The sequence below is a fragment of the Blautia sp. NSJ-175 genome (genome assembly GCF_022867815.1).
GTDB classification, from domain to species: Bacteria; Bacillota; Clostridia; order Lachnospirales; family Lachnospiraceae; genus Blautia; species Blautia celeris.
Window position 1 is genome coordinate 115343 of the sequence record NZ_JALIFQ010000011.1, and the last position, 57671, is coordinate 173013.

Sequence of the window (57671 nt, forward strand, 5' to 3'; positions counted from 1 at the left end):
GCAGGCCGGTAATGGTGTCACTGTCAATGTCATTGAAGCAATAGGCAGAAATTTGAAAGCAGTAGATGAAGAGATCCAAAGCGGCTCACCTGTTCCAGAAGCGAAGGGTGGGTGAAGCAGATCGACCTAAAAGACCAGTATTTTGGTACAGAGATTGAGATGACAGGTATCAGCCGCTATGATGCGGCTGTTGCGATTGGAAGAATGTTCGGAACAGAGCCATATCATATCCGTTCTTACGATTCCTGGTGTGTAAAAGATTCAGATGGAAAAACGTGGAAATTTTCAAGGGACAGCAGTATCGACTGTGAAAGGCTGGCAAATGGTACTGTAATAGATGCCGATGGAGATTATTCGACAGAAATGGTATCCCCGAAATTGGAATATTCGGAAATGGGGAAACTCCAGGAAGTGGTGCGGTGTGTCAAAAACGCAGGTGCTTTTGTCAATTCATCCTGTGGCATGCATGTCCATGTGGACGCATCCAATCATACACCAAGGAGTCTGAAAAATGCACTGACGATCATGTACTGCAAAGAGGATATTCTGTTCAAAGCCTTAAATGTACAGACGAGAAGGGAAGATGAGTATTGTCAGAAAGTCCGTCCTATGGTAGTGGAGAAGATCCGCCGGATGCCAAACAGCACCATCACGATGGAAAAATTCAAAAGGGCATGGTATGAGGGAAATGACGGAAGCTCCGAGCATTACAACTGGACAAGGTATTATGCCTTAAACCTACATGCTGTTTTTTCCAAGGGAACACTGGAATGGCGTTGTTTTGAAAGCACCCTCCATGCAGGAAAAGTCCGGTCAAACATTACGCTGGCACTTGCCATATCCGCACAGGCGGTCAACCAGTCCTGTACCCATGCCAAAAAGACGGAGATCGGGGATAACCCGGCATTTACATTCCGTACCTTTTTGCTCCGTCTCGGACTAATCGGGGACGAATACAAAAATGTGCGGAAGCATCTGCTTGCTAACCTCGACGGCGATAAAGCATGGCGGTATGACAAAAGCACATATGCCTGTCTGCAGAAGCCAGGACGGACAGAGGACGCAAGATAACAGAATAATGAGAACAGACAGGCCGGGTGGGAACATCCGGCTGTTCTTATGAGAAATGAAGAAAAATAAGAAAGAGGTAGAAAACATGAAGAGCAAATATCGATTCAGGCGGATCCTTTCAGGGGTGATGGCGGCAGTCACCATCTTATCCACGGTCATTTCACCGTTGACCGTTTATGCTTCGGAAGAGCCGAAAACGGCAGAACCGCCAGCTTATGAATCCGTAAAGGATCTGCTGGATGAAGAGGAAGTGGTAAAAGCCAACGATCTGGAGCTGGAAGTCGGACAGGAGTTTGATGTTTCCAGTGACCGCACGAATCTGGAAATTAAGGACGAAAGCAAAGTCAAAGTGATATTCCAGAAAGCAGAGAATGACGCCGGGGAGAACTTCAGCACCAGCCATGCAGACACTTACCATGCCGTTTATTATGTGGAGCCAGTCAACCAGAACCACCCGGTTTATCAGATTGGGAGAAATCTGATCGTAAAAGAGCCTGTGACAGCAGCTCAGAGTGAACCGCAGACAGAACAGGCAGTTACCGAAGAGGATACAGGTTCTGATGATGAGGAAGCTGCCTCGCAGGAAGAAACTGAGACAGTGCCTGTAGAGACAGAAATTGTTGAGCCGGAGACAGCTGAATCTGAAACAGAGGAAGCGGAGACAGAAGAACCGGAAGAAACAGAATCCGAATTTCAGGATGGACTTTCTGAATCCGAGTTTGATGCCGCATTAGAGGAATCCGAAACGGAAAATACAACCGATGCAGAATCCGGGCTGACACTCAGCGATGTTCTGGAGCAGGCAGGGGAACAGGATATTGACCTGATAGCAATGGAAGATGGGGAAACCGTTTCATTCACCGCAGTCAATACCAGTACAAGAGCAACCCAGGACGTGAATGTGACAAGAGGGACTGCATACTATTATGCAGACTACGGTTTGGGCTCCTATGTAACCTATAAATATACCGTTAAATTTGGAAATGTGTCTGCAACTGCCTACTGTGTGCAGCCATCCAAAGCGGGACCTGGGGATGGTGTTTACAAGATCACCAAACTGGGTGACAGCAAAGCACTGGCAAAAGTGTGCTACTACGGTACCAAAGCATCCGGTGAAAATGGATTTTTTTCTGAGAAACATCCTGATTTTTCAGCCGGAAAACAGTTTATCATTGTCCATCTGGCAGCATCCTATGCAAATAACAGCGGTGACGCTTTTTCTGGTACGAATGCAACCGGACAGGCTCTGGCAATGGAACTCTACAATTACTGCATGAGCCAGCCGGAGATCCCGGAAGTGGACATGAGTTTCTCCAATGCAGATGTTACCGCATATATCAGTGGCAACAGCCAGAGAACAGAAGAGATCACCTTCAAGGCATCCGAACTGCAGACCATCACCATGAAACTGCCGTCCGGTGTCAGACTGCATAATGTGACAACCGGAAAGACCAGCAGTGTAGGTGCATCCGTGGAAATCTGCGGCGGTACCAAATTTTATTTATCCGCACCGCTGACACAGGCTGTGGATGTCAAAGGGGAATGGTCTTCCACCATGAAAGGAAGCATCATCAAAGACTACTCCGCTTATAAGATCACCACCGGAAGCGAGACACAGGACCTTGCCCTGGTATTTGGCGAGGGCGTGACCGATGAGAAATATGTGGATTTTAAAGTTTCATGGGTAAAACAGGCAACTCTAGAAATCGTAAAAAAGGACCGCAAGAGCAACAAAGCCATCGCAGGTGCAGTCTATGGCGTTTACAGTGACAAGGACGGAAAGAACCTGATCACGAAGATGCCGGCCACAGATGACAACGGAGCTTCCAGCGTTACGATCACAAAAACACAGGATACCGTATACCTGAAAGAGATCTCCGTACCAAACGGATACCTGCTGGACACTAAGGCTTACGATGTGAACCTGGTCATCGGCGGCACTGTAAAACAGACCGTTACTGATGCTGAACAGATGGCAAGCCTGACTGTTTATAAATTAGGGGAAGTTCTGACTGGGGCAAAGGTAACTGATGATGGTGTTTCCTTTGTTTATACCGAGCAGAAACAGAAAGGTGCGGTTTATAACGTTTATGCCGCGTCGGACATTGTATCCGCAGACGGAACAGTAGTCTACAAAAAAGGCGCATTAGTCAAAGCCGGACTTACCACCGGAGATGACGGAAGTGCCACACTGGATAATCTATATCTGGGGAAATATGTAGTAAAAGAAATGCAGGCACCACAAAATCTGGTATGCACAGGCGAAAGCCAGGAGATCACCCTTTCCTATGCTGGAAGCAACGTAGAAAAGGTCATGGGAAGCGTGACATTCAAAAATGACCGCCAGAAAGCAAGCGTAAGTGTATACAAGCAGGATAAGGAAACCAGGAAATACCTTCCGGGCGGCACTTATGGTCTGTATGCCGGAAATGACATCAAAGCAGCGGACGGAACCATTGTGGTCAAGAAAGATACTCTCATTGAGAAAGCAGTGACCGGAATAGACGGAAAAGCCGTATATCAGGCAGACCTGCCGATAGCCAACAGCTACTACATGAAAGAGCTGGGTGCACCAGCTGGATATGTGAGAAACGGCGAGGATGTGTACTCCTTTACCTTCCAGTACACAACAGACAAAGAGGCAACGGTTTCTTTCAACCATACGTTCCAGAATGAGCGGATCAATGCGAAGATCAAACTGGTAAAAGAGGATTCCGAAACCGGAAAGACCGCACAGGGAGATGCAACCCTTGAGGGTGCTGTTTACGGATTGTATGCCCGTGAAGATATCGTACATCCAGATGGACAGACAGGTGTTCTTTACCCGGCAGGAACACAGATTGCAACCCTGACTACGGATACAGAGGGAAATGCAGAAGTCGCAGACCTCTATCTCGGAAAGTATTACGTTAAAGAACTGACTCCGCCTGTCGGATATCTGGCAGACCCGGGAGAACATGATCTGGAGTGTAATGACGAGGGAGATCTGGTTCAGACGGTAGAACGTACCGTAACTTCTCTGGAAGATGTGATCAAACAGCCGTTTCAGGTCATCAAAGCCGCCAACAACGGAAAGACCGATGCCGATCTGTTAAAAGGTGTGGGATTCAGTGCATATCTGGAGAGCAGCCTGAAGAAAAATAAGGACGGTTCCTATGATTTTACATCCGCTACTCCGGTCGTGCTGACTGCAGACGGACAGACAGAAATGTTCACGGATGAGCGTGGATATGCATGCTCCATTCCGCTTGCATACGGGACTTACATTGTAAGAGAAACCACCACACCGCACAACTTCAAACCAGTTGATGATTTCAAAGTTGTGATTTCAGAGAACAATCCAGAGAAACCGCAGGTATGGCGTGTGCTTCTGGACGAAGAGTTTGAAGCAAAATTAAAAATCGTCAAAAAAGATGACGAGACAAAGAAATCTGTTCTGGTTCCGAATACTGAATTTAAAGTATACGATCTGGATAACAAGAAATATGTAGAACAAGTGACTACTTATCCATCCACTACGGTACATAAATCCTATTTTACGGATGAAAACGGATACCTGATCCTGCCACAGAATCTGGCTTGTGGAAATTACCGCATCGAAGAAGTGACTGCACCAGATGGATATACCCACAGCACCAATACCGTGGAAATCAAGGTAGACAGTGATACCGCATACCAGGAAGATCCGGTCAGCGGTGACCTAATCATCGAGGTGGATTTTGAGAACCACCCAGCTAAGGGCAGACTGACCATCCGCAAAGAAGGCGAAGTAGTCAAAGGTTTTGATAAAGACTTTACTTATGAGGAAGCCAGCCTTGCAGGAGCCGTGTTTGAAGTTTACGCCTCCGAGGATATCTATACCGCAGACCATCAGACAGATGAGAACGGCAACCGTTATCTGGAATATGCCAAGGACACACTGGTGGCAACGGTAACGACCGATGAAACCGGAAGTGCCGTAATCGAGAATCTTCCGCTCGGAAAATACCGTGTAGAAGAGAAAAAAGCACCGGAAGGATACACCTGGAATGCCAAAGGAGAAAAGGTAACCTTTACCTATGCCGGACAGGATACCCCGGTTGTAGACGAAGAAGTGACATTTACCAATGAACGCCAGAAGGTAAGCATCACCGTGGAAAAACAGGATGCAGAAACCGGAAGCGTGGTAGCTGGAGCCGTCTTTGGTCTTTATAATAAGAATGAGATCAAATCCGGTGACAATGTAATCGTGAAAGCGGACACCTTATTACAGGAGATTACAAGCGATGAAAAGGGACAGGCACACTTCACCCTGGACCTGCCGCTTGGAACTTATTATGTAAAAGAAATTTCTGCACCGGACGGTTTTGTATCCTCTGATGAGGTACTGGAATTTGATGCCACCTATCAGGGACAAGACATCCAGACCATTAAACTGAAATCGATTAAGAAGAACCAGCCGACGACCATCGAGGTGACAAAATCCGATCTGACAACAGGCGTGGAGTTGAACGGAGCATCCCTTTCTGTTCTGGATGAGGATGGAAACGTGATCGACAGCTGGACTTCCGTAAAGGATGAGCCTCATGTGATCAAATATCTGACTGTTGGAAAAACCTATATCCTCCGTGAATCCCTTGCACCGCTTGGTTATTTAAAGACTACGGATGTGAAATTCACCATCGAGGATACCGCAGAAATACAGAAAGTGGAAATGCAGGACCATGTACCGAAAGCACTGCTGATCGTAAACAAGAAGGGCGAATTTCTCGATAAGATCACCCTGCTGGATAACGTCAAAGGTGTTGTGGAACATTTCTTTGAGTACATTACAGGAAGCCTGACAGACGTTACCTTCGAAATCCGTGCTGCCGAAGATATCAAAGCAGCTGATGGCGTAAGCCCGGACTATTATTCCAAGGACGAACTGGTAGCAACTGTAACTACCGATGCAAACGGTGTTGCAGAAGTATCTGACCTTCCGGTTGGAAAATATTATGTCAAAGAGGTAGGCACAGCATATGGTTATATCCTGGATGAAGAACCACGATATGTAGATCTTTCCTACCGCGATCAGGATACCCCGGTTGTCGTATACGATGAGGACTGGCAGAACAACCGCCAGAAGGTGAAAGTGAACGTCCTGAAGAAAGAAAAGGATACCGACCGTGTATTAAAAGGCGGCATCTTTGGATTGTACACTAGGAACGACATCCTGTCCGCATCTGGAAAGGTGCTGATGGAAGCAGATACCCTGATCGAGTTAAAAACAACAGATGTAGATGGAAAGATTTCCTTTATTGCAGACCTGCCGATTGACGGAACCTATTATGTGAAGGAGCTGTATGCACCGGATGGATTTGTTACCACCGGAGAAGAACAGGAATTTGTTTTTGAGTACCAGGGAGACAAAGAAGCAGAAGTGTCCTATGAGTTCGTATTTGAAGATGAGCCGACAACCGTGGAACTTTCCAAAACCGATCTGACCACAGGCGAGGAACTGCCGGGAGCCAGATTACAGCTGACGGATGAAAACGGGGCTGTTGTTGAGGAATGGACATCCACCAAGGAGCCGCACATCATCAAAGAATTGGTTGTAGGAAAATCGTACACCCTGACAGAAACCAAGCCGGCCGATGGATATGCCACTGCGGAAAGCATCACATTCACCGTGGAGAATACTGTAGAGATCCAGAAACAGGTAATGGAAGATGATGTGACCAAAGTGGAGATCAGCAAAACGGATATTACCGGAGATAATGAGATCGAAGGAGCCAAACTGACCATCACAGATGAAAATGGCAATATCGTAGAAACCTGGACTTCCGGTAAAGAGCCGCATTATATCGAAAAACTTCCAATCGGTAAATACACCCTGAAAGAAGAGCAGGCTCCAAACGGTTATGTCGTTTCGGAAGAGATCACCTTCGAGGTGGCAGACACCGCAGAGATCCAGAAGGTAGCCATGAAAGATGATACCGCAAAGGGACGTCTGATCATTGAGAAAACGGACAAGGATACCGGAGCTGCACTGAAAGGTGCGGAATTTGAATTGAGGGATGCCGATGGCAAAGTGGTAGAAACCCTGACCACTGATGAAAACGGTCATGCAACCAGCGGACTGCTTGCAATCGGAACTTATAAGGATGGCAAATTTGATAAGGTAGCCATTTATTATCTGGTTGAGACCAAAGCACCGGAAGGATATCAGATGGATGAGACCAAGCATGAAGTGACATTTACTTATGTAGATGACAAAACCCCAGTGATTGAAGTCATCCAGAAAGTGACGAACGAGAAGCTGCCGGAGGACACCCCGTCTGTAAGTAACCCGAAAACAGGCGATGACACCAACCTCTGGTTTCCGGCCCTGTGCCTAATCCTTTCCACAGGCGGTCTGATCGGCATGGGTGTGGCATCCAGAAGAAAGAAGAAAAAAGGGGGCAGATAGGCTGAAACAATTATATTTTGCGTATGGAAGCAACATGGATCTGGACCAGATGGCATATCGGTGTCCACAGGCGGAGATGGTAGAAACCGTCCGCCTGGAGGGGTATCGGCTGACCTTTGCAGCCGCAGGAAGCGGTCTTGCCACCATCTTCCCGGAAGAGGGAAGCCATGTGGACGGCGTCCTCTGGTCACTGACCGGGGACTGCGAAAAGAGCCTAGATCTTTATGAAGGCTATCCTGATTTTTACGACAAACAGGAAATCACCGTCAAGAATAAAGGCGGAAGAGAGATCAAAGCCATTGTCTATATCATGACAAAAGATTACATGCAGAACTTTAATCCGCCCGGACGGTCGTACCTGACCGGAATCTTAAAGGGCTGCAGACAGAACCAGATTCCGACAGAGCCGATCCTGAAAGCAGCCAGAAAACCGCCTGTGCCGGGACAGACGCAGAAAAGCCAGCCAAAGAAGCAGAGGAAAGCCGGACAGGAACGATGAAAATCGCGAAAAAACTTTTTCAAACGGTATGCCTTGCAGCACTTTTCTTAAGTGCCGGGTTCCTGCTTTACCATATGGTATATCTCCCAATGGAGAACAAAAAGCTGGTGGCAGAGCTGAAAGGGAATTTCCCGGAGCCGGAAGCTCCGGGAGCCTCAGGATCTGAAAAGAAAGACCAACCAGCTGGGAGAAAATGCCCGGTGGCTGCGGTAGACCTTGTTTCTCTCCAGGAACAATACCCGGATGTGCAGGGATGGCTGACCATACCGGATACCGGGATTGATTACCCGGTGCTTCAGTCCGAACAGGAGAATGGGGAGTTTTACCTGAAACGGAATTACAAAAAGGAATATGACATCAACGGAAGCCTGTTTTTACAGGCAGACTGTAAAGTGTCCGAAAGCAGGAATCTCATCATTTACGGTCACAACATGAACAGCGGGGCGATGTTCGGAAACCTGGACTTATATGCAGGGGAAGATTATTATAACGCCCATCGTTTTGCTTATCTTCAGACAGAGGACGGCATTCAGGAGTATAAGATTGTCACGGTACTGAAAGCAGACCGGAATCTGTTCCCATTCCAGCAGAAACTTCCAGATGTGGTGGCCGTGCAAGAGTACCTAAAAGTAGCCAAGCGGAGGGAAGTGTTCGAAACCGGAGATGATTACCTGAAGTGTATATACGATAAGGTTTTGACGCTCGTCACGTGTTCATATGAATGGAGCGGTGCCAGGAATATCGTCCTGGCGGTGCCGGTTTCCGGGGCAGTGTGGAGTCAGAAGTGTTCGTAAGTACCCGAAAAGTGCAGAAAATGAGACAAATAATGACCGCATGGACAGGGATGTGTTCAAAACAGGGGAGTATATAAAGGGTGTATGCCAGGTATATTCAGATGGAAAATGTGTTCAAAAGTGGAAACTTTGGTAAATACTCTACGGAATATCAGCGAATGCTCTAACAAAAAGTGTCTGAAAGCCCCCAAAAAGTGTAGAAAATGAGACAAATGATGACCGCACAGACTGGGAAGTGTTCAAAACAGGGGGATTATGTAAGGGTGTGTGTTGGTAGTATTCAGGTGGAAAAAAGTGTCTGAACGTACTAGAAAAGTGCAGAATGTGAGACAGCTCATAATCCAGATCCGGCAGGAAGTGTTCCAAAAAGGAGTGCTTTCTGCTGGATCTATTTAGTTTATAACGAGCAGCGAGTTTTGACTCGTTGGAAAGGATGGTAATAATTATGAAACGATTTTATACAGCAGAATCCGTAACGGAAGGACATCCGGATAAGCTCTGCGACTTAATTGCAGACAGTATTCTGGATGCGTGTCTGAAAGAGGACGAAAATTCCAAGGTGGCCTGCGAAGTGCTGGCTACTAAAGGGAACATCATTGTGGCAGGAGAGATCACCAGCCGATATGAGCCACAGGTGTTTGAAATCGTCAGAAAGGTGTTGGAGAGTGCAGGCTATGAAGCAGATGGAATCCATATGGATGCCCTCATCCACAAACAGAGTCCGGATATCGCCGGGGCAGTGGAACGTTCCAGAGAACGCAGGACAGGAACTGTTTCTGTTCAGAGCGGACTTGCCAATGGAGCCGGGGATCAGGGAATCATGGTGGGATACGCCTGCGATGATACGCCGCAGCTTATGCCGATGCCAGTGGTTCTGGCGAACCGCATTGTAAGAGAACTGTCTGCAAGCCGTAGAAGCGGATATATCATGGGAATCCTGCCGGACGGAAAAGCACAGGTGACCGTGGAATACGAAGATGACAGACCTGTCCGTCTGGATACGGTCGTTGTGTCCTGTCAGCATGAAAAGGAAAAATCCCTTCGGAAGCTGGAGCATGAGATCCGGGAGAAAGTGCTGCGCCCGGCACTCCGCATGCTGCCGCCGGATGAGGATACCAAGATCCTGATTAATCCATCGGGCAGATTTGTGTGCGGAGGTCTGGATGCAGACACCGGACTGACCGGAAGGAAGCTGATGGTGGATACCTACGGTGGTCTGGTACCGCATGGCGGCGGTGCATTTTCCGGGAAGGACTGTTCCAAAGTTGACCGATCCGGGGCGTATATGGCTCGTTACATCGCCAAAAACATGGTGGCTGCCGGACTTGCCAGCCGATGTCAGGTGTCCCTTGCCTATGCCATCGGGGTTGCCCAGCCAGTCATGGTGCAGGTGGATACCTTTGGAACCGGAAAGATTTGTGCGGATGACTGCCTCGCCGCTGCGATTCCTCTGGTGTTTGGGCTTACCCCAAGCCAGATTAGTGACACCCTGCACCTGAAGCGGCCGATCTACCGACAGAGTGCCGTGTTCGGGCATTTTGGAAGAAAGGAATTCCCGTGGGAGAAAACGGATAAGGCAGAGCAGCTCCGGGATACCGTGATGTAATGCCGTGGATTCCGGAAGAAGAGATCAAACGGGCAAGGGAAATCACCGCCATTGAGTACCTGAAGAAATACCAGCCGAACCGCCTGAAAAAATCTTCAGCCAGAAATGAATGGGAGCTGACAGACCACGATAGCTTTAAAATCAACGAGCTCACCAGCCAGTGGCACTGGAAATCCAGAGATATCGGGGGAACCAGTGCCTTAAATTTCCTGATCCATGTAGATGGGTGTTCCTTTCTGGAGGCAGTGCAAATGCTGAAAGATGAGTATCCCACCTACATCCCTCCGCCTGTGGAGACAAAGCCCAAAAAGCTGTTTGTCCTGCCGCCAGTCAGCCCGGACTGCCGCAGGGTGTTCCGATATCTGAAAGAGCGCGGAATCAGTGGAGAGGTCTTACAGCAGTGTGTTCATCTGGGAATCCTCTATGAGAGCCTGCCCTATCACAATGCTGTGTTCGTAGGCCGGGACGAAAATCAGGTGGCAAGATATGCTTTCCTGCGTGGGATTTACGATGCCAGCGGAAAGGCTTTTAAGATGGAACAGGCTGGAAGCGAAAAGGCATACGCTTTTTGTGTTCCGGCACAAACAGGATGCAGACGGGTTGCCGTTTATGAAGCCTGTGTGGATGTGCTGGCGCACATGACACTGGAACAGGGAAGCCGGGATAAGTACCGTCTGGAGCTTGGCGGGATCAGTGCACCAAAAGAAGGGCAGAGCCAGCGGAGTATGAAAAAGCCGCAGGCACTGGAACATTTTCTGTCCCAGCACCCGGAGATTACCGAGATTGAAGTATGTACCGACAATGACTTTGCCGGACGGTGGGCGTGTGAACATATCCGAAAAGCCTACGAGGGAAACTATCGGATCATCGAGAACCTGCCGGAGATCGAAGGGGCAGACTGGGCAGATATGGCAAAGATGGCTGCCCGAACACCGGAGAAACGGCAGAGAAAGGAAGTGAGGTGATGCCTATCAAAGAAAAAATAGAAGTGGAAATGCTGTCCCCTCTGATGGCAGAGTTTATCCCGGACTATTCAGATATTGTGGATCTGGATGATGCGGAACCATTGGAAGGACCTGACCTGGTGCAGTATCAGCCATCTATAGCAGAAAAGGTTGACGAGATCAACCGGCTCGGTATGCCTGACAACCAGCCATGCAACCTGATTGATTATTTTGACCGAAATAAGGACATTAAGGAAAAAGTGGAACGCATTACAATGGCGGTAAAAGAACAGGATGGTGTTTTATATGGCTGTGCAAACTTGACACTCCGGGAGAATCTGACACCAGAGGAATACCGTGTGGTGGGGCAGTATCTGAGAGGCCAGTACAGCGATGGCTGGGGAGAAAGTCTGGAACAACGGGAGATCAAGGTAGACGGCGGTGAATTATACTTACATTTCTATGTCGGTGCCGGCTCGGATTTCCAGATACAGGTGAAAGCACCAGAAAACGAGATGCAGGAACAGCAGCCGAAACCAAATCCGTCCCGTCCGAAGCTGAAGCTCTTAGGGCATGACGGAAATATTTTCTCAATCCTTGGGGATGCCTCAAGATTGCTCAGATGTGCCGGGATGTCCGAACAGGCCAACGAGATGGCAGACCGTGTCCACAAGAGTGGCAATTATTATGAAGCACTGGGAATCATCAGCGAATATGTGGAAACCGAACTGTCGGATCACCGTGAACAGCGCAGAACAACGAGAAAAGAAGTACCAAAAAAAGAGGATACCTGCCGATGAGCAGTTCCATAGATAGAAGCACTTCCAGAGAAATCTGGGAAATAAGCAAGAGGAAGGATGATGCCTATGGGAAATACCCTGAAACTGGAAGATCTTTTAAAACCGGACTGTCTGCCGGATGAGTCTGCCGGAGGGGAGAACTGGCGTATCTTGCATGGGGATACCTTAAAGCTGGTAAAAGGATTCCAGCCGGGGATTTTTGATGCAGTCGTGACCGATCCGCCCTATGCGTCCGGGGGAACCAAGCAGAATGAACGCAACCGCACCACCAACCAGAAGTATAGCAGCATGAAAGCAGAGAATGCCCTTCCGGACTTTGATGGGGATAACAAGGATCAGCGTTCCTGGACCCACTGGATGGCAGAATGGCTGTACGATGTGAGGAAAGCCTGCAAGAGAGGGGCTCCGATCTGCCTTTTTATTGACTGGAGACAGTACCCGTCTATCACCGATGCCCTTCAGTGGGCAGGCTGGATCTGGAGAGGAACTGCAGTCTGGGACAAAGGAAATTCCCGTCCGCAAAAAGGCAGGTTTCGCCAGCAGGCAGAATACATCGTGTGGGGAAGCAACGGTCCGATGCCAATCAACCGCCCGGTGTCCTGTCTTCCGGGTGTGTTCCGTTATGGGAATCCCCAGAACCGCATCCATGTGACAGAAAAGCCGCTCCAGCTGATGAAGGATGTCATCCAGATCTGCGAGCCGGGCGGCCTGATCTTAGACCCGTTTGCCGGAGCTGGCACGACCATCCTTGCGGCGACAGAGTCGGGCTATCAGGCAGTCGGCATCGAAGTGACGGATGCATATTATAAGCTGGGAAGCGACCGTGTCCGTATCGCACTGGAAGCCGGGGCAGAAGCAGAGAATAAAGAACCACAGTAACCGGATGTCTGCCAGACATCTGAAAAAAGGAAGAAAAGAATCCAGATGTCCACAAGACATCCACAGAGCCGGAATGCTTTGTGGGTGTTTCTTTTTGGAAAAACGCCGGGCAGAGGAAACTTGTCTGGTCAGGAAAGGAGATGGTCGTATTGGAACAGGCACTTGCTTATGTCTGCTGCTCTGCAGAAGAGGGAAAGACCAAAGTACAGCGGTACTGCCGGAAGATCTACGAACTGGGATATGTGCCGATCTGTCCGCAGTACAGCTTTTCCCCATTCCTTGATGATGGGGATGCGGAGGATATGCAGGCTATGCGGAGAATGTCCCATCAGATCTTAAGACGGTGCAGGATGGTGGTCGTCTGCGGAAAAGAGACCACCGGGACGATGAACACGGAGATCAGCATGGCTGACAGACTCCATATCATCTGTACCACGCTGGATGGGTTAAGCAAAATCAAAGAAAACGAATAATTCCGAAAAACGATAGGTTCAGAGGGGACGAAGCAAAATGCGACTGGTTTTGCAAGCATAGCGTTTGGATATCCAAACGCACTTTGGGGAGAACCCCAATCCCCCATATCGAGCCGTAAACAGACGAAAGGAGAACGAAGAAATGTTAGGATTTATACTTGGCACAATGACCGGAGGGGCAATGGGCGTGTTTGCAATGTGTTTACTGATCTCAGGAAAACGGGAGGATGAGGCACTGGAGCGGTGCCGGATGAAACCAAAGGAGATCATTGACCACGGCGTGTGCATCTGTTTTGTAAACAGTCAGGGACAGGAACTGTTCCGGCTTTCAGACGGGGAGAGCCTTGTGCAGAATGCCCCAAATGGAGAGCGGAACGTATCCACCTGCCATTATCTGGATGCAGAATCTGCCATGATCGATGGGAAGAAATGGAACCTTCTGGAATTTGCGAAAGAGATGGAGAAAAGAGGAATCATGCTTGCCCCGATGGAACTGTGCCGGGTACCGAAAAGGGGGTGAGGCCTATATGAAGAAAAAGATTATTGCTGCAGCCGTAGCCATTGGCGTGCTGACAGGATTCCTGATCTGGAAAAACCGTGAAATGTAAGGAAACGATCAATAACCCGTTGGAAAGCAGGTGAAGAGATGAGAAAAAGAAACCATGTGATACCAGTCCGCCTCAATACAAAGGAGCTGCGTTTTCTGGAAGAGCAGGTAGAAAAAAGCGGCCTGTCCCGTGAGGAATACATCCGTTCCATTGTCATGGGCGGCGAAGTCCGGGCAAGACCCTGTGAACATCATACCGAACTTTTAAGGAAAGTATCCGGTCTGTGCAACAATGCCAATCAGCTTGCCCATGTAGCCAATGGATGTGGGATGGCAGGGGAAGAGAATATTCGGGAAATGCTCCGCATGACGAAAGAGACATGGAGGCTGGTCAAAGAGGAATGGTAGCCGATGGCATACACCAGTATCATCCCGGTCAGCCGTCTGGACAATTCCATTACTTACATTCGAAACAAGGATAAGACCACAAAGAAAGGACAAAGTGCCGGCTCTCTGGAAGAAGCTATTCAATATGCAATGAACCGGGACAAGACGGAGCGTTCCATTTTTGAGAATGCCATTGGCTGTGTCTGTGAGACTGCTTATCAAGATATGGTAGATACAAAGAAACGATACAACAAGATGGACGGGGTGCAGGGCTTCCATCTGGTGCAGAGCTTTGCCAAAGGGGAAGTCACCCCGGAACTTGCCCACCAGATTGGCATGGAGCTGGCAGAAAGACTCCTTCAGGGAAAATATGAAGCTGTCATCACCACTCATTTGAACACGGAGCATTACCACAACCATATCGTGTTTAATTCCGTGAGCATGAAAGATGGGAAAAAGTACCATAGTAACAGCAGGAGCTACTACGAGGATGTGCGGAAAACTTCGGATGCCTTATGCCTGAAATACGGCTTATCAGTTATCGAACCGAAAAATGGCAAAGGGAAATCTTATGCCCAGTGGATGGCAGAACAGGACGGAAAGCCAACCTGGAGAACCTCGATCCGTCTGGATATCCGTGATGCGGTGGCAGAAAGCTTCACATGGAAACAATTTCTGGACCAGATGAAGCAGAGAGGATATCAGTGGAAGCTGAATCGGAAGTACATCGCATTGAAAGCACCGGGGATGGAACGGTATATCCGTCTGCGGAGCCTTGGGAAGAATTACTCAGAAGAGAGCATCCGGCAGTGGATCTTACAGCCCAAGAGCAGGACAACTGCTGGAAAAGAAGGAGCTTCCCAGCCCCCGAAAAAGAAGTTAAAAGGGATACAGGCCCTGTACTATTCCTATTTGTATCAGATGGGTGTTCTAAAGCAGAAGCCGAAAAGAATCTCCCCAGTGCTCCGGGCAGATATCCGAAAACTGGATGCCAGGATCGAGCAGATGGAATTTCTTCAGAAGTATCAGATTACCACCCGTGAAGAACTGATGGCATACCGAACCCCGTTGGAAGAACAGGTGCAGGCACTCACAAAAGAACGGAAGCGGCTCTACCGGAGCGAACCGGACAGTGTTAGGATCGGTCAGATCACCGAAAAACTGAGGCCGCTTCGGAAGGATATCCGTCTTTGCATCCGGATCGAACAGCAGTCTAAAGAGATGGAAGAAAAGATGCGTCTGGCAGAGCAGATCCAGAGACAGGCAGAACAGACGGAGAAAAACAGACAACCGAGAACAGAAAGCAGGTGAACAGTATGAATTATGGAGGCGATGCGGCGGATCAGATCGTCCGGTATTCCTTGGACGGCGTGGACCACGGGCTCAGACTTTCGGGTACGCTGGCAAAGCATCTGGCGGTATTTGTTGCCGCCGTATTAAAAGACCAGAAGAAAACGAGGGGCAGAACCCGGATGGTGCGGATGTTAAAGGAGAACAAGCCATTGAAGTTCTTTACTGTGCCGTCTGACCGCTTGCGTGAATTCTGCAGTGAGGGCAGGAAGCGAGGGTTGCTCTATGTGATTATCCGTGATAAAAAGAACCCGGAGATGAGCGAGGTCATGGTCTTTGCGGATGACGCAGCCAAGGTCAACCGGGTTATGGATAAGATGAATCTTGATTTTGTAAGAAGTGAAGTCGGGGAAGCTGTCCATGAGGTAACCGCTGGAATGGAAGCACCGGAAACCGAAACAGTACAGAAAATCGTACAGATGCCAGAGGGCGAGGTGCAGTTTGAGATCAGCGATCTGGACGAAGCATTCCAGGTCGGTGACATGGATTTTTCTCAAGGAGAGAAGAATCAGAATCATCCTGAAAAGGAGTCTTCCGAACCGGAAAATTTTATCCCGGTGCAGGAAGAGGGGGAAGAGAATCTGTCCGGCTTTTCCTTGCACAGCAGAAATATTTCTACCGGGCAGGAAAACGGGACTGATGGAGCAAAGCCAAGGGAACAGGAGCGTCCCAGTGTCCGCCGGGAGCTGGAGAACATCAAACGGGAGAAAGCAGAGGAATCCCAGAAGCGGAGCCGGGAAAAGAACCGTGGACCAAAGAAAACGCAGAAGAAAGCGAGAAATAAACGAAAGGTGAAAGCGAGGTAGAAGATGGACCTGACAAAATTTTTAGGGCAGGACACGCAGGAACCGTCCGCCCAGCGGCTATCGAAAGAGGAATATGCCGCACAGAAAAAGCAGGAGAGGGAAGAAATCTGGGGCATGATCGATGGAAAGGCACAGGAGATCTTCCAGAATGGGGACTCCTTAAAAGGATTCCTTGATTTTATGGGACAGTGTAAGCCACAGAGGACAGACAACCTGTTCCTGCTCTATGCACAGAACCCGGAGATCCGGCAGATTAAGACCTTTGAAAAATGGAAAGAAGAAGGCAAAGTAGTCAAGACCGGAAGCAAGGGATACAACTTCATTGTCGGACAGGAATACGAAAAGGATGGTGTCATCCAGCAGGGATACTCCATCCAGAAAGCCTATGACATCAGCCAGATTCGCACCAAACAGCCGGAAGAGGCGGAGCCAAAACCGATGGACCAGTTGATGGAAGCACTGCTGACCGACAGCGAGGTACGGATTCAGATCGCAGACAACCTGCCGGATAAGGTACAGGCACAGTATATCCCGAATCAGCGGACGATCTATGTCCGAAACGGCATGAGTGAAAATACAACATTCCATTCCATCAGCCGGGAACTGGCGTATGCATCTCTTGACCATCACGATGGAAGCTACAGCCGGGCAGGGGTAGCGGCACAGGCTTATTGTGCGGCGTATGTGACAGCACAGAAATATGGCGTGGATGTCTCCGGCTTTTCCTTTGACAAGGTATGCGAGATGCAGGCATTCGGACAGAAAGATCCGAAAGAACTCCGCTCCTTTATTCAGAATGTAAAGAGCGCAGCCTATTCCATCGGCAAGCAGGTAGACCGCAACCTCGGCAAAAGTGAGCAGGAATTTATGCCCGATGAATTTGCCGTCCCAGAGGAGAAATCAGAGAAACCAGCCAAGAACAAAAAGTCCCCGGAACGCTGATAAAAGGGGTTTTTCCGGCTCTTTTGCAGTAGCTTTCCGGGAGGAAGTGTGGTATGTTGTGGTTGAGAAAAAAGAGGAAAAAAGGAGGCTCGCCTATGACAAGAATGCGATATGTAAAGATGGACCGGATCATGAACCATATGCTGATCCATGCCCTCCGGGAAGTGTTCCGGCAGGAAAAAGAACAGGGGCTTCCGGTGGATACCACACGGGATCTGGTTCTGAAGCTGGCAGAGCAGGAAGAAGGAAAGCTCTACCTGACAGAAGCTGAACACACCAAATCTGTAGAAGCTTTAAACAAGCTCCGGGACACATACCTGAAAAACGGACGCTATTCCGATGGGATCGACAGTGTCCTGTTAAAGATCATGAAATCCAGATACCGCCGCCCATACCGTGGACGGGGAAGATAAAGAAAGGATGTGGTACGAATATACAGAAATATGACACAAGAAAGAATAGAAGCCATGAGGAGAAGATATCCGCCGGGAACAGAGGTCACGCTTAACAGCATGGAGGGGGAGAGTCACATGCCACCCGGCTTAAAAGGTAAGGTGGATATGGTAGACGATGCAGGGCAGATCCACGTAAACTGGGAGAATGGAAGCAGCCTTGCCCTCGTTCCTGGAGTGGACAGCTTCCACATCACGGATCTGCCGAGAGCAGAGAGGCCAAAACAGCAGCCATCCCGGTAACAAACAGCCGGAAGTCAGACTGGGTGATCTGGCTTGCCGGACTGCCTGTCATCTGGTGGGCAGCGATCCTGATTGCGGATGCTATTCAGCCGGGCAGGAATCTTTTTGAGCTGATGGAGGTTCTAACGGAAAAACTGAACCACCCCTTCCAGCTTCATTATACGGAATATACCATCAAGTCGGTGCTGGTCTGCACGTTACTTTACGCAGCCGGGATCGGCATTTTTTATTCCAGCCAGAAGAACTACCGCAGAGGGGAAGAACATGGTTCCGCCAGATGGGGTGATGCCCGGCAGATCTGTAAGAAATACAGCCAGAAGCCGTACTCCCAGAACATCCTGCTGACGCAGAACTTCCGCATCAGCCTGGACACCCACGAGCACCGCAGATGTCTCAACATCCTCGTGGTGGGAGGCTCCGGTGCAGGAAAATCCAGAGGCTTTGCCCTGCCGAACATCATGCAGTGCTGCTGCTCGATGGTCATTACAGACCCCAAAGCCGAGCTGCTCCGAAAGACAGGCGGTCTGCTGGAAAAGAAAGGATATGAGGTGCGTGTCTTTGACCTCATCAATCCCGACACATCTTTTTGCTACAATCCATTCGAGTACGTCCACGATGACAAAGACGTACTCCGTCTCATTTCCAATCTGATACAAAACACCACACCCAAAGGTTCCCAGTCCTCCGATCCGTTCTGGGAGAAGAGCGAGACAGCACTGCTTCAGGCACTGATGCTGTATCTGCTCCATGAAGCTCCGCCGGAAGAACAGAACTTCGCCATGATCATGGAGATGTTAGGCTCGGCACAGGTAAAAGAAGAGGATGAGGACTACGAGTCCCCTCTGGACATTTTGTTTGACCGTCTGGAGATGCGGGACCCGGACAGCATTGCCGTCAAGCAGTACCACATTTACAAGCAGGCGGCAGGAAAGACCGCCAAGTCCATCCTGATCAGTGTTGGTGTCCGTCTGGCAGCCTTCAACCTGCCGCAGATCGCCAAGCTGACCAATACCGATGAACTGGATCTTTCCAGCATGGGCGAAAGAAAAGTTGCCCTTTTCTGCTGTATTCCGGATGCGGACACCTCTTTGAATTATCTGGTAGGTATGATCTACAGCCAGCTTTTCCAGACTCTTTATTATATGGCAGACCGTGTGCATGGCGGTGCCCTCCCGGTTCCGGTCAACTGCATCATGGATGAGTTTCCAAACGTATCCCTGCCAAATGAGTTTGAGAAGATCCTGGCAACCTGCCGTTCCCGTTCCATTTACTGCAGCATCATCATCCAGAACATGAGCCAGCTAAAGGCTCTGTTCAAGGACTCCTGGGAAAGTCTGGTGGGCAACTGCGATGAGTTTTTGTACCTGGGCGGCAATGAAAAAGAGACACACAAATATGTATCAGAATTACTGGGGAAAGAAACCATAGACACCAACACCTACGGGCAGACCAAAGGAAAATCCGGCAGCTACTCCACCAACTTCCAGCAGAGCGGAAGGGAGCTGTTACAGCCGGATGAAGTCCGTATGCTGGATAACCAGAATGCACTTCTGTTTATCCGCGGGGAACGGCCCATACTGGATGCCAAGTATGACCTGATGAAGCATCCCAACATCCGGTATACCGAAGACGGCGGTGCCGGCCCGTTCAACTATGCGAAAGCACCGCTGGCACATGACGATTTTACCTTTGACGAAACAAGATATAACGACTACGAACTGCTTCTGGATGAGGACATCATCGGGGAGCTTTTTTGATTGGAGGAATGCCGATGAATTTACTGAAAAATAAGAAACACACAGAAACCAGGAAAGAGACCGCACCGCTGAAGATGAAGAGAGGGCAGAAGAAACTGTTTGCTCTGTATGCAGTCATGGTACTGTCGATCTGCATTGGGGCGACCTGCGTTTATGCCGCAGGCGATCCGCTGACCGTAGTCAATAACCTGTCCACGTTTATCTTTTCCCTAATCCGTGCCATTGGCCTGATCCTGCTGGGATTTGGTATCGTGCAGGTCGGCCTGTCCTTAAAGAGCCACGATCCGAGCCAGAGGGCAAACGGATTTCTGACACTGGCAGGCGGTATCATCATTACTTTTGCAAAAGAGATCCTGGACCTGATCATGGGATAGGAGAAGAGACCAGAAGGGGAGCCATGCGAAATGCCGGCTCCCTGTTCACTTTTGCAGGATGGGAGGTGAAACTGTTTGAGTAATAACTGGATCGTACAGAATCTAAATTCTGCCTTGCAGACCTGGAGCGATAAGCTGGCTGAGATCTGGACACTGCTGACGCAAAGCCCGGAGAATTTCAAGGGCGGGGCGATCTGGAGCGTGATGACGAACATCAATGGTGGACTGAAAGCCATCGGGTACGGCCTGCTGGTTCTGTTCTTTGCGGCGGGGCTTGTGAAAACCTGTGGGAGCTTCACGGATATGAAAAAGCCGGAACATGTAGTGAAAGCCTTTATCCGTTTTGCACTGGCACAGGGAGCCGTCATGTCCGGCATGGAGCTTCTGACGGCAATTTTTTCCATTGTGCAGGGAATCGTGGCAAATATTATGTCCCATTCCGGGATGGCAGGTGGAACGGTGACGGAACTGCCCTCAGAGATTGTGGACAAGATCGAAGCAGTCGGGATGCTGGAATCCATCCCTTTGTGGATCGTAACCCTGTTAGGCAGCTTGTTAATTACCGTGCTTTCCTTTGTGATGATCCTGACTGTATATGGAAGAATGTTCAAGCTGTATATGTACACAGCCATCGCACCGATCCCGCTGGCAACCTTTGCCGGGGAACCAACCCAGTCTGTAGGGAAGAACTTTATCCGTTCCTACGCCGGGGTATGTCTGGAAGGTGCCATCATCGCACTGGCCTGCATCATCTTTTCGGTGTTTGCGGCGAGTCCGCCGGCCGTCGGGGATACCAGTCTGTCTGCTGTGACGATTGTCTGGAACTACATCGGGGAGCTGGTCTTTAACTTACTGGTACTGGTCGGGGCAGTGAAGGCATCTGACCGGATCGTAAAAGAAATCATGGGATTATAGGAGGCAGAAAGGAATGGAAGAACCAAAGAAATTAATTTATGACAGTGGAGAGCAACCAGAGGAAGTATTCTTACGGGTCAGCGGCTACTTGGACAGAGACCGCCTGTATGTCGGGATTTACCAGACAGAGTATGGCTACCCGGAACTTTTTTCCGACCTTACGGTGAACCTGCACCATGCTCCGCTGAACGGTGTGAACGAAGCCTATATCGACCACAATTTCAGCAAAGAGCATCTGCGTTTTATTCGGAAATACAAGCTGGGCAGGGTACTTCCGGAGACCGCAGTTTCCGGTTACTGCACCTTTCAGAAGGTCGCCTTTGACCTGAAGAAACTGGCAGAATATGATCCGCAGGGAACCAGAGAATTTATGGAAAGCCACGGCATCCAGATTTCGGATGCACCAAAGCAGAAACCAAAGAACAAATCACAGAGAGAAAGGTAGAAAACAACATGGAAGTGAAAATGAATAAAGAAATCCGAGACTATCAGGAGTCAATGTTCTGGGGCTTAAGTTTCCGGCAGTGCTTATTTTCGGTACTGGCGATCCTGGCAGCCCTTGGGATCTATTTCCTCACCCGGAAATATGCCGGGGAACAGGTAACCGGATGGCTGTGTGTGCTTGGGGCGGCTCCCTTTGCAGCCTGCGGTTTTTTCCGTTACCACGGCATGACGGCAGAACAGTTCGCATGGACAGTCATCAAATCCGAACTGCTGTACCCGAAACGGCTGGTATTCAAATCGGAGAACCTGTACTTTTCCTGCATGGAAGAGAGCCTGCGGCTGGGTGAAAAAATGATGGGAAACGGAGCGGAGCTTCTGGAGAAGAAGCGGACGAAACAGAAGAAACCAAAGAAGCCAAGAGGAAGGGGTGATGCCTTTGATTAAAACCCTGAGTCAGACACTGAAACAGGACAAAGAAAAATTTAAAGTACCGAGGTCTGTCCAGCAGGCAATCCCCATCCGCAAGATCTGGCCGGATGGGATTTTTCAGGTAGAGAGTAAATTTTCCCGGACATTCCGGTTTACGGATATCAATTATTCCATTGCCAGTAAAGCGGACAAGATAGAAATGTTCCTGGATTATTCCGAACTTTTAAATGCACTGGATTCCGGCTGTACTGCGAAGATTACCCTGAACAACCGTAAGATCAACAAAGAAGAGTTTGAACAGTCCCTGCTGATCCCAATGAAAGGGGACGGGCTCGATGAATACCGGAAGGAGTACAACGACATGCTCTTGTCCAAGATCTCCGGTACTAACAACAGCATCTACCAGGAACGCTACCTGACCGTCAGTGTCCACAAAAAGAACATCGATGAAGCCAGGACCTATTTCGCCCGTGTGGGAACGGATATCATCACCCATCTGGCCAAGCTGTCCTCCATCGGGGAAGAGCTGGATGCAGAGCAGAGGCTCCAGATCTTCCGGGACTTTTTCAAGGCAGATGTTCTGCAGAGTTTTCCATTTGACATGAAAGCCTTTGCGAAAAAAGGGCACAGCTTCAAAGACTGGATCTGCCCGGACACGATGGAATTCCACAACGATCATTTTAAACTGGGTGAGCAGTACGGAAGAGTCCTTTTCATGGAAGATTACGCCAGCTATGTGAAAGATGAGATGATCTCCGAACTGTGCAGCCTTGGCAGGAACCTGATGCTGTCCATTGACATCATCCCGGTGCCGACAGATGAAGCGGTGCGTGAGATCCAGAATCGACTGCTGGGTGTGGAGACAAACGTGACGAACTGGCAGAGACGCCAGAATGCAAATAATAACTTTTCTGCCGTAGTTCCCTATGACATGGAGCTGCAGAGAAAAGAGACCAAGGAGATGCTGGACGATCTGACCACCAGGGATCAGAGAATGATGTTCGGTATCCTGACAATGGTACATATGGCAGACAGCAAGAAACAGCTGGATTCCGATACGGAAACCCTGTATTCCATTGCAAGAAAACATCTCTGCCAGATGGCAACCCTGAAATGGCAACAAGTCGATGGGCTGAACACCGTCCTGCCGTATGGCCTGCGGAAGATCGATGCGGTGCGTACCCTTACCACAGAGTCCACCGCTGTATTGATTCCATTTCATACGCAGGAGATCATGCAGCCGGGCGGCATCTACTATGGGCAGAATGCAGTCAGCAAAAATATGCTGGTGGCAGACCGCCGGAAGCTGTTAAATGGAAATTCGTTCCGATTGGGAGTCAGCGGTTCCGGAAAGAGCTTCTCGGCAAAAGAAGAGATCGTAGACCTTGCCCTTTCCACGGAAGATGACATCCTCATCCTCGATCCGGAGTCGGAGTTTGCTTCTCTAGTGGAAGCCTTAAACGGAGAGGTCATCCGGATCTCGGCAACCTCGGATACCCATCTGAATGCACTGGATATGGATTCTGCCTATGGCAATGACCGAAATCCTCTGATTGAGAAGTCAGAATTTATCCTTTCCCTGTTTGAGCAGCTCGTAGGAGCCGGAAACCTTTCGGCAAAGGAGAAATCCATCCTTGACCGCTGTACCGCAGATGTGTACCGGGATTATATGAGGGGCGGTTACAAAGGGCAGGTGCCGACCTTAAAGGACCTGTACCGACAACTCATGCTCCAGCCGGAGGAAGAAGCCAGAGGGCTGGCTCTGTCTTCGGAACTGTTTATCAATGGCAGTCTGAACACCTTTGCCCAGGAAACCAATGTCAACACGAAGAGCCGTATCATCGACTATGACATCCGGGAGCTGGGCGAACAGCTGATGCCCCTTGGCATGCTGGTCACACTGGATTCGATTTTTAACCGTGTGATCCAGAACTGGAAGAAGGGAAAAACGACATGGATCTTTGCGGATGAGTTTTATCTGCTGTTCCGCTATGAATACAGTGCGGACTTTTTCTACCGCCTGTACAAGCGTATCCGTAAGTATTCCGGATTTGTAACCGGACTTACCCAGAACGTTGAGGAACTTCTGAAATCCGATACCGCCCGCCTGATGCTGGCGAACAGTGAGTTCCTGATCCTTTTGAATCAGGCTACCACCGACCGGGATGAGCTGGCGGCACTTCTGAATATTTCAGACAACCAGTTATCCTACATCACCAATGTGGGTGCCGGCCATGGTCTGATCCGCTGTTCCGGAAATCTGGTGCCGTTTGAAAATTCGTTTCCAAGAAATACAAAACTGTATCGCCTGATGACGACCAAGCCGGGCGAAGCGTAAGAGCGGGACAAGCCGGGACTGGAGGTGTGAGATGAAGGATATCAAAACCAAAGAAGTTACAACAAAACCAAAGACCAAAAATCCTGCCTCCAGAATCCCGAAGGAGCTGATGCGGACGGCCATACTGGAGAGCAAGGAAAAGTCCCAGACCATCGCAAATGCCAGGGATAATGACATGGAGGAACAGTCCCCATCCGAGTATGCCAGTGGAAAAGTCGCATCCGCAGAGGAATGGGCTGCCAGAAAGTTTGGCAGAACTGTAACCAGCGCCGGAAAGACAGCAGCACAGACTTCCTACGAGAAGATCAAACTGAGAGTTACTGGTAAAAAAGAAGCGCAGAAAGAAGCCGCCAGAGGAACCGGGGACACACAGGCTCCCGATCCGGTCAGTCGGGAAGCACCGAAGCAAAAAAACCGGGAACAGGAGGCATCCCGTGTGAAGGTCAAGGAACGGGAAAACCAGGAAGTCCAGATTCAGAAAGCCAAGCGGCAAAAGGCGATTTCAGATGCCGTCAAAACGAAAGAACAGAAGATCCGGGCAGCTAGGGAGACACCAAGAATCCAGAATGGACAGGAAATGTCGGAAGGTGGATCGCTTTCCATCAAAAGACAAAACCAGAAAAGCAAGGCCGGAGATACCGCAAGGCAGAATGCCATCCGCCAGAAACAGCCGGAAACCATCCGGATCAAGGAAAAGCCACGGAAACAGTTGGAGCCGAAGACCATACAGCGGCGTACTATTAAGACCGCCCCTCCATCTGTGAAGATCAGCATCCAGCCAGAGCAGAAGCTCCGGGTGGCCAGTTCCAACGCCTTGACAGCCCGGATGCAGAAGCAGATGGAACGAAGGGCAGCGAAGCAGGCGGCGAAGAAAGCCGCCTTGCAGACTTCCGATGGAGTCCGCCGGATACAGAAAACGGCAAGGGCAGGGGAGAATACCTTCAAGGCAGCCAAGGCCGCCGTGGAAGCGGCAGCGAAAACCGTACAGTCCATGATAGCTGCACTGGGAGCCGCCGGAGCGGTCATGGTTCTGCTTCTGGTTATCATAGTCGGAATTATTGGCGGTGCCGCATTTTCGGGAAGCTCAGAGAGCAGCGAAGCACTCAGCCAGGAAGTCCTTTCCTACACATCAACCATCCAGAAATACGCCAATCAGTATGGAATCCCCGAATACGTCTCGGTGATACAGGCGATCATGATGCAGGAATCCGGCGGCCGGGGAACCGATCCCATGCAGAGCAGTGAGTGCCCATACAACACCCGGTACTCCAACAGCCCCAATGCCATCCAGGATGTAGACTACTCCATACAGGTGGGAATTCAATATTATGCGGACTGCCTAAGAGAAGCCGGATGCACCAGCCCACAGGATATGGACAAGCTGAAGCTGTCCCTGCAAGGGTATAACTACGGCAACGGATACATAACGTGGGCAATACGAAAATATGGGGGCTACAGTGCAGAAAACGCTTTGCAGTTTTCTAATGAACAGGCGGCTTCACATGGCTGGAGTGCCTATGGGGATCCAGAATATGTCCCTCACGTCCTGCGGTATTATTCCAGCGGCGGATTGTTTGCCGGCCTGTTTGGAGGCAACGGCCAGATTGTATCCGTGGCACTTACCCAGCTTGGAAATGAAGGTGGCCAGAAGTTCTGGTCGTGGTATGGATTTGACAGCCATGTAGCATGGTGTGCCTGCTTTGCCAGCTGGTGTGGAGATCAGGCAGGATTAATCGAAAACGGTAAGATGCCGAAGTTCTCTCTGTGTGATGACGGAATCGCATGGTTTCAGAGCAAGAGAAAATGGAAGAGCCGAGGATACTCGCCAGCGCCCGGAACCCTGATCTTTTTTGACTGGAATGGGGACGGAACCTCAGACCATGTGGGAATCGTGGAGAAAACTGAGGGAAGTACCGTATATACGGTAGAGGGAAACTCCAGCGATGCCGTGAACCAGAGAAGTTATGATATCAATAACGGAACAATCATGGGATATGGCATACTTTGAAAATTAATATGTTGACTCTTAGAGAGTAGTCAATAGTTTAGATTACCTTGACTAAAAAACAAATATAAAGTATTATGTGATTAGCTTTAACTAACTAGAAAAGGAGGGCGCACAATGACAAACCAATATATGACGAAGCTGTATCACGATCTGCTCTCCAACTCTCCGCAGACAGTGACAATAGATATTCCGGCTGATATGGGAACAGGTCAGATTTCGCAAGTTGTTACAAAGCAAGGAGCTGTTGTATCAGACTGGAAAATGAACTATTTTTCAGATATGAATGTGCAGGGTGTAAGCTGCGAAGATTATATTCAACTTTTATTCTGCTTCAATGATGGCGTATCGTGGAATATTGCAGATGCACGTCAAAGTGTCAGCATCCAGAAAGGCGAATCCTGCATTTATCGGGGACATGGTAAAATGGAATATTTGTGTTATTCTGGGAAGAAAGATTTCCTTTTTAAGAATATAAAAATTCCCATGCCATATTTTCACAAAATTTTGAATGACTACTTTGAAGATAGTGAAATAAACGCTTATGAAAAGAAATTACTGACAGGGATTTCAAAAGTGAGCGTTACCCCGTATATGGAGCACATTTTTGCGGAGGTAAAAGATTTTACGCAATACCGAGGTGGTTTAGGGTATTTATTCTTGGAAAGTAAAGTTTTTGAATTGCTGTCTGTATATTTAAGTGAAGTATTGGAACTCAGTATTCTTTCATCGAACCATATTAGCATTTCCAAAAGTGACAGGGATTCGATTACCGAAGCAAAAAGGATTATTGACAGTCAGCTTGCTTTTGCACCAAGCTGCGAGGAATTGGCGCGGCAGGTCAATATCAGCACTTCAAAATTGACGAAGGGCTTTTCCTCCCTGTTCGGAACATCGGTTCATGCGTATGTCATCGACCAGCGGTTAGAAAAGGCGGCAAGCCTGCTGTTAGAAAGTAATTTGAATGTCAGCCAGGTGGCTATACTGGTGGGATATTCAAAAGCGAGCAATTTCGCAGCGGCGTTCAAAAGGAAATACGGAGTGAATCCGAAAAACTATAAAGCAGAAGCTAAGATTGGATAAATGCAAAAATACTGATTTTGGGTAGAATAAAATTGGTTTTGGGTTGGAATCGTGGGCGCAAATTGCTATTATATGTGGTGTGGTTAGAAGAAGCTAACTGCACCACATTTTCATTTTCTCAGAGATAAGGAGGATACTGGTATGAGTTCCCAGAAAAAAAGTTCCCGGCTTGAGGGAAAAGATTTAATTACTATCGGCATCTACACCGTCATCTATGTTGTGATTGTTATGCTGGTGGCGATGCTTGGCTTTATCCCCATTTTTATTCCGCTGATGGCGGTGCTGTGCCCTTTGATTGGCGGCATCCCCTATATGCTGTATGTTACAAAGGCTAAAAAATTCGGGATGACTGCAATCATGGGTTTTCTGATTGGCCTAATCATGGTGTTCTTCGGCAACGGCTATCTTACTATGGTAACTGGTCTCGTTGGCGGCCTGTTGGCCGACGTGATCCTGAAAAAGGCGGACTACAAAAGTGCAAAGAGTACAGTTCTTTCCTGCGGCGTGTTCAGCATCTGGGTGTTTGGCAACTTTGCTCCCATTTTCCTGAACCGTGAAAGCTATATGGTAATGTTGACTGAAGGATACGGCGCTGAATATGCAGCTACCCTTAATACATATATGCCTATGTGGATTGCGCCTATTCTGCTGGTTGCCTGCTTTGTGTTTGGCCTTGTCGGAGGTGTGATTGGGAAAGCTATTTGCAAAAAGCACTTCCAGCGTGCCGGTATTGCATAATGGCGCGGGAAATTCTGCTCAGCAAAAAAACAGAACAAGGGTTACGGCTCGATCCGCGTACAAAACTGTTGCTCATCTTCATCATAAGCATTTTTGTCATGGGTGGAACAGGCGGAGAAGCTATGGGGCTGATCCGCCTTGTTCTTTGTACAGTTCCGGCTATATTGCTGCTTACCTCGAAACAATGTGCAAAAGCTGTGGGCTATATTGCTGTGTTTTCTGCTTTTTATGCTGTTCAAATTTATGTTTTGCCGCACCTTACGGGAATATTGAATTTCCTCGTTCTGTTTACAACAGGATTCTTCTGCCGAATCCTTCCCAGTGTTGCGATTGCTGCCTATGCGGTGAAAACAACAACGGTCAGTGAATTGATTTCCGGCATGGAAAGAATCCATATGCCTAAAGAAGTGACGATCCCCTTAACGGTCATGTTCCGCTTCTTTCCAACTGTCTTTCAGGAGTCAGAAGCAATCAGTGACGCTATGAAAATGCGTGGGATTAAACTTGGAGGGAAAAAATCTTCAAAAATATTGGAGTATAAGCTGATTCCGATGATTACCTGCTCCGTGAAAATCGGTGAGGAACTTTCCGCTGCGGCAATTACCCGTGGCCTCGGTGCTCCTGTCAAACGCACAAACATTTGCCAGCTTAAATTCAATTTTGCCGATGTGGTGCTGATCTTGTTTTGTTGCTTTGTAGTGTTTTGGGCGATTGCTTCCCCGATAATTTCCGCAGGAGGGATTTTGCCATGATAGATTTTCAAAATGTTTCTTTTTCTTATGGTGAAGAATCCAGCGGCGGAGGGATTAGAAATGTCAATCTCACCATAAACACAGGGGAATTTGTTTTACTCACGGGAGAATCCGGCTGTGGGAAAACAACGATTACCCGTTTGGTAAACGGGCTGGTGCCTCATTATTACGAGGGCAATTTAGAGGGTGATGTCCTTCTGGACGGAAAAAGCGTATCAGATACGCCGCTTTATGACTTGGCTGCTATGGTGGGATCTGTATTCCAGAATCCCAAAAGTCAGTTTTTCAACGTGGATACGGATAGTGAATTAGCCTTTGCATGTGAAAATTTAGGCTATCCTCAGGAGGATATCCTGAAAAGGATTGACCGGACAGTTTCCGATTATCATATTGAAGATTTGATGGGGCGAAGCGTGTTTGCTCTGTCCGGGGGCGAAAAGCAAAAAATAGCCTGTGCTTCATCAAGTGTATTGCTGCCGGGAATTATGGTCCTGGACGAACCATCTTCTAATTTGGATATGGCTGCTATTGATGACCTGCGGCAGGTCCTGAGCCTCTGGAAAAAGCAGGGCAAAACAATTCTGATCGCAGAACACCGCCTTTACTACCTTCACGATCTTGCAGATCGTGTGCTGTATGTAAAAGATGGGGAGATTGAACGGGAATACACGCCTGCTGAATTTGACAGCTTATCGGATGGCACTCGAAAAGAAATGGGGCTGCGGCCGTTTTCTCTCTCGAAGTTGAAGCCTGCGAATCAGTATCAGGCGCATACAGCTAAACAGATGGAATTTCAAAATTTCTGCTTTGCGTATAAAAAGCGGGAACCGGAAAGCCTCCATATTCCGAGTGCAGAACTGCCGGTTGGAGAAACGATTGCCATTATCGGTCTGAATGGCGCTGGAAAATCTACTCTGGCCCGCTGTATTTGCGGACTGGAAAAGAAGTGTGGCCTTTTGCAGGTTGACGGGAAAACCCTTGATTGGAAAGCCCGGCTCAAACATTGCTACATGGTAATGCAGGATACCAGCCATCAGCTATTTACCGAAAGCGTGACGGATGAAGTGCTTCTGAGCATTGACAACGAGGATGAAACTGTTGTGGATAAAATCCTTAAACAGTTTGATCTGCTGGAATATAAAGACAGGCACCCGCTTTCTCTTTCCGGCGGGCAAAAACAGCGGGTAGCGATCGCGTCTGCCATTGTGAGTGACCGGGAGATCATTGTGTTTGACGAACCAACCAGCGGGCTTGATCTCAAACATATGCGGGAAGTTGCGCGGAGTTTGAAGTCACTCGCGGATCAGGGCAAAACGCTTCTTGTTATTACGCATGATCCGGAGTTGGTGATGGCGGGATGTTCGTATGTAGTCCATATGGAAAAAGGGCAAATAAAAGAAAGCTATCCATTGGACGAATCCGGCAGTAAAAAGGTTTTGGATTTTTTCCGAATCCGCCAGTGAATTTTAGAAATTATGAATGTCAGGGCCGCCTTGACTGGACAGAAAGATAATGATAAGAGGCCGCTTTACTTTGGCGGCCTCTTGTTTTTGAAGCACAGACAGTACGGCTCAATATAAGGAGGGCTTATGTTCAAAAAAATCTTTGAGTACGCAGGGCCATATAAGAAAAATATGTATGTGGCCACGGTTGTCGTACTGGTCAGCGTTCTTATGGGCGTCCTGCCTTTTGTGCTGGCCTATCAGGTCATTTCGCCATTGGTTATGGGCGATTCTGTTGAAACAGAATTTGTTTTATTGCGTGTTATAGGGGTTTTGATCTGTCTTGTTTTGCAGGCGTTTTTTTATGGATGGGGATTATCAATTTCTCATAAAGCAGCATATAACACATTGTTCCGGCTGCGGGTATCTCTGCAAAAGAAGTTTGAGAAACTTCCCCTTGGCATTGTGGAGGAAAAAGGGACAGGGACAATCAAAAAGCTGTTTGTCGATGATGTGGACAGCTTGGAATTGCTCCTTGCTCATTCAGTCCCGGAGGGTATCGCAAATTTACTGATCCCGCTGGTGATTTATGTTGCTATGTTTTGTGCGGACTGGAAACTGGCTCTTATGTCTTTGGCCTCTATCCCGATCAGCCTGCTCTCCATGGTCATTATGTACTCTGTTGGAATGAAGCGCATGGGTCCCTACTATCAGTCTGCACAGAAAATGAACAACACGATCATTGAGTACATCAATGGTATGGAGGTTGTCAAGGTTTTCAACCGGGAGAGTGAATCTTACGAGAACTTCCGCAAGGATGTAACGGACTATCGGGATTATACCTTGGCATGGTATAAGGCCGCCTGGCCCTGGATGGCGATATACGGAAGTCTACTGCCCTGCACTGTTATTCTGACTTTGCCTCTTGGGGCATGGTTTGTTCTCTGTGGCATAAGCACTTTACCTGATTTGATTTTAGTCCTCTGCCTTTCCCTCAGCATTGGGATTCCTCTCCTGAAAGCACTGGGCTTTATGGAGACGATTCCGAATCTGAATTATAAGATCACGGCACTTGAACAGATGTTAAATACGGCACCGCTGCAAGCTGCTGAGGATGATTTCCACGGACAGGATTTTAACATTTCTTACGATCATGTTTCCTTTGCGTATCAGACGACACAGCCTGGCCCAGATGGGAAACCGATAATAGCGGAAAACGAAGTCCTCCACGATATTACCTTTGTGGCACAAGCAGGACAAAAAACTGCCCTGGTTGGTGAATCCGGTTCTGGCAAGAGCACCCTTGCAAAACTGTTGATCCACTACTATGACCCGCAGAAAGGGAGCATTTCCATTGGCGGGCAGAAACTTTGTGATATGAGCCTGGAGGCATTGAACAGCCGCATTTCCTATGTGGCTCAGGATCAGTACCTGTTTAACACCTCCCTGCTGGAAAATATCCGTCTTGGACGTTTGGATGCTACCGATGAGGAAGTAATGCAGGCGGCGAAGAAAGCCCAGTGTATGGAGTTTCTGGAAAAGCTGCCGCAAGGTATTCACTCCATGGCGGGCGATGCGGGGAAAATGCTTTCCGGGGGGCAGCGCCAGCGAATTTCCCTGGCGCGGGCAATATTGAAGGATGCCCCGATTGTAGTGCTTGACGAGGCCACGGCCTATGCTGATCCAGAAAATGAGGAAAAAATGGAGGCTGCTATTGCGGAGCTGGTGGAGGGAAAAACCTTGGTAGTTATCGCTCACAAACTTCCCGCTATAATGAACGCAGATCAAATATGCGTTATGGATCACGGAAAGATGGTGGCAACCGGAAAACATCAGGAGCTGATTCAAGCTTGCCCAGAATACCAAAAGTTGTGGAAAGCGGCTCAGGACAGCGCCGAGTGGAAAGTATCTACTGCAAAGGAGGGAAGATAAATGTTTGCATTGATTTCAAGAATCCTGAACCTCTCCGGGAGGTATAAAAGCCGTATTCAGGCTGCATTTCTATGTGCATTTGTCGAGTCCATTCTCTCCAAAATGCCGATCTTCATGGCGTTTATTGTCTTGGCCGGGTTTGCTGATAATACGCTGACTGGAAAGACCTGTCTGTTTGTCGGACTTGGATTATTAGCTGTTGTAGTGGTTCAGACAGTGGTTCACTATTTGAGCGACCGTCTGCAAAGTGCCGCTGGATTTATGATCTTTGCTGATAAACGGATGGAGTTGGGAAATCATTTAAGAAAAATGCCGATGGGTTACTTTACATCGGGGAATATTGGCAAAATCAGCTCTGTTCTCAGTACGGATATGGTATTCATTGAGGAAGTTTCTATGAGTACCATTGGCAACATGATGAGCTATATGCTGTCTACTTTTGTTTTATCTGTTTTTATGTTCGTACTGGATTGGAGACTTGGGCTGATTGCGGTAATCATTACCTTGCTGGCATCACTGGTTGCAAAATATATGAATAAGGTTTCCTTCAAGGAGGCTGTCGGGCGTCAAAACCAAAGCGAGAATTTGACGGATGCGGTCTTGTCTTTTGCTGAAGGAATTGGGGTTATCAAAAGTTACAATCTGCTCGGAGAAAAATCTGACGAATTAACGGAAAACTTCAAAAAATCAAGGGATGTCAATACGAAGTTTGAGCAGAAAATGACACCGTGGACCACTGGCTTAAACATTCTCTATGGCGTGGGTATTGCCGCTATCTTCGGTTTATCCGTTTTTTTACATCAGGAAGGCGTACTCTCCCTGGCTTATCTTTTGGGCGTGCTGCTGTTTGTCTTTGATCTCTTTGGACCTCTGAAAGCTCTTTATGGAGAAGCAACCCGACTAACCGTTATGAACGCTGCCCTTGATCGTATTGAAGCGGTATTGGATGAACCGGAACTTTCCGACAACGGCAAGCAGCATATTCCGGCTCAGGCACAGCCGGGACAGCCGGAAGTCCTGTTCAACGATGTTACATTTGCTTATCAGGATAAAGAGGTTCTGCATCATATCAGTTTTGCCATGAAGAAAAATTCTATGACAGCGCTGGTTGGACCGTCCGGTAGCGGTAAGTCCACCATTGCAAACTTGCTGGCGCGACTTTGGGATGTAAAATCCGGCAATGTGACGATAAGGGGCGTGGATATTCGCAATGTACCTCTGTCGGAATTGATGGATCAGATCAGCATGGTATTCCAGCGCGTGTATCTGTTTCAGGACACCATTTACAACAATATCATCATGGGAAAGCCGGATGCCACGGAAGAAGAAGTCTATGAGGCTGCCAGAAAAGCCCGCTGCTATGATTTCATTATGGCTTTGCCCGACGGATTCCAAACGGTGGTTGGTGAGGGCGGTGCAACACTTTCCGGCGGCGAAAAACAGCGTATTTCGATTGCCCGCTGTATTCTGAAAGACGCGCCTATTGTCATTTTGGATGAAGCTACCGCAAGTGTAGATACGGACAATGAAAGCTATATTCAGGAGGCTATTTCCGAATTGGTGAAGGGAAAGACCCTGCTTGTAATCGCTCACCGCCTAAATACCATCCAGAACGCCGATCAGATTTTAGTTATAGACAACGGCCAGATTGCACAGCAAGGAACCCATGAGGAACTTTTGAAACAGTCTGGTATCTATCAGGATTTTGTCAATATCCGAAAGAGTGCGGCTGGCTGGAGTCTTGCTTAATGACGAAAGGAGCTGCCTATGAAACTTCATACTGCCGGAGAGGATTATTTGGAGGCCGTGCTTATACTTCAAAAGAAGCTCGGTATGGTGCGTTCCGTGGATGTTGCTCGGTACATGGAGGTTTCAAAACCCAGCGTATGTTACGCAGTAGGAACTTTGCGAGAGGGCGGTTTTTTGACAATGGATGAAAAGCATTATCTGCACCTGACAGAACTTGGCCGGGATATGGCTGAAAAAATTTACGAACGCCATTGTTTTTTTACTCATCAACTTATATCCGTTGGAGTTAATCCACAAATTGCAGAAGTTGATGCTTGTCGTATGGAACATGCAGTCAGTGATGAAAGTTTTCAAAAACTGAAAGAGCATGCGATGAGAGAGATTGCTTCACAAAAAATTGACAATATATTTGATGATTTTCCTGTGAAGAAGTAGAAAATGTTGCTTTGCTAAAATAGATTAAATATGAAAGACACAAAATACAAGATATTAGCATATTTTGACAATCAATCATATCGAAAACTATTCAATGAGATAAACTCAGATTATGCAGAAAATCTACAAATTTTACTGCATAATTTGAGTTTATTTTCTTATGATGTGCTTATAATAGGAGTGATCCTTTATAAAGAGAACATAAGTAATATTATATCTGCTATTAGAAAGATAACGCAGATACCAATTATTATTTTGACGGATACTTCTTCTTTATTGTGTATGTCATGGAAAAAAGAATTAATATACGCTGGTGCAGACTGTGTAATGGATATAAATAGCACTACAGAAGAAGTAGATCTGCAGATTTTTTCATTGGCACGACGAAATAATAAACAAAAAATAACTCAAAAGCAATCCGAAACGCTGATTAATAAGGGAAAACTTGTAATGAATCATAAGAAACATAAAGTATTTTGGAATAATGTAGCGTTACATTTAACACGACAAGAATATAATTTTTTATATTTATTAGCGGTGACACCGATGAGAGTATACACATTTGAACAGATTTACCAGCTTGTCTGGAAAGATTATCCTGTTGGTGATATTAAAAATATCATCTGGTGTCTGGTAAAGCGACTGAGAAAAAAGCTGAATGTTGTTGAAGATGGTGCTGGGAATTGTATCGTCAGTGTCAGGGATATAGGTTACAAATTTGAATTGAATAAAGAAAACGAACAACAGTAAGGCGAATGATCCGTAAAAAGATTATTCGTCTTATTTTATTTATTCTGGAAAGAAGGTGATAAAAACTGACCGTCAATTGACAGTTTCCTGACCGTTAACTGACAGGTGCATCCGATACACTGTGCCTTTGTAAAGATATGATTACAAAGGAGATCCGTGTTTGCAGGGAGACAGCAGAAATGCCGGACATTCCTGTAGACAGGAAGAACGGACCAGAGCACCGCCACACTCCGATTTGATTTCGCAAAAATTCAGATCGGAGGAAAACATAAGTGGCTTACAATAAAGCAAAAGAAGAATATAGATGGAACCAGTGGAAAGCAGAGGAAGAGAAGATCCTGCGTGAACAGGGCGTGGATGAAGAGACGATCCAGAAGCTTCGGGAGTACGACTGGGACGATTTCAATGCAGAGCGGAGATTCCGGGAACACCAGACCTCGCTTCTGGACTGTATGGAACTGCTCCTGGAAGAAAAAGAAACCAAAGAGTCCCAGCCGGAGAGCGTAGAAGCCCTGCTGGATACCGAAGAATATACAGAGGCGTACTATTAAGACAGCCCCTCCGTCTGCGAAGATCAGCATTCAGCCAGAACAGAAGCTCCGTGTGGCCAGCTCCGACGCCCTGACAGCCCGGATGCAGAAGCAGATGGAACGAAGGGCAGCGAAACAGGCGGCGAAGAAAGCAGCTTTGCAGACTTCCGATGGAGTACGCAGGATACAGAAAACGGCAAGGGCAGGGGAGAATACCTTCAAGGCAGCCAAGGCCGCCGTGGAAGCGGCAGCGAAAACCGTACAGTCCATGATAGCTGCACTGGGAGCCGCCGGAGCGGTCATGGTTCTGCTTCTGGTTATCATAGTCGGAATTATTGGCGGTGCCGCATTTTCGGGAAGCTCAGAGAGCAGCGAAGCACTCAGCCAGGAAGTCCTTTCCTACACATCAACCATCCAGAAATACGCCAATCAGTATGGAATCCCCGAATACGTCTCGGTGATACAGGCGATCATGATGCAGGAATCCGGCGGTCGGGGAACCGATCCCATGCAGAGCAGTGAGTGCCCATACAACACCCGGTACTCCAACAGCCCCAATGCCATCCAGGATGCAGACTACTCCATACAAGTGGGAATCCAATATTATGCGGACTGCCTGAAGGAAGCCGGATGCACTAGTCCCCAGGACATGGACAAGCTGAAACTGTCTCTGCAAGGATATAACTACGGTAACGGATACATAACGTGGGCTCTCCGAAACTATGGGGGCTACAGTGCAGAAAACGCTTTGCAGTTTTCCAATGAACAGGCGGCTTCACATGGCTGGAGTGCCTATGGGGATCCAGAATATGTCCCTCACGTCCTGCGGTATTATTCTAGCGGCGGATTGTTTGCCGGCCTGTTTGGAGGCAACGGCCAGATTGTATCCGTGGCACTTACCCAGCTTGGAAATGAAGGTGGCCAGAAGTTCTGGTCGTGGTATGGATTTGACAGCCATGTAGCATGGTGTGCCTGCTTTGCCAGCTGGTGTGGAGATCAGGCAGGATTAATCGAAAACGGTAAGATGCCGAAGTTCTCTCTGTGTGATGACGGAATCGCATGGTTTCAGAACAAGGGAAAATGGAAGAGCCGAGGATACTCGCCAGAGCCCGGAACCCTAATCTTTTTTGACTGGAACGGAGATGGAACCTCAGACCATGTAGGAATCGTGGAGAAAACCGAGGGCAGTACCGTATACACCGTAGAGGGAAACTCCAGTGATGCCGTGAACCAGAGAAGCTACGATATCAATAACGGAACGATCATGGGATATGGTATACTTTGAAAATTAATATGTTGACTCTTAGAGAGTAGTCAATAGTTTAGATTACCTTGACTAAAAAACAAATTAGAGAATGAGTATGAATTTTACAATAAAAAGAGGTGCAAACTTAGCGCCTCTTTTTTGTGAGTGCGCCTAGCGGCGCACGTTTCTAACGGGTTAAAGTCCCGAATCCGCCCGGTAGTGGGAAGGATATAGCCGAAGGCAAGGGTGTCCATCGTGAGATGGAATCTGAAGGAAGCTGGATGTGAGGAACATACTAACTCATGGGCAAATCTCTGGTCTGACGAACAGAAATCTCATATAAGGTTATGCATGAGGATAAGGCTGCTTACCAAGTCGAAGTCCAATAACTACACGGAATCATGCATGATAAATGAGGCAGATGGATGGAGAGGAAGAAACGTGTGGTACCTAGGGAGGTCTGTGCGGTACGCCTTGAAAGAGGTAACCACTGCATAAAGCAATGCTGAACGCACAGAAGTCAGCAGAGGTCATAGTAGCCGAGAGGTGAAGGACCGAATCAGTAGGAGTCTTGAGTATGACCGAGAAAGGAGGAATGACCGTCTATGCCAGAAAACATTGAAAACAATGGCTGTTCGCAAAGAGATAATGCGGAACATGAAGGGTATGTGAAAGCGTCTAGGTCATTCAATCGGATATGGAAAGAAAGAGACAGTGCACAGCCGAGACTTTTAGAAGCGATCCTGTATAAAGATAACTTTAACAGAGCGTATAAGAGAGTTAAGGCAAACAAGGGAGCACCAGGAATTGATGGCATGACCATTGAAGAGGCTCTTCCATATCTAAAGGAGCATCAACAAGAGATAACCGACCGCATTTATCGTGGAAAGTATACTCCGTCTCCAGTAAGACGAGTTGAGATTCCCAAACCAGATGGTGGTGTGCGAAAGCTTGGTATACCAACGGTGATAGACCGTACAATCCAACAGGCAATCACGCAAGAGTTAGTGCCAATCTATGAACCGCTGTTTGCAGATGGTAGCTTTGGCTATCGTCCGGGCAGAAGTGCGAAGGACGCAATACAAAAAGTGAAAGAGTATGCAGAACAAGGATACACATATGCAGTATCCTTAGATTTATCAAAATACTTCGACACACTGAACCATGAAATTCTCCTTAACTTACTCCGTAAGAATGTAAAGGACGAACGGGTGGTGCAGTTGATTAAGCGATATCTGAAAAGCGGGGTAATGGAGAACGGAGTAGTCATGGAAACAGAGGAAGGTTCGCCACAAGGAGGAAATCTATCCCCACTACTGGCGAATATCTATCTCAATGAGTTTGACCAGGAGTTTTTGAAGAGAGGAGTCCCATGCGTCAGATATGCAGATGACATCGTGCTCCTTGCGAAGAGCAAACGGGCATCGGAGAGACTTCTGGAAAGCAGTACGAAATACCTTGAAGAGAAACTGAAACTTACAGTCAACAGAAAGAAAAGCCGTACTGTCAGTGTGTTTGCAATCCGAAATTTTAAGTATCTAGGCTTTGCATTGGGAAGGAATGGAACGGGTATTTATGTTCGCGTTCATCCAAAGTCATGGAGAAAGTTTAAGTCGAGACTGAAAGAGTTGTCTTCCCGTAAACGATGTCAGTCAATCAAGCCAAGCCTTGAGAAAATCAAGATATATGCAAGAGGATGGCTGAACTATTACGGAATAGCAAGCATGAAGAACAACATCGAAGAGATCAACGGATGGCTCTACCACAGAATACGCATGTGTATATGGAAACAGTGGAAACTTCCAAAAACAAAGAAAAGAAATCTGATAAAGATGGGAGTACACGAATACTATGCGAATATGGCGGCAAACTGCCGAAGAGGACACTGGTATTGTGCGAATCTGACAACAGTTAAGAAAGCCATGACAAAAGAGAGACTGATAAACGGTGGCTTCTATGATTTAGCCACAGCCTATCAGTCCGTGCACGTCAACTATTGAAACCGCCGTGTACCGAACGGTACGCACGGTGGTGTGAGAGGACGGCGGTTAGTCACCGCCTCCTACTCGATTAATATAATTAAAAAATTTCTAAAAAAATGGCAAGTGATTCTAATCTTTACGCATATTATAATTATTTTTTCGGTAAATTTCAGGCGATTGATTAAAATAGTTTTTAAAAGCGCTAGAAAATTTACTTGCGTTTTGATACCCTAAATGTTTGGCTATAGATGAAATTGATAATTCATTCTTTTTAAGTAACAGTGAAGCATATTTCATTTTGGATTGTCGAATGTATGTCCCAATAGGAACACCATACATTTTTTTGAATGATTCTCGAAGTTTAGTTTGTCCCATTGCTGCTATTTTGCAAAGCTGCGAGAGTTCTGGTGGGTTTAAAATATTCTGTTCAATAGCCAGACGTACAGATTCCAGCGCCTTTTTCTCTTGTTTGGAAAGAGACTGGTGTTTAGATGCTATCTCCTGTCGCTGTTTATGAAAGTTGCCTGCCACAATAGAAAGCAGTTCACCCACTTTGCTTTCGTAGTAAAGACGGGAGGTTTCGCCAGCAATCAGTTTATCCCGTATCTGCAAAAACAGGGTTCCAATTTCCGGGGTATTATAATCAAAAGCTTTCCAATCATAAACCTCTGCATAGTCAAAATCGTCCGGGGTAAAACGGTCTTGCAGATTTTTCTCTATGTAATCTTCAAACAGCAAAACTGACGCATAGCTGATTGGTATATTGGGTTGATATAATACTCGCCCCTGTGACGGCTTATTTAGATAAAGGTGGATTCCCTCTGTGATGGGTTGGGCTTTCCGCCCATTCTGGATCAGGGTAACACCGCCGGATTCCAAATAATAAATTTTCACCAGCTTTTGATTGATCTCATATTTACGTTCCATTGAGGCGTATGGTATCCAGCTTCCGGTTGACAGGAATAATCCATCTGTCGGTTGAACCTGATAGATATTTCCATAGCCTTGTCTGTTTTGCGGCTGCAAGGTGCAGATTCCATTATGATTATCCTGTCGAAAATGATAATCATGCAGATAAAAAGAAGCATCCCCTAATTCGTGCGCGGCCTGTGTAGAATCGGTCTGCATCCTGCTCACCCCCGTTTCTTATGTAGTCGGAATAATCCGCAGTATCTTTTTTTATGCTCCAAAATGTCGCAAAGGCTGTCAGCAAAACCACAAAAAGCACTGATATATCCGGTTGTTTTTCCACTTTTAACTCCTGTTTTGACCTTTTTTGCCGGATTTGACACAAAAAAAATCACTGAGTAGAATGGCATTACTGGCTGGTTAGCTGACTCTAATCACAGCAATTCTATCACGATTTTGTGCGTAGGTCAATGAGGCTTCTGCCAGCAAATAATAAATAGGAGGACGTTGAAAATGTCTAATTCACAACAAATGAAAAAAGGGCTATCTGTGCGTGATTTGATTACCACCGGCATCCTTGCTGCTTTGTACATGGTATGCGCCATGATTGGCGAAGCTATCTTTGGGTTCTTCCCTGTACTGACTTTCCTTTGCCCGCTGTCTATTGCGCTGCTGTGCGGCCCGGTTTATATGCTGATACTGGCGAAGGTGCCGAAGCATGGCCCAATCATTGTCACCGGTATTTTGGTAGGAGGTGTACTGTTCGTACTCGGTATGTACTGGTCTATGTGTTTGGCATATTGTATTCTCGGCGTTGTGGCCGATCTGCTGGCCGGTTCCGGGAACTTTAGAAACAAAGGGCGTAACCTGTTGTCCTACATGATTTTTGTTCTCAGCCCAGTTTTCTCCTACGGTATGCTTTGGTTTGACCGCGACGCCTATGTGCAATATTTGGTAGAAAAGGGAACAGAACAGACCTATATGGACACAATGGTTTCAACCGCGCAAAACTGGATGCTCCCGGCAATGATTATCGGCGTGTTGATCTGTGCTGCTATCAGCGGTCTTGTAGGCCAGAAACTATTGAAAAAGCATTTTGAAAAGGCCGGAGTAGTGTAATGGAGATGCAACTGCAAACAAAAGACACACTTGCCACATTACATTTAGACCCTCGCACAAAACTATATCTGTTGATCGTCGGAAATGTTGCGTTGTTCCTTGCGCCCTCTTTACTCTATGAGATTGCGCTGGTTGTATGCGTTGTGATTCTCGGCGTCCTTGTAGGAGCAAAGCGGTTTACGGTAAGAATGGCTGCTATCTATGCGGGAATGGTTGTTCTGCATATCATTGGAACAAATTATTTGACAGGGACTTTGCAGATTGCGATTGTAACATTTACCGTATTTATCCGTAAAATCTTTCCTTGTGCCATGCTCGGAGGTATTTTAGTCAGCACGACAAGGGTAAATGAATTTATGGCGACCATGAACCGTATTCATATGCCAAAAGCAATGGTTATTCCTCTGACGGTCATGCTCCGTTATTTTCCTATGGTGCATGAGGACTGGGGCTATATCAGCGATGCCATGCGGATGCGCGATGTAGCTCCAACCGTAAAAAGTCTGCTAACCCATCCGGCCCGAACAGCGGAATGTATCTATGTTCCGATGATGATGTCAGCACTGAAAGTGGCGGATGAATTATCGGCGGCGGCTGTTACAAGGGGGCTGGAAAATCCGAAGCCCCGAACCTGCTTGCAGGAAATCCACTTTAATGTTGCGGATGCTGTATGCTTTATCCTGTTCACTTTGTTTATGTCAGTGTCAATCTGGCTGAAATTGAAAGGGGGTGCAGGCTAATGATCCGTTTTGACAAGGTTTCTTTTACCTATCAGGAATCATTACAAAATGGCGGACTGCGCGATGTTGATTTGACAATCAACAAAGGCGAGTGTGTGCTGTTGTGTGGGCGAAGCGGCTGTGGGAAAACCACATTGACCCGTCTTGTGAATGGACTGATTCCATACTTTTATCCGGGAGAAGTTACCGGCACAACCTATGTTGACGGTAAAGATATACAGGATTATCCCATATACGAAGTGTCCGAGTATGTGGGGTCTGTATTCCAAAATCCACGCTCTCAATTTTTTAATGTAGATACAGACAGTGAAATCTCCTTTGGAATGGAAAATCTGACTTATCCAAGAGAAAAAATGAAAGAACGCATTTCAAAGACAGTTGCGGATTTGGATATAGCCCATCTGACCGGGAGAAGCATATTTGAATTGTCTGGCGGTGAAAAACAAAAGGTGGCGTTTGCGTCCATCTATGCTATGTCTCCGAGTATTTACTTGTTAGATGAACCATCGTCCAATCTGGATATGGATGCTATTGAGGATTTGCGGCGTACACTTGAACTCCTAAAGAAACAAGGCAAGACCATTCTAATTGCAGAACATAGGATTTATTATCTGAGGGAATTAGTTGACCGCATTGCGTATATGGAAAACGGGGCTATATCTGCTGTGTTTTCTCCAAGCCAGTTTCTTTCTATTCCTGAAGAACAGCGGCATAGTATGGGACTTCGCGCTTTAGATTTGTCAAAGGTACAGCCAAGAGCCTTTGCTGAAAATTCTCAAAAGCCGATTTTGGAAGTCAGGAACTTATCCTTGTTCTATAAGAAAAAGCCGGTTCTAGACGATTTGAATTTGAGTGCGGCACCGGGAGAAATCATAGGAATTATCGGCCATAACGGAGCCGGGAAATCTACATTTTCCAGAACACTATGCGGCCTGCACACAAACTGTACGGGACAAATTCTTTGGGATGGTAAAGAACTGAACGCAAAGAGCCGGTTAAAACGCTCCTATATGGTGATGCAGGACGTAAGCTATCAGTTATTTGCCGATACATTGGAAAAGGAATGTGTATTTGGAATTAAGCATCCTGATCTGGATGCAGCAAAACAGGCAATGGAACGGCTGGGTATTTATGAGTACCGTACTCATCATCCCAATACACTTTCCGGGGGGCAGAAGCAGCGTGCAGCCGTGGCGGTCAGTATGGTATGCTGTAAGGATGTTTTAATTTTTGATGAACCAACTAGCGGACTTGATTATGACAGCATGATTCAGGTTGCGGGGTTATTTCAAACGCTTTCCAAAATGGGAAAGGTAATTTTTGTTGTAACCCATGATTACGAATTTTTAGCGGCAGCCTGTACAAGAGTGATTCATTTAGATAACGGAAAACAGCAGGAAGATTACCCACTTTCCCCCGACAATCTGCATCGACTACATGATTTTTTCTTGCGGTCAGAAAGGAGGCAGAACCTTGAGGAGAATGGAAAATGACCTCCTGTTCTTCCATGAGCTGATTGGTAACTGTTCCGTTGAAAAGGATTCAAAGATATATACAATTTCTCCCAAATTTGGGAAAGGCACCATGCAGAGCTTTGAAGTGATGCCTGGTGCTGAAATTGTTTATAGCAATGTTCATATCACAACTCCAATTCAAAAAAATATCCAATGTATAGATCGTTTTATTGAAGTCACCTATTGCTTTCAGGGGCGAGTGAATATGCTGTTCAGCGACCAGCTGGAGATGATTATGAGCGACCATTATATTTCTGTTTTCAATGGTGCAAGCCACCTGAAAAGCTGTGATTTTGGAGAAGAACCTTTTGTTGGTGTTTCAGTGGTGGCTTATCTGCCGCAGATCATAAACAGCCTGAATATCATGCTGGGAACAATCGCGTTTGACGAGGACATGGATTTTCAAGGACTTTTTACAGCGGGCGGATGCTTTATAGCACCCGCAACAAAAAGTGTGGAGCATATTTTTACCGAACTGCTCTTGCTGCCGGAACAGTACCGCAATTACCTTATGCGTATTAAAGTCATGGAACTATTGCTATACCTGGTTGGCAAAATGGAGTATCGGACAGATTTTGGAATTTCACTATTCCGCAAGGAGGAGATGAATTGTAATGAGTGATGTAAAAGCCCTGTTTGGACTAATTGATAAGAAAAATAAGCGCCGCCTGATTGGTGCGGTGATCTGTTGCGTCCTGTCTGTTTTGTGCGGCATCCTGCCCTATTTAGGCGTTTGGGGTATTGTGACCTGTTTCCTGGATGAACGGACAGAGAACCTTTTTCAATATGTGTGCCTGATTGCTGTAGCAATCATTTTGAAACATCTGCTGTTTGGAACCGGCACAAAAATCTCTCACAAGGTAGCCTACCAGACATTGGGGGAAACCCGTAAAAAGCTGTTCCGTAAAATTGCCCGTTTACCAATGGGCTATGTGAAAACAACGGCATCCGGGCAGGTCAAAACGATCATTATGGACAATATGGAACAGTTGGAGACATTTTACGCCCATAACATTCCAGAGATTATTTCTGGTCTCGCTGTACCGCTATGTATGGAAATCCTGCTGGCGATATTGGACATTAGGGTAGCCGGTATCATGCTGATTCCGGTCGTTCTGTTTATTCTTGTCGGTATTCTTATGATTATCGTTCAGATGAAAAAAATGGACGAATTTAATCAGGCGTTTGCCGACGTCAGCGTTAAGACGGTGGAATATGTCAACGGTATGAAAGAACTGAAGATATTTGCCGCCGACGAATCCACTTATGGCCGCCTGTCAGAAAGCATCCGCACTTACAGCACCGTTGTAACAGAGTGGTTTCAAAGCTGCTTGAAATATGTTGCTTTCAATCATGCCGACTTAAACAGCAACCTTGTGTTCTTGTTTCCACTTGCTGGTTTGATGTACCTCTCCGGCAGCGTGACAGCGGCCAGCTATATTATGTATCTGTTTATGGGGCTTGCCATGCTGATTCCGTTGGAAACTGTTTCTAATAACTTTGATTATATCGGCATGAACGCTTCTGTTGCAAAAAAGATAGACGAAATTCTGAAGCTGGATGAAATGGCGGATATGACCTCGAAGGCAGAACTTTCCGACCACACGATTGTGTTTGAACACGTTACATTTTCCTATGGGGAAGGACAGCCGGTATTAAAAGATGTCTCATTTACTGTTCCTGATGGAAAAGTAACTGCGCTCGTCGGTGTTTCCGGCAGCGGTAAAAGTACGGCGGCCAGCCTGATCTGCCGGTTTTGGGATATAACCGAGGGACAGATTTGCCTGGGAGGCGTACCGCTGAACCAGATTCCGCTATCCGATCTGATGTCCCAGATCTCCTTTGTGACCCAGAATACGTTCCTGTTCAAAAAGAGTATCCGGGAAAACATTATGATGGGAAACCAAGAGGCCACGGAGGAAGAAATGATGCAGGCAGCAAAGGATGCCGTATGTCACGACTTTATTATGCGGCTTCCAAAGGACTATGACACAGTGATAGACAAGGAAACCAAGTTGAGCGGTGGCGAAAAACAGAGAATCACATTGGCAAGGGCAATTCTGAAAAATGCGCCGATTGTGATTCTTGACGAGGCAACGGCTTACATTGACGCCGACAATGAAGATTTACTGCAAAAGGCGCTGGCTAAATTATCAGAGGGAAAAACCGTACTCGTAATAGCGCACCGTCTTTCCAGTATCAAGGAAGCTGATTCGATTGTGGTTCTGGAACAAGGCAAAGTGATTGATTGCGGCACACATGATGAATTGATAAGATGTTGCTCCCCGTATCAGGATATGTGGGCGGCCTTTGAGCAATCCGATCAATGGAAAATGGGAGGTGTAAACGCATGATTGCTATGATACGGAAATTCTTAGAACTTGCAGGCGAGCGTAAAAAGCAGCTTTATCTTGCGTGGCTGTTTCAGGCGTTGACCTCAATTTGTGAGGGCGCGATATATTTCATGCTGTTCCTTGCGATAAAAGATATTTTGGGCGGTTCGTTTACAAGGGAAAAACTGATACAGTATAGCCTTATGTTTCTGGTTTATACTGTCCTGCATTTTGTTTTTTATTACTTTACGATTGCAAAACAGCGCCCGGTATCTTATGCCATGATGCGGGATGAACGCCTTTCGATTGCGGCAAAAATCAAACAGTTTCCGCTATACTACTTTACAAAAGACAAGATCAGCCAGCTTACATCTTTGTTTACAACTGATTTAAGTTTTGTGGAAATGAATATCATGGAGATTATTGCCGGTTTCGTTTCCAGCATGATCATGACGGTTGTATTTGCTCTGATGCTGCTTAGTGTGGACTGGCGTATGGCGCTTCTTCTGTTTGTGGGAATCATCCCCGGTTATATCCTCTACCAGCAGTTTCAAAAGAGCATGGTTCAACTGGGAGAGCAGAAGAAAAATGCACAGGTGGCAATGATTGATTCCACGCTGGAATATGTACAGGGTATGGAAACGATCAAGGCATACCGGCTGGAACAAACCGGTAAGCTCGTAGAGAATCAGGTGGACGGATATTGCACAGCTTCTGGCCGTTATGAATCGACGCTGACGAATTGGAGTATGGGTTATAAGATCTGCCTGAATCTGGGGCTGTTTTTGAGTTTGGGTGTTGGCATTACAATGGTTCGTTCTGGTTCATTAGCCTCGGCAACCTATTTGTTTTTTGCAATCATGGGTATTATTTTTTACCGTCCGCTGGAAGCTCTGATGGGTTCCTTTGCAATGATGAATCTTGCAAACGCATCGTTGGATAATATAGCGGAAATTAACAACCTGCCGACTGAAAATGAAAAACAGGGAATTACACAGTTTGCCGATACACAAGCCGATGTACGGTTTGAAAATGTATCGTTTAGCTATGATGGAAAGCGTGAAGCAGTTAGTCATGTAAGTTTTTCAGCTAACCCCGGAACGATCACTGCATTGGTTGGTCCTTCTGGAAGCGGCAAATCTACTCTCCTTAATTTGATTCTGGGATTCGTGACGCCGAAAAACGGGCGGATTCTGTTGAATGGGAAAGATGCGGCAACATTAAAGCATAGTGATCTGGTGCGTCATGTGAGTATCGTTTTTCAGGAAGTATATCTTTTTCAGGATACCATGATGAATAATATTCGGATGGGAAACCAGAGCGCAACGGACGAGCAGGTAATAGAGGCGGCAAAAAAGGCTCACTGTCACGAATTTATAGAAAAACTCCCACAGGGTTATCAAACGGTTATCAGCGAGGGCGGTGCAAGCCTTTCCGGTGGTGAGCGTCAGCGTGTCGCTATTGCGAGGGCAATTTTGAAAGATTCCCCGATCATTCTTTTGGATGAGGCGCTTTCCAGTCTGGATGCTGAAAATGCCGTAGCAATACAAAAGGGCATAGAAGAAATGATTAAGGGGAAAACGGTGTTCCTTGTATCACACACTTTGTCCTATATCCAAAATGCAGATCAAATACTTGTTTTATCTGACGGTGTTTTGCAGGGCTGCGGAAAACATGATGAATTATTGCAATCAGTGCCTCTTTATAAAACTATGTGGGAAAAAGAAAAATCCATTAAAAGTTGGAAATTATAGGGCAATATGAATGCCCCACATTTGTACCTGATCACATGCGAATATCAGAGCATGCGGCAAGAAAGTGTGCTTTGCAAAAAATGACAATGCATTTGATGATTTTCCTGTGAAGAAATAGAAAGTGTTGCTTTTTTAAAATAGAAATATGAAAGACACAAAATACAAAATATTAGCATATTTTGACAATCAATCATATCAAAAACTATTCAATGAGGTAAACTCAGATTATGCAGAAAATCTACAAATTTTATTGCATAATTTGAGTTTATTTTCTTATGATGTGCTTATAATAGGAGTGATCATTTATAAAGAGAACATAAGTAATATTATATCTGCTATTAGAAAGATAACGCAGATACCAATTATTATTTTGACGGATACTTCTTCTTTATTGTGTATGTCATGGAAAAAAGAATTAATATACGCTGGTGCAGACTGTGTAATGGATATAAATAGCACTACAGAAGAAGTAGATCTGCAGATTTTTTCATTGGCACGACGAAATAATAAACAAAAAATAACTCAAAAGCAATCCGAAACGATGATTGATAAAGGAAAACTTGTAATGGATCATAAGAAACATAAAGTATTTTGGAATGATGTAGCGTTACATTTAACACGACAAGAATATAATTTTTTATACTTATTAGCAGCGACACCGATGAGAGTATACACGTTTGAACAGATTTACCAGCTTGTCTGGAAAGATTATCCTGTTGGTGATATTAAAAATATCATATGGTGTCTGGTAAAGCGATTGAGAAAAAAGCTGAATGTCGTTGAAGATGGTGCCGGGAATTGCATCATCAGTGTCAGGGATATAGGTTACAAATTTGAATTGAATAAAGAAAGCGAAAAGAAGTAAGGCGAATGATCCGTAAAAAGATTGTCCGTCTTATTTTTATTTATTCTGGAAAGAAGGTGATAAAAACTGACCGTCAATTGACAGGTTTCTGACCGTTAGCTGACAGGTGCATCCGATACACTGTGCCTTTGTAAAGATATGATGACAAAGGAGATCCGTGTTTGCAGGGAGACAGCAGAGATGCCGGACATTCCTGTAGACAGGAAGAACGAGCCAGGTCACCGCCACACTCCGATTTGATTTCGCAAAAATTCAGATCGGAGGAAAACATAAGTGGCTTACAATAAAGCAAAAGAAGAATATAGATGGAACCAGTGGAAAGCAGAGGAAGAGAAGATTCTGCGTGAACAGGGCGTGGAAGAAGAGACGATCCAGAAGCTCCGGGAGTATGACTGGGAGGATTTCAAGGCAGAGCGGAGATTCCGGGAACACCAGACCTCACTTCTGGACTGCATGGAACTGCTCTTGGAAGAAAAAGAAACGAAAGAGTCCCAGCCAGAGAGCGTGGAAGCCCTGCTGGATACCGTAGAGAATGAAGAACTGCTTCAGATTCTGTTATCAACTGATAAGAAAACCCTTCAGATGATTGTCCTGAAGATGATGGGATATGCACCAAAAGAGATCAGCCATCACATGGAACTGCCGGAGCAGACGGTTTATACAAGACTGCGGAGATTACGGGAAAAAATCAGAAAATCCATGCGGTGTGAATAAAATCCTCCCTTTTGCCCGGCTGATGATTAGAACGAACAGACAGGAGGATTGATACGATGGATGAAAAAGAAGTGTCCGAAATGCAGGAAGAAATGATGACGGTACTGATAGTTGAGCCGATGAAAGCACCTTATGTCAAAAGCATCCCGAATGAGCTGGAGAATCTGCAGCAGGCAGTAGGCGGTGACATTGAAATGACCTATCCGTTTGAAGATGAAGTTGGAATCCTTTTAAACGGTAATGGAAAATTTGAGGGATTGCCACTGAATCGGGCGTTATATGATGACCACGGACAGATTTATGATGCCATAGCCGGAACTTTCCTTGTGGTAGGGCTGACAGAAGATGATTTTACTTCGCTGACACCGGAGCAGATTGAAAAGTTTAAAGAAAAATATCAGTCACCGGAAATTTTTACTCTGTTTAACGGAGAACTCCATGTGATGAAGATGCCGCCGCAGGAACAAAAAGAACAGAAGAAAAGCCAGAAGAACGATGCACAGCAGAAGCATCCGGCAAAGAAGAAAAAAAGATCCGGGGATGCAAGATAAAAAATTTTTCTGTAGGATGAATAAAAATATACACTGCTATCGGCTAGTAAGCAGAGGGACATCCCTCGGCTGTTCTTTGGCAAGTGAATATCGGCACTACAGGTACGTTCCCAACCGTAGAAGCGTGACAGCATGAGCGCCATGATTAAGTATAGGGTAAAGATTCTTAGACTTGGAGCGAGGAAGCATAGCTGTGAATAAGGCGGTGGCAGCCTTTCGCCAGGATCACGGACGGGGGATAATGATACACGTTACCAGCCAAAGAGCGGAAGATGGACTCCGGGTTGTAATCAGAAAGACCCTCAGGACATCTGTGAGCGGCGGCAGGCCAGCCGCCCGCCTGTAGTGTCCCCTTTCCCAGAAGAAATACAGGGATAGTTCCGGGGGTGCGAGGTCAAATGCGGAACAGCAAGATAAAAAAGAAATCAATGAAGAAGTGTGTCGTTGATATCAGATACCATGCGGCTGTGGGAGACTACAGCCGTATTCTTGTGGTATTAACGTCACATCAAGGGGAGAGAACAGATGGAAGAAACAAAAAGAAGTGGAATGAGCAAGGATCAATTCTGGAATCTGATTGAAAAAGCAAAGGAAGTGTGCGGCACCGATCTGGATGCTTCGGCAGTGTGGATCAAGCAGCAGCTCTTCTATATGACACCGGAGGATGTCCTCCAATTCCACAATCTTGTTTACAGTTACCGGGATGCGGCTTATAAGTACGGCTTATGGACAGCGGCAGGTATTATGATGGAAGCAGGGTGCAGTGATGACAGTTTTTCCGATTTTCGGATGTGGCTGATCGCCCAGGGAAAAGAAGTTTATCTGAATGCCTTAAAAGATCCGGATTCCCTTTCCGGCGTGACTCCGTATGGGTACTGTAGTTTTGAAGCGTTGGGATACATCTCATCGCAGGTCTACAGTGCCATGAAAGGGAAAAATATCTATCAGGACAGTACGGCAAGAATGCAGATGGAATGTTATGAGCAGGTGATCCGGGATATTGTGTACCATCCCATGATCGAGTATCCGCTGGAATTACCGGAAGCAATGGTGGTATATCCGAAACTCTGTGAATGCCATTTGTCCGAGCAGGTAAGGAAAGCTCCTCAGAAAGTAAGGACATGGAATGTTTCCCGGACGGATATCCGAAGGATGATGGCAAGAGGGAATGCTGCCATAAAGAAAATGCAGGAACAGGGACAGAATACACCGGAAGCGACCAGACCCGTCCGTAAGGGTACGGTAAGATAAGCTTTCTGGCAAGGAGAAGTAATGTGTTATAAAAATGAATATCAGAAAAGGGCACATGGCGAAGTGGAACAGATCTTTCGGGAGCTTCTCCCGGAAGCCGGGCTTCATGTAAGGGAAGAACAGATCCGTCTCTGCCATGAAATGCTGGATGCCCTTATGAAAAATGAAATCACGCTCTGTGATGCAGGAGTCGGCATCGGAAAGACCTATGCCTATCTGACAGCCTGCATCCTGATGCGGAAATATAGTGTACTGCATTCCGGTTATTCGGGATGTGACAGGCGGTCTGTAGTGGTATCCACTTCCAGTATCGCCTTACAGAAAGCCATCATAGAGGAATATGTTCCTTTCTTATCGGATGTACTGTTAAAAGCAGATCTGCTTCAGGGAGAATTAAAAGCAGTCGTCCGCAAGGGAAAGGAACATTTTGTATGCGATTACAGGCTGGCCCAGAGATTAGAGGCAGTCCGGGACAAGAATAAAAATCAGGCACAGATGGAGGCATTGAAGTCCCTCCGGCATAACTTTGATTTAGATTCCGTACATAACCTGAGCGGTTTTGACCGCAGGCTGGTGTGCGTACCAAAATTCTGCCCTAGGGAGTGTCCGGGAAAAGTAGAATGCCGTTATCAGAAGCATCTGGATAGTTCCAGGAAAGAGGACATTTTTTTACAGATTTGCAATCACAATTATCTTCTGGCAGATGCCATGCACCGGGCAAATGGGTACCGGCCGCTTCTGGCAGATTACAGGGCTCTGGTTGTGGATGAGGCCCATAAACTCCCGGAAGCCGCCAGCCAGATGTATGGAAGAAGCATTGGAAGGGAAGATGTGCAGGAGATTGCTTACTTTTTAGGCAGAGAGCATAAAGGCACGGATGGAAAACGGCTGATGGAAGGGTTTTCTGCACTTCAGGCGGAGATCCGAAAGCATCGGAAAGATGGCACAGAGGACATGGCTGGAAAAGAAAGTTTTTATTTTCCGCCGGGAGCTGGCACAGCCTTAGCCCAGATGCAGGAAAGGCTTCAGCTTATGATCAAAAGGCTTGCCGGGAATATTCCTTACTGGATCTTTCGGCGGATGGAAGAGATGGAAGAGCTGTTCGGATGGTTTTTAAAGAACGACAAGCGATATATTTTGTTTTTACAGCAGGACAGCCGGGGACATTTAACCTTTATGGCAGTCAACCGGGAGATCCCGAAGTATCTGGATGCGACTTTATGGAGCCGGGGATTTCCGGCGATCTTAACCAGCGGCACCTTAAAAGCCGGGAACGGGTTTGCAAGAACCAGACAGATGACCGGGCTGGAAAAAGAAACGGGCGTCCGGGAGTGTGTGGCAGAATCCCCATTCTGTTACAAAGAGAACTGTCTGCTTTACATCCCGGAGCATTTAAGACCTATGAAAAAGGGAAGCAGGGAAGAGGCCGAGCAGCTTGCCGGGCAGATCCGTGATCTGGTGTGTTCCACTTACGGGCATACGCTGGTACTGTTCACATCTTATACCCTGATGGGAAATGTGCATCAGCTTTTGCGGGATCAGATCCCGTTCCCGATGGTGCAGGTATGGAGAAACTCCCAGGAAGAGATTGCACGGTTTAAGAAGATGGAGAATGCAGTGCTGTTCGCAGCCGGCTCCTGCTGGGAAGGTGTGGACTTTCCGGGGGACATGGTATCGTCTCTCATCATCGTAAAACTGCCATTTTCTGTTCCGGACCCCATCCATGAAGCACAAAAGGAGCAGTACCGATCCCTGGAATCCTACATCCAGACCATCGTAGTCCCGGATATGCAGAAGAAGCTGCGGCAGGGATTCGGCCGGGCAATCCGCACGGAGCAGGACACCTGCGTTGTGTCCATTTTGGATCACCGGACAGCAAAGAAAGGCAGGTATCGGAGTGATGTTCTGGAAGCACTGCCAAAGTGCCAAATGGCAGAACGGATCGAAGAAGTAGAAAATTTTATCCGAAGCCGGAAAGTGGAGCGGTACTATAGCTGAGAACATCCGTGGCGTTATTGGTTCTGCCCAGATCCGGGTAGCAGACAGGACAAAAAGTTTAGTGGTATTTCAGGGGCGGTTTGGAGCGAATTGGTGGTATTGGTGATAGCTTTATTGGCATGAGTTGGGTATACTGTGTATAGCGTTAGAGGAAAGGAGGCAGACAACATGAAGCGATATAAAGTGGAAATGCAGCGAGAAGGTTCCGTAAAATATTTCTTTATACGGGATATGGAAACACTGGAAATTGTGTTGCTGCCAAGCAAGTATCTAATGCATCAGGTGCGGGCAAACCGTTCCCCGAATACTATACGGAGAAATGCATTTGCCCTTGCCTACTACTGGGAATATCTGCTGGAAGAAGAACATGAAGCAGAAGATGTCTATGGAATGGATTACGAAACGCAATATGATTTTTTCGCAGAATATCTGAAATGGCTGAAAGCTGGGAAACATACCGACAATTTGGATAAAGAACCGCAGAATAAAACCTGTAACGCTTACTTAAAAGAAGTGTTCAGGTTTTATTCTTTTTTAGAAGTAGTCAGAAATAACGGTTCCTGCCTGTCGGTATTATCCTATAATCAGCCGATCACAAAGGCAAATGCCATCGGGGTCAGAAGAACCATCCGCTCCCGGTCATTTAAAGGATACTTAAAAGAAGAGGAACGAAACGTCCGGGCAGCCGAACGGAACGAAATCGTAACGATTTTAGAAGCCTGTACAAACTGCAGGGATCAGGTGTTGATCTTACTGACATCGGAACTGGGATTCCGCATCGGTGAAATTTTGGGAATTGATTATACCAAAGACATCGATTACGAAAACCATGAGATCCGGGTAGACTTCCGGGATGATAATGAAAACGATGCAAGAGCAAAAAATGCCGAAGAGCGAAGAGGACGGGTGAGCGATGATACCTTTGAATTCCTGCTTTATTATATCGGGGAATACTGGGACATCCTGCAAAAACAGGAATACCTGTTTATTAACATCAAAGGGGATACCATAGGGAAGCCGTTAAGAGTAGACAGCGTCTACGATATGTTTGAACGCATGGAGAAAAAGACTGGGATCAAGATCACACCGCACATGCTTCGAAGATATTATGCAAATACGAGGTGGGAAGCAGACTGGCCGCTGGAAATGATCAGCCAGGCACTGGGACACAAGCATCTCGATACAACCATACGATATCTGAATGTTTTAGATGACAAGCTGAAAACAGCAAGTCAGGAATTTTACCGCCGATATTCCAAACTTTACGGAGTAGAACAGTTTTTGGAAAGCAGGAGGTGAAGATAGATGCCGGCAAGAAGGGTGTTTGCTTGGGAGCCGGAAGAACAATGGACATCAAGTGAAGAACGGGAAAAGAAGATAGAAGAACTGAGCCGGGAATTAGATGAAAGCATGGACAGCAACTCTGGAAAAGGCTGTCTGAAAGCATACTTGGTAAAAAATGAAGTGTGGCATATAGCAGACATCGATTATGAGCTTAGAGTGGATTATCGGAAATATCTGAAAAGCACTTATTCTGATTCAGCAGTACGCAGTTATTTACGTGGAATGGATAAGGCAAAATTATATGCAATCAGAAAGCATGCCAATACGTTAAAAGGAAAGCAGGAGATAGCAAAGAATACAGATTTAATCCGCGAACTGCTCTTTTTACCATATCACCCAAATCCGGCAATCGCAGAAAGATATGACTGCAAAGTTGCCATTGATAAATTAGTTTGGGATTTTCGTGTAAACGGCTCAGAGCTATGCAAGCGTCAGCTTTTAGAAATTATCGAAGATGTCGTACTGCGTGACATAATGCTGAGAGAATGCACAATGCGGTTAAACGGTTTGAAGGTGGTATATCAATTTTGTATGCAGGAACATATTGAGGATTTAAGATATATTACACAGGTACAGGCCGATAAACTTGAAAAATATGCAGATACGGCATATGCAAAAGAGCTTGCAGAAAGAGAACTCCGAGAATGTCAGAAATATCTTTTCTGCCATGCCAAGAATATTTTATGGGATTCAACAGTCTGGTATTTGGAAAGACTGCATCTGGAACAATATAGAGTCAACCCATCCAATCCTGTGAAAAAATTTTCCTTTATGGGCATAGAAAAAAGAGAGAACCGGGAAATTTTGCAGGAATACATGAAATACTGTCTGGGTGTTACACATTTGGCAATGAGTGGCATACAAGCCGAATTCTACAGGATTCTGGCATTTGTCATGTGGATGGAAAAAGAAACCGCGATGGAGCTGAAACTTGCATCAGAAACCGAAATAAAAAAATATTTCCAGATAATTGAGTTAAAAGAAGCTTCTTATTTTAATGATATTGTTATAGCAATCTATCAGCTATATGAATATCTGCAGACGAAAGAAATCATAGACAGGATACCATTTCGTTATGAGTATTATTTGAAAAAAGAAATACATTGTCATAATAACCGAAGCGTAGAGATGGAAATATATGAGAGGATTCTGAGAGAATTAAAAAATTTCCCTGAAATTCCAAGATTGATCCTTTTACATTCTATGCTGATTGGACTAAGGATCAGTGAAGTATGCACCCTGAAAGGGGATGCTTATTCCTGGCAGGGAAGAGATGCGTGGATACAGGTTTATCAGATGAAAATGCGAACATACAAAAGAGTACCGATTCCAGATGTTCTTTATAAGATTATGAAAAGATATTTGGAAAAATATCATATTGGAAGTGAGGATTATGTTTTTCAAAACAAACGGGGAGGGGCATATCAGTATGGTTCGTTTAAGTGGCAAATGAAAGAACTGTTTAATAAGAGGCAGGATATTTTCAAAGGGTATGATTTTAAATCACATGATTTCCGCCATACGATAGCGACTCTGTTATATGATGACGAAGTCCCTCTTCAGAGTATCCGGGACTATCTGGGACATGATTATGAAGAGATGACACAGCAGTATGTGGATTTTATGCCAAAGAAAATTTCAGCAGCGAATCAGGAGTTTTTCAGGAAAGGAGAAAACAGCCTGGCATCAGGAATCAAGAAGTGCAAACGTGGAAAATAAATTTTACATAAAAAAATTGGACTCCTATGAGAAAGCAAGTGAAATTTCAAAAATACGAATGGGAACAGAACCTTCGTATGACCTTGATTTACTGCCGTCTGTACAGATGCAGAAAGAAATGAGGAAGTTCCTGAAATACAGAGGACAACAGCTTGGGGCGGAAAAATTTTATACTGAGAGAAGATTTTACCATCATTTATGTAAAATGCTGCAAACCAGAAGAGACAGACCGGAAAGTTTTTTGGACTGGGACAAAGAAAAATGGAAGCAGCAGATGAAAATATGGCTTTTACAGCAGGGATTGCCCCTGACAGAAATTTCAAAATCCCATTGTGGGAATGAAACGGTATCACAGGCAAAGACATTACACTATATTGACCGATTAATAGATTATTTCCTTGATTTAAGAGATGCTGATGTAGATGAGATGACAAAGGATGTCTGGCAACTTGAAAAACTTGATATGCAAGTGAAACAGGATCTGACGCGCACGACCAGAATTATAAATTTTAAGGAAATCTCCCAACAGGATCTCAGAGAGGAAGTAAAAAAGGCAATTTATTTTCAACTGAAAACAGAAAGCATCGGTACTGTAAAAAAAGAAATGACTGCCATTCGAAGGTTTTCAAGATATCTGAAGGAAAACAATAAAGAAGTAGATTCCTGCTCAAAGCTGGACAGGAAAATCATGGAAGAGTATTTGATATACATGAAAACAGAAGATACCGGGACAAAAAGATATCGGGCGGAGCTGACGAGACTGCGGGCATTGCTGAATATGGTAGCTGACGTCTATCAATATCCGCAGGTAAAGGATTTAATTTTGAATCGGGATATTCCACCAGATATAAGGGGAGAAATCAAAATTTATTCCGATCAGGAATTAAAGCGATTTAATGCTTTCCTTACGAAAGTGGATGTGCAGACGGCGAGACTTATGCTTATTCATCAAATGCTTGGAACAAGAATGTCAGATACACTGACACTCAGGACAGACTGCCTGATTGAAAAAGACGGTGAAACCATAATACAGATCCACCAAATGAAAACACATTTTTATGAAAAACCGATTAGTCAGGAACTGGCTGCCTTAATAAAGGAAGCGATTCGATACAGAGAAAAGGAGCACGGAAAAGGTAAATACATTTTTACAAGTTTAAGTGATCCTTCAAAACCAATGAAATATGCTACAGTCCAGCAAAAAATTACAGATAAAATATATCAGGAAAATCTCCGAGATGATAAGGGAGAATATTTTGGATTCGGTTCTCACATGTATCGGCATATTTATGGCATGAAGCTTGCCGAGATGCATGTGGATGACTGGACAATCGCAAGACTACTGGGGCATAGAAGCCTGAGAAATGTAAAGTATTACAGAAAGATGAGCAACAAAATACTGGCAGATGATACACGAAAAACAAGAAACCGATTATCTAAGATGGTACTGGAATGTCTGGAAGGATGGGAGGAAGAATATGAAAAAATACGATTCGATGATAGCCTGCAATAAAAAAGCCAGTGAAGAAAAAGTAAACAGGGCAGTGACAGAAATCAGGCAGATGCTGACAGAACGGGAAAAAGTGACGGTCCCAAAACTGACAAAGAGGACAGGATTGTCCAGAGGATTCTTTTATAAGAATGAAACGGTCAGAAAAGAAATGGATCGTGCTCTGGAGCAGCAGGCAGGAATGATAGACCCCAAAAGATACATAGGTGACATTGTACTGAAGAAT

The 57671-nt window shown here is 46.4% G+C and carries 50 protein-coding genes and 1 pseudogene (2 of these 51 running past the window's edge); 50 read left to right on the forward strand and 1 reads right to left on the reverse strand.

Annotation, left to right across the window (positions count from 1 at the left end; genetic code table 11):
* The 35 genes and pseudogenes from dcm to ltrA form a co-directional block, all read left to right on the forward strand.
* A protein-coding gene (dcm, locus tag MUB35_RS17810; RefSeq protein WP_255786097.1) for a DNA (cytosine-5-)-methyltransferase crosses the window boundary here: on the forward strand, positions 1–115 show its 3' end. The gene continues 1187 nt to the left of window position 1, outside the view; only the last 115 of its 1302 coding nucleotides appear in the window; the start codon falls outside the window, past its left edge; it ends in the stop codon at positions 113–115.
* A 5-nt stretch (positions 116–120) separates the two neighbouring features.
* Positions 121–1071, forward strand: a complete 951-nt coding sequence (locus MUB35_RS17815; protein WP_081019500.1) for an amidoligase family protein — start codon at positions 121–123, stop codon at positions 1069–1071.
* A gap of 85 nt (positions 1072–1156) precedes the next feature.
* On the forward strand, positions 1157–7501 hold the full coding sequence (locus tag MUB35_RS17820) for an LPXTG cell wall anchor domain-containing protein (protein ID WP_240577343.1): 6345 nt from the start codon (positions 1157–1159) through the stop codon (positions 7499–7501).
* 1 nt (position 7502) lies between these two features.
* Positions 7503–8000 carry a gamma-glutamylcyclotransferase family protein gene (locus MUB35_RS17825; protein ID WP_255786099.1) on the forward strand — a complete coding sequence of 166 codons (498 nt, stop codon included), beginning with the start codon at positions 7503–7505 and terminating at the stop codon, positions 7998–8000.
* A complete protein-coding gene (locus tag MUB35_RS17830) occupies positions 7997–8794 on the forward strand; it encodes a class B sortase (RefSeq protein WP_055155767.1) in 798 nt (265 codons plus the stop codon). Before MUB35_RS17825 ends, MUB35_RS17830 begins: the two co-directional genes overlap by 4 nt.
* A gap of 445 nt (positions 8795–9239) precedes the next feature.
* The gene (metK, locus tag MUB35_RS17835) at positions 9240–10400 is read left to right on the forward strand and encodes a methionine adenosyltransferase (RefSeq protein WP_055267995.1); all 1161 of its coding nucleotides are present in this window, start codon (positions 9240–9242) and stop codon (positions 10398–10400) included.
* Positions 10400–11365 carry a DUF3991 domain-containing protein gene (locus MUB35_RS17840; protein WP_240577344.1) on the forward strand — a complete coding sequence of 322 codons (966 nt, stop codon included), beginning with the start codon at positions 10400–10402 and terminating at the stop codon, positions 11363–11365. The genes metK and MUB35_RS17840 overlap by 1 nt, the downstream gene beginning before the upstream one ends.
* Positions 11365–12144, forward strand: a complete 780-nt coding sequence (locus tag MUB35_RS17845; RefSeq protein ID WP_240577345.1) for a hypothetical protein — start codon at positions 11365–11367, stop codon at positions 12142–12144. The genes MUB35_RS17840 and MUB35_RS17845 overlap by 1 nt, the downstream gene beginning before the upstream one ends.
* A 66-nt stretch (positions 12145–12210) precedes the next feature.
* On the forward strand, positions 12211–13023 hold the full coding sequence (locus tag MUB35_RS17850; RefSeq protein ID WP_227211274.1) for a DNA-methyltransferase: 813 nt from the start codon (positions 12211–12213) through the stop codon (positions 13021–13023).
* Between the two features lie 149 nt (positions 13024–13172).
* Positions 13173–13496 (forward strand): DUF7768 domain-containing protein, encoded by a 324-nt coding sequence (locus tag MUB35_RS17855; RefSeq protein WP_019162195.1) that lies wholly within the window; start codon positions 13173–13175, stop codon positions 13494–13496.
* Positions 13497–13638: 142 nt separating this feature from the next.
* Complete coding sequence (locus tag MUB35_RS17860) at positions 13639–14016, forward strand: DUF3789 domain-containing protein (RefSeq protein WP_240577346.1); 378 nt, start codon at positions 13639–13641, stop codon at positions 14014–14016.
* A gap of 126 nt (positions 14017–14142) precedes the next feature.
* The gene (locus MUB35_RS17865) at positions 14143–14451 is read left to right on the forward strand and encodes a plasmid mobilization protein (RefSeq protein WP_015533354.1); all 309 of its coding nucleotides are present in this window, start codon (positions 14143–14145) and stop codon (positions 14449–14451) included.
* Positions 14452–14454: 3 nt separating this feature from the next.
* The gene (locus MUB35_RS17870) at positions 14455–15741 is read left to right on the forward strand and encodes a relaxase/mobilization nuclease domain-containing protein (RefSeq protein ID WP_055155774.1); all 1287 of its coding nucleotides are present in this window, start codon (positions 14455–14457) and stop codon (positions 15739–15741) included.
* 5 nt (positions 15742–15746) lie between these two features.
* On the forward strand, positions 15747–16586 hold the full coding sequence (locus tag MUB35_RS17875) for a PcfB family protein (RefSeq protein ID WP_117802434.1): 840 nt from the start codon (positions 15747–15749) through the stop codon (positions 16584–16586).
* Positions 16587–16589: 3 nt separating this feature from the next.
* Complete coding sequence (locus tag MUB35_RS17880; protein WP_055155776.1) at positions 16590–17528, forward strand: ArdC-like ssDNA-binding domain-containing protein; 939 nt, start codon at positions 16590–16592, stop codon at positions 17526–17528.
* Positions 17529–17623: 95 nt separating this feature from the next.
* Positions 17624–17941 (forward strand): hypothetical protein, encoded by a 318-nt coding sequence (locus MUB35_RS17885; RefSeq protein ID WP_055149034.1) that lies wholly within the window; start codon positions 17624–17626, stop codon positions 17939–17941.
* Between the two features lie 30 nt (positions 17942–17971).
* Complete coding sequence (locus MUB35_RS17890; protein ID WP_015513377.1) at positions 17972–18223, forward strand: DUF4314 domain-containing protein; 252 nt, start codon at positions 17972–17974, stop codon at positions 18221–18223.
* A gap of 23 nt (positions 18224–18246) precedes the next feature.
* Positions 18247–19980 carry a VirD4-like conjugal transfer protein, CD1115 family gene (locus MUB35_RS17895; RefSeq protein WP_055155777.1) on the forward strand — a complete coding sequence of 578 codons (1734 nt, stop codon included), beginning with the start codon at positions 18247–18249 and terminating at the stop codon, positions 19978–19980.
* Between the two features lie 14 nt (positions 19981–19994).
* Positions 19995–20354: a glutamyl-tRNA amidotransferase gene (locus MUB35_RS17900; protein ID WP_240577347.1), complete on the forward strand. Its 360-nt coding sequence runs from the start codon at positions 19995–19997 to the stop codon at positions 20352–20354.
* 75 nt (positions 20355–20429) lie between these two features.
* Entirely contained in the window at positions 20430–21269 is an 840-nt protein-coding gene (locus tag MUB35_RS17905) for a hypothetical protein (RefSeq protein WP_240577348.1), read from the forward strand.
* A gap of 13 nt (positions 21270–21282) precedes the next feature.
* The gene (locus MUB35_RS17910) at positions 21283–21714 is read left to right on the forward strand and encodes a DUF4313 domain-containing protein (RefSeq protein WP_240577349.1); all 432 of its coding nucleotides are present in this window, start codon (positions 21283–21285) and stop codon (positions 21712–21714) included.
* A gap of 8 nt (positions 21715–21722) precedes the next feature.
* Entirely contained in the window at positions 21723–22157 is a 435-nt protein-coding gene (locus MUB35_RS17915) for a PrgI family protein (RefSeq protein ID WP_173900529.1), read from the forward strand.
* Positions 22150–24480 (forward strand): VirB4-like conjugal transfer ATPase, CD1110 family, encoded by a 2331-nt coding sequence (locus MUB35_RS17920; protein ID WP_330638915.1) that lies wholly within the window; start codon positions 22150–22152, stop codon positions 24478–24480. The genes MUB35_RS17915 and MUB35_RS17920 overlap by 8 nt, the downstream gene beginning before the upstream one ends.
* A gap of 31 nt (positions 24481–24511) precedes the next feature.
* Positions 24512–26488 (forward strand): lysozyme family protein, encoded by a 1977-nt coding sequence (locus tag MUB35_RS17925; RefSeq protein WP_240577351.1) that lies wholly within the window; start codon positions 24512–24514, stop codon positions 26486–26488.
* Between the two features lie 114 nt (positions 26489–26602).
* Entirely contained in the window at positions 26603–27568 is a 966-nt protein-coding gene (locus MUB35_RS17930) for a helix-turn-helix domain-containing protein (RefSeq protein WP_117802428.1), read from the forward strand.
* 141 nt (positions 27569–27709) lie between these two features.
* Complete coding sequence (locus MUB35_RS17935) at positions 27710–28306, forward strand: MptD family putative ECF transporter S component (protein WP_005601664.1); 597 nt, start codon at positions 27710–27712, stop codon at positions 28304–28306.
* The gene (locus tag MUB35_RS17940; protein ID WP_006428309.1) at positions 28306–29058 is read left to right on the forward strand and encodes an energy-coupling factor transporter transmembrane component T; all 753 of its coding nucleotides are present in this window, start codon (positions 28306–28308) and stop codon (positions 29056–29058) included. Before MUB35_RS17935 ends, MUB35_RS17940 begins: the two co-directional genes overlap by 1 nt.
* On the forward strand, positions 29055–30521 hold the full coding sequence (locus tag MUB35_RS17945) for an ABC transporter ATP-binding protein (protein WP_117889139.1): 1467 nt from the start codon (positions 29055–29057) through the stop codon (positions 30519–30521). The genes MUB35_RS17940 and MUB35_RS17945 overlap by 4 nt, the downstream gene beginning before the upstream one ends.
* 126 nt (positions 30522–30647) lie before the next feature.
* Entirely contained in the window at positions 30648–32432 is a 1785-nt protein-coding gene (locus MUB35_RS17950) for an ABC transporter ATP-binding protein (RefSeq protein WP_117889140.1), read from the forward strand.
* The gene (locus MUB35_RS17955) at positions 32433–34181 is read left to right on the forward strand and encodes an ABC transporter ATP-binding protein (protein WP_015563842.1); all 1749 of its coding nucleotides are present in this window, start codon (positions 32433–32435) and stop codon (positions 34179–34181) included.
* An 18-nt stretch (positions 34182–34199) separates the two neighbouring features.
* On the forward strand, positions 34200–34616 hold the full coding sequence (locus tag MUB35_RS17960; protein WP_240577352.1) for a metal-dependent transcriptional regulator: 417 nt from the start codon (positions 34200–34202) through the stop codon (positions 34614–34616).
* Between the two features lie 30 nt (positions 34617–34646).
* A complete protein-coding gene (locus MUB35_RS17965) occupies positions 34647–35366 on the forward strand; it encodes a winged helix-turn-helix transcriptional regulator (protein ID WP_240577353.1) in 720 nt (239 codons plus the stop codon).
* Between the two features lie 272 nt (positions 35367–35638).
* Positions 35639–35917, forward strand: coding sequence for a hypothetical protein (locus tag MUB35_RS31030; protein WP_306800648.1), 279 nt, complete (start codon positions 35639–35641; stop codon positions 35915–35917).
* Positions 35892–37181: pseudogene (locus MUB35_RS17975) on the forward strand (lysozyme family protein); the annotation flags it as partial. The gene MUB35_RS31030 and the pseudogene MUB35_RS17975, both read left to right, overlap by 26 nt.
* Positions 37182–37747: 566 nt before the next feature.
* Positions 37748–39142, forward strand: coding sequence for a group II intron reverse transcriptase/maturase (gene ltrA / locus MUB35_RS17980; protein ID WP_244791299.1), 1395 nt, complete (start codon positions 37748–37750; stop codon positions 39140–39142).
* Positions 39143–39253: 111 nt separating this feature from the next.
* Here ltrA and MUB35_RS17985 read toward each other — a convergent pair whose 3' ends face one another.
* Complete coding sequence (locus MUB35_RS17985; RefSeq protein ID WP_117638850.1) at positions 39254–40252, reverse strand: helix-turn-helix transcriptional regulator; 999 nt, start codon at positions 40250–40252, stop codon at positions 39254–39256.
* Positions 40253–40546: 294 nt separating this feature from the next.
* Between MUB35_RS17985 and MUB35_RS17990 the strand changes: the two genes are divergently transcribed.
* The 15 genes from MUB35_RS17990 to MUB35_RS18060 all read left to right on the forward strand — a co-directional run.
* Positions 40547–41152: an MptD family putative ECF transporter S component gene (locus MUB35_RS17990; RefSeq protein WP_015533385.1), complete on the forward strand. Its 606-nt coding sequence runs from the start codon at positions 40547–40549 to the stop codon at positions 41150–41152.
* Positions 41152–41892, forward strand: a complete 741-nt coding sequence (locus MUB35_RS17995) for an energy-coupling factor transporter transmembrane component T (protein WP_240577355.1) — start codon at positions 41152–41154, stop codon at positions 41890–41892. Before MUB35_RS17990 ends, MUB35_RS17995 begins: the two co-directional genes overlap by 1 nt.
* Positions 41892–43385: an ABC transporter ATP-binding protein gene (locus tag MUB35_RS18000; RefSeq protein WP_240577356.1), complete on the forward strand. Its 1494-nt coding sequence runs from the start codon at positions 41892–41894 to the stop codon at positions 43383–43385. The genes MUB35_RS17995 and MUB35_RS18000 overlap by 1 nt, the downstream gene beginning before the upstream one ends.
* The gene (locus MUB35_RS18005; RefSeq protein ID WP_240577357.1) at positions 43366–44028 is read left to right on the forward strand and encodes a hypothetical protein; all 663 of its coding nucleotides are present in this window, start codon (positions 43366–43368) and stop codon (positions 44026–44028) included. The genes MUB35_RS18000 and MUB35_RS18005 overlap by 20 nt, the downstream gene beginning before the upstream one ends.
* A complete protein-coding gene (locus tag MUB35_RS18010) occupies positions 44021–45760 on the forward strand; it encodes an ABC transporter ATP-binding protein (protein WP_240577358.1) in 1740 nt (579 codons plus the stop codon). The genes MUB35_RS18005 and MUB35_RS18010 overlap by 8 nt, the downstream gene beginning before the upstream one ends.
* The gene (locus MUB35_RS18015) at positions 45757–47493 is read left to right on the forward strand and encodes an ABC transporter ATP-binding protein (protein ID WP_158293307.1); all 1737 of its coding nucleotides are present in this window, start codon (positions 45757–45759) and stop codon (positions 47491–47493) included. The genes MUB35_RS18010 and MUB35_RS18015 overlap by 4 nt, the downstream gene beginning before the upstream one ends.
* Positions 47494–47638: 145 nt before the next feature.
* Positions 47639–48358 carry a winged helix-turn-helix transcriptional regulator gene (locus MUB35_RS18020; protein ID WP_240577359.1) on the forward strand — a complete coding sequence of 240 codons (720 nt, stop codon included), beginning with the start codon at positions 47639–47641 and terminating at the stop codon, positions 48356–48358.
* Between the two features lie 273 nt (positions 48359–48631).
* A complete protein-coding gene (locus MUB35_RS18025) occupies positions 48632–49072 on the forward strand; it encodes an ECF-type sigma factor (RefSeq protein WP_173907336.1) in 441 nt (146 codons plus the stop codon).
* Between the two features lie 56 nt (positions 49073–49128).
* Positions 49129–49623 carry a DUF3846 domain-containing protein gene (locus tag MUB35_RS18030; protein WP_173907335.1) on the forward strand — a complete coding sequence of 165 codons (495 nt, stop codon included), beginning with the start codon at positions 49129–49131 and terminating at the stop codon, positions 49621–49623.
* 525 nt (positions 49624–50148) lie between these two features.
* Entirely contained in the window at positions 50149–50874 is a 726-nt protein-coding gene (locus MUB35_RS18035) for a DUF4240 domain-containing protein (protein ID WP_117802418.1), read from the forward strand.
* A 21-nt stretch (positions 50875–50895) separates the two neighbouring features.
* Positions 50896–52872 (forward strand): ATP-dependent DNA helicase, encoded by a 1977-nt coding sequence (locus tag MUB35_RS18040; RefSeq protein ID WP_055155790.1) that lies wholly within the window; start codon positions 50896–50898, stop codon positions 52870–52872.
* 168 nt (positions 52873–53040) lie between these two features.
* Positions 53041–54171: a tyrosine-type recombinase/integrase gene (locus MUB35_RS18045; protein ID WP_055155791.1), complete on the forward strand. Its 1131-nt coding sequence runs from the start codon at positions 53041–53043 to the stop codon at positions 54169–54171.
* A 6-nt stretch (positions 54172–54177) separates the two neighbouring features.
* Entirely contained in the window at positions 54178–55935 is a 1758-nt protein-coding gene (locus MUB35_RS18050; RefSeq protein WP_240577360.1) for a tyrosine-type recombinase/integrase, read from the forward strand.
* Entirely contained in the window at positions 55925–57448 is a 1524-nt protein-coding gene (locus MUB35_RS30680) for a tyrosine-type recombinase/integrase (protein ID WP_244791304.1), read from the forward strand. The genes MUB35_RS18050 and MUB35_RS30680 overlap by 11 nt, the downstream gene beginning before the upstream one ends.
* Positions 57414–57671, forward strand: partial view of a DUF6262 family protein gene (locus tag MUB35_RS18060; RefSeq protein WP_173691398.1) — the 5' portion only. The gene runs 126 nt beyond the window's last position; 258 of the gene's 384 nt are visible here — the first part of the coding sequence; the start codon lies at positions 57414–57416; its stop codon lies beyond the right edge, outside the window. Before MUB35_RS30680 ends, MUB35_RS18060 begins: the two co-directional genes overlap by 35 nt.

Excerpts from the sequence above, each read along its gene's own strand:
- metK (WP_055267995.1), top strand. The coding sequence starts at position 9,240 with ATGAAACGATTTTATACAGCAGAATCCGTAACGGAAGGACATCCGGAT.
- MUB35_RS17850 (WP_227211274.1), top strand. The coding sequence starts at position 12,211 with ATGGGAAATACCCTGAAACTGGAAGATCTTTTAAAACCGGACTGTCTG.
- MUB35_RS18045 (WP_055155791.1), top strand. The coding sequence starts at position 53,041 with ATGAAGCGATATAAAGTGGAAATGCAGCGAGAAGGTTCCGTAAAATAT.
- MUB35_RS17860 (WP_240577346.1), top strand. The coding sequence starts at position 13,639 with ATGTTAGGATTTATACTTGGCACAATGACCGGAGGGGCAATGGGCGTG.
- MUB35_RS17915 (WP_173900529.1), top strand. The coding sequence starts at position 21,723 with ATGGAAGTGAAAATGAATAAAGAAATCCGAGACTATCAGGAGTCAATG.
- MUB35_RS17995 (WP_240577355.1), top strand. The coding sequence starts at position 41,152 with ATGGAGATGCAACTGCAAACAAAAGACACACTTGCCACATTACATTTA.
- MUB35_RS18020 (WP_240577359.1), top strand. The coding sequence starts at position 47,639 with ATGAAAGACACAAAATACAAAATATTAGCATATTTTGACAATCAATCA.
- MUB35_RS17870 (WP_055155774.1), top strand. The coding sequence starts at position 14,455 with ATGGCATACACCAGTATCATCCCGGTCAGCCGTCTGGACAATTCCATT.
- MUB35_RS17990 (WP_015533385.1), top strand. The coding sequence starts at position 40,547 with ATGTCTAATTCACAACAAATGAAAAAAGGGCTATCTGTGCGTGATTTG.
- MUB35_RS17820 (WP_240577343.1), top strand. The coding sequence starts at position 1,157 with ATGAAGAGCAAATATCGATTCAGGCGGATCCTTTCAGGGGTGATGGCG.
- MUB35_RS17940 (WP_006428309.1), top strand. The coding sequence starts at position 28,306 with ATGGCGCGGGAAATTCTGCTCAGCAAAAAAACAGAACAAGGGTTACGG.
- ltrA (WP_244791299.1), top strand. The coding sequence starts at position 37,748 with ATGCCAGAAAACATTGAAAACAATGGCTGTTCGCAAAGAGATAATGCG.
- MUB35_RS17985 (WP_117638850.1), bottom strand. The coding sequence starts at position 40,252 with ATGCAGACCGATTCTACACAGGCCGCGCACGAATTAGGGGATGCTTCT.
- MUB35_RS17965 (WP_240577353.1), top strand. The coding sequence starts at position 34,647 with ATGAAAGACACAAAATACAAGATATTAGCATATTTTGACAATCAATCA.
- MUB35_RS18000 (WP_240577356.1), top strand. The coding sequence starts at position 41,892 with ATGATCCGTTTTGACAAGGTTTCTTTTACCTATCAGGAATCATTACAA.
- MUB35_RS18050 (WP_240577360.1), top strand. The coding sequence starts at position 54,178 with ATGCCGGCAAGAAGGGTGTTTGCTTGGGAGCCGGAAGAACAATGGACA.
- MUB35_RS17900 (WP_240577347.1), top strand. The coding sequence starts at position 19,995 with ATGAATTTACTGAAAAATAAGAAACACACAGAAACCAGGAAAGAGACC.
- MUB35_RS17955 (WP_015563842.1), top strand. The coding sequence starts at position 32,433 with ATGTTTGCATTGATTTCAAGAATCCTGAACCTCTCCGGGAGGTATAAA.
- MUB35_RS18030 (WP_173907335.1), top strand. The coding sequence starts at position 49,129 with ATGGATGAAAAAGAAGTGTCCGAAATGCAGGAAGAAATGATGACGGTA.
- MUB35_RS17960 (WP_240577352.1), top strand. The coding sequence starts at position 34,200 with ATGAAACTTCATACTGCCGGAGAGGATTATTTGGAGGCCGTGCTTATA.
- MUB35_RS18010 (WP_240577358.1), top strand. The coding sequence starts at position 44,021 with ATGAGTGATGTAAAAGCCCTGTTTGGACTAATTGATAAGAAAAATAAG.
- MUB35_RS17945 (WP_117889139.1), top strand. The coding sequence starts at position 29,055 with ATGATAGATTTTCAAAATGTTTCTTTTTCTTATGGTGAAGAATCCAGC.
- MUB35_RS17840 (WP_240577344.1), top strand. The coding sequence starts at position 10,400 with ATGCCGTGGATTCCGGAAGAAGAGATCAAACGGGCAAGGGAAATCACC.
- MUB35_RS17925 (WP_240577351.1), top strand. The coding sequence starts at position 24,512 with ATGAAGGATATCAAAACCAAAGAAGTTACAACAAAACCAAAGACCAAA.
- MUB35_RS17845 (WP_240577345.1), top strand. The coding sequence starts at position 11,365 with ATGCCTATCAAAGAAAAAATAGAAGTGGAAATGCTGTCCCCTCTGATG.
- MUB35_RS17875 (WP_117802434.1), top strand. The coding sequence starts at position 15,747 with ATGAATTATGGAGGCGATGCGGCGGATCAGATCGTCCGGTATTCCTTG.
- MUB35_RS18035 (WP_117802418.1), top strand. The coding sequence starts at position 50,149 with ATGGAAGAAACAAAAAGAAGTGGAATGAGCAAGGATCAATTCTGGAAT.
- MUB35_RS17910 (WP_240577349.1), top strand. The coding sequence starts at position 21,283 with ATGGAAGAACCAAAGAAATTAATTTATGACAGTGGAGAGCAACCAGAG.
- MUB35_RS17830 (WP_055155767.1), top strand. The coding sequence starts at position 7,997 with ATGAAAATCGCGAAAAAACTTTTTCAAACGGTATGCCTTGCAGCACTT.
- MUB35_RS17880 (WP_055155776.1), top strand. The coding sequence starts at position 16,590 with ATGGACCTGACAAAATTTTTAGGGCAGGACACGCAGGAACCGTCCGCC.
- MUB35_RS17885 (WP_055149034.1), top strand. The coding sequence starts at position 17,624 with ATGACAAGAATGCGATATGTAAAGATGGACCGGATCATGAACCATATG.
- MUB35_RS17930 (WP_117802428.1), top strand. The coding sequence starts at position 26,603 with ATGACAAACCAATATATGACGAAGCTGTATCACGATCTGCTCTCCAAC.
- MUB35_RS17950 (WP_117889140.1), top strand. The coding sequence starts at position 30,648 with ATGTTCAAAAAAATCTTTGAGTACGCAGGGCCATATAAGAAAAATATG.
- MUB35_RS17865 (WP_015533354.1), top strand. The coding sequence starts at position 14,143 with ATGAGAAAAAGAAACCATGTGATACCAGTCCGCCTCAATACAAAGGAG.
- MUB35_RS18040 (WP_055155790.1), top strand. The coding sequence starts at position 50,896 with ATGTGTTATAAAAATGAATATCAGAAAAGGGCACATGGCGAAGTGGAA.
- MUB35_RS17890 (WP_015513377.1), top strand. The coding sequence starts at position 17,972 with ATGACACAAGAAAGAATAGAAGCCATGAGGAGAAGATATCCGCCGGGA.
- MUB35_RS18015 (WP_158293307.1), top strand. The coding sequence starts at position 45,757 with ATGATTGCTATGATACGGAAATTCTTAGAACTTGCAGGCGAGCGTAAA.
- MUB35_RS17935 (WP_005601664.1), top strand. The coding sequence starts at position 27,710 with ATGAGTTCCCAGAAAAAAAGTTCCCGGCTTGAGGGAAAAGATTTAATT.